At 37.4% G+C, this 57,671-nt stretch carries 58 protein-coding genes, 1 pseudogene and 2 riboswitches (1 of these 61 running past the window's edge); of the genes and pseudogenes, 38 read left to right on the plus strand and 21 right to left on the minus strand.

Annotated features, from left to right (window positions below; translation table 11 throughout):
* Positions 1-110: 110 nt before the first annotated feature.
* Entirely contained in the window at positions 111-314 is a 204-nt protein-coding gene (locus ACP3VS_RS19175) for an alpha/beta-type small acid-soluble spore protein (RefSeq protein WP_008173624.1), read from the minus strand.
* A gap of 187 nt (positions 315-501) precedes the next feature.
* Between ACP3VS_RS19175 and ACP3VS_RS19180 the strand changes: the two genes are divergently transcribed.
* The 6 genes from ACP3VS_RS19180 to ACP3VS_RS19205 all read left to right on the plus strand — a co-directional run bounded on the left by ACP3VS_RS19180 (position 502) and on the right by ACP3VS_RS19205 (position 6,529).
* On the plus strand, positions 502-996 hold the full coding sequence (locus ACP3VS_RS19180) for a DUF1456 family protein (RefSeq protein WP_197224124.1): 495 nt from the start codon (positions 502-504) through the stop codon (positions 994-996).
* 147 nt (positions 997-1,143) lie between these two features.
* A complete protein-coding gene (locus ACP3VS_RS19185) occupies positions 1,144-1,338 on the plus strand; it encodes a hypothetical protein (RefSeq protein WP_012292043.1) in 195 nt (64 codons plus the stop codon).
* A gap of 174 nt (positions 1,339-1,512) precedes the next feature.
* Positions 1,513-1,598, plus strand: a riboswitch (cyclic di-GMP riboswitch).
* 102 nt (positions 1,599-1,700) lie between these two features.
* Positions 1,701-3,452, plus strand: a complete 1,752-nt coding sequence (locus ACP3VS_RS19190) for a methyl-accepting chemotaxis protein (protein WP_426389652.1) — start codon at positions 1,701-1,703, stop codon at positions 3,450-3,452.
* The gene (locus tag ACP3VS_RS19195; RefSeq protein ID WP_012292046.1) at positions 3,442-4,194 is read left to right on the plus strand and encodes an SDR family NAD(P)-dependent oxidoreductase; all 753 of its coding nucleotides are present in this window, start codon (positions 3,442-3,444) and stop codon (positions 4,192-4,194) included. Before ACP3VS_RS19190 ends, ACP3VS_RS19195 begins: the two co-directional genes overlap by 11 nt.
* Before the next feature lie 21 nt (positions 4,195-4,215).
* Positions 4,216-5,706, plus strand: coding sequence for a sodium:solute symporter family protein (locus ACP3VS_RS19200; protein WP_012292047.1), 1,491 nt, complete (start codon positions 4,216-4,218; stop codon positions 5,704-5,706).
* Positions 5,707-5,851: 145 nt separating this feature from the next.
* A complete protein-coding gene (locus ACP3VS_RS19205) occupies positions 5,852-6,529 on the plus strand; it encodes a hypothetical protein (RefSeq protein WP_426389654.1) in 678 nt (225 codons plus the stop codon).
* Positions 6,530-6,587: 58 nt separating this feature from the next.
* Here ACP3VS_RS19205 and ACP3VS_RS19210 read toward each other — a convergent pair whose 3' ends face one another.
* Positions 6,588-8,282 (minus strand): methyl-accepting chemotaxis protein, encoded by a 1,695-nt coding sequence (locus ACP3VS_RS19210; protein WP_426389656.1) that lies wholly within the window; start codon positions 8,280-8,282, stop codon positions 6,588-6,590.
* A 264-nt stretch (positions 8,283-8,546) separates the two neighbouring features.
* A complete protein-coding gene (locus tag ACP3VS_RS19215; RefSeq protein ID WP_012292050.1) occupies positions 8,547-9,542 on the minus strand; it encodes a M23 family metallopeptidase in 996 nt (331 codons plus the stop codon).
* 215 nt (positions 9,543-9,757) lie between these two features.
* Here ACP3VS_RS19215 and ACP3VS_RS19220 point away from each other — a divergent pair, with 215 nt between their 5' ends.
* The 3 genes from ACP3VS_RS19220 (at position 9,758) to ACP3VS_RS19230 (ending at position 14,436) form a co-directional block, all read left to right on the plus strand.
* Entirely contained in the window at positions 9,758-11,653 is a 1,896-nt protein-coding gene (locus ACP3VS_RS19220) for a PrkA family serine protein kinase (RefSeq protein ID WP_031416834.1), read from the plus strand.
* A gap of 176 nt (positions 11,654-11,829) precedes the next feature.
* Positions 11,830-12,987: a sporulation protein YhbH gene (gene yhbH / locus ACP3VS_RS19225; RefSeq protein ID WP_012292052.1), complete on the plus strand. Its 1,158-nt coding sequence runs from the start codon at positions 11,830-11,832 to the stop codon at positions 12,985-12,987.
* Positions 12,988-13,032: 45 nt separating this feature from the next.
* Positions 13,033-14,436 carry a SpoVR family protein gene (locus ACP3VS_RS19230; protein WP_012292053.1) on the plus strand — a complete coding sequence of 468 codons (1,404 nt, stop codon included), beginning with the start codon at positions 13,033-13,035 and terminating at the stop codon, positions 14,434-14,436.
* 53 nt (positions 14,437-14,489) lie between these two features.
* Here ACP3VS_RS19230 and ACP3VS_RS19235 read toward each other — a convergent pair whose 3' ends face one another.
* A complete protein-coding gene (locus tag ACP3VS_RS19235) occupies positions 14,490-14,906 on the minus strand; it encodes a hypothetical protein (protein ID WP_031416835.1) in 417 nt (138 codons plus the stop codon).
* Positions 14,907-15,086: 180 nt separating this feature from the next.
* Between ACP3VS_RS19235 and ACP3VS_RS19240 the strand changes: the two genes are divergently transcribed.
* Positions 15,087-15,962, plus strand: coding sequence for a radical SAM/SPASM domain-containing protein (locus ACP3VS_RS19240; protein ID WP_031416837.1), 876 nt, complete (start codon positions 15,087-15,089; stop codon positions 15,960-15,962).
* A 30-nt stretch (positions 15,963-15,992) separates the two neighbouring features.
* On the opposite strand, the gene ACP3VS_RS19245 is transcribed toward ACP3VS_RS19240, so the two are convergent.
* The gene (locus ACP3VS_RS19245; RefSeq protein WP_031416838.1) at positions 15,993-16,382 is read right to left on the minus strand and encodes a helix-turn-helix domain-containing protein; all 390 of its coding nucleotides are present in this window, start codon (positions 16,380-16,382) and stop codon (positions 15,993-15,995) included.
* A gap of 200 nt (positions 16,383-16,582) precedes the next feature.
* Between ACP3VS_RS19245 and ACP3VS_RS19250 the strand changes: the two genes are divergently transcribed.
* On the plus strand, positions 16,583-17,269 hold the full coding sequence (locus ACP3VS_RS19250; RefSeq protein WP_426389660.1) for a hypothetical protein: 687 nt from the start codon (positions 16,583-16,585) through the stop codon (positions 17,267-17,269).
* Between the two features lie 49 nt (positions 17,270-17,318).
* Here ACP3VS_RS19250 and ACP3VS_RS19255 read toward each other — a convergent pair whose 3' ends face one another.
* On the minus strand, positions 17,319-18,989 hold the full coding sequence (locus tag ACP3VS_RS19255; RefSeq protein WP_036165348.1) for a ribonuclease J: 1,671 nt from the start codon (positions 18,987-18,989) through the stop codon (positions 17,319-17,321).
* 209 nt (positions 18,990-19,198) lie between these two features.
* On the opposite strand from ACP3VS_RS19255, the gene ACP3VS_RS19260 reads away from it, so the two are divergent.
* Positions 19,199-19,963 (plus strand): DUF2935 domain-containing protein, encoded by a 765-nt coding sequence (locus ACP3VS_RS19260; protein ID WP_012292059.1) that lies wholly within the window; start codon positions 19,199-19,201, stop codon positions 19,961-19,963.
* A 38-nt stretch (positions 19,964-20,001) separates the two neighbouring features.
* On the opposite strand, the gene ACP3VS_RS19265 is transcribed toward ACP3VS_RS19260, so the two are convergent.
* A complete protein-coding gene (locus ACP3VS_RS19265; RefSeq protein WP_207889466.1) occupies positions 20,002-20,496 on the minus strand; it encodes a L,D-transpeptidase family protein in 495 nt (164 codons plus the stop codon).
* Between the two features lie 123 nt (positions 20,497-20,619).
* On the opposite strand from ACP3VS_RS19265, the gene ACP3VS_RS19270 reads away from it, so the two are divergent.
* From ACP3VS_RS19270 to ACP3VS_RS19295, 6 genes and pseudogenes are all read left to right on the plus strand, one after another.
* Entirely contained in the window at positions 20,620-20,847 is a 228-nt protein-coding gene (locus tag ACP3VS_RS19270) for a hypothetical protein (protein WP_207889465.1), read from the plus strand.
* A gap of 49 nt (positions 20,848-20,896) precedes the next feature.
* Positions 20,897-21,109 carry a hypothetical protein gene (locus tag ACP3VS_RS19275; protein WP_012292062.1) on the plus strand — a complete coding sequence of 71 codons (213 nt, stop codon included), beginning with the start codon at positions 20,897-20,899 and terminating at the stop codon, positions 21,107-21,109.
* Positions 21,110-21,121: 12 nt separating this feature from the next.
* A complete protein-coding gene (locus tag ACP3VS_RS19280) occupies positions 21,122-21,319 on the plus strand; it encodes a gamma-type small acid-soluble spore protein (RefSeq protein WP_012292063.1) in 198 nt (65 codons plus the stop codon).
* An 81-nt stretch (positions 21,320-21,400) separates the two neighbouring features.
* Complete coding sequence (locus ACP3VS_RS19285) at positions 21,401-21,577, plus strand: cysteine-rich CWC family protein (RefSeq protein ID WP_207889464.1); 177 nt, start codon at positions 21,401-21,403, stop codon at positions 21,575-21,577.
* 102 nt (positions 21,578-21,679) lie between these two features.
* The gene (locus tag ACP3VS_RS19290; protein ID WP_012292064.1) at positions 21,680-22,264 is read left to right on the plus strand and encodes a DUF305 domain-containing protein; all 585 of its coding nucleotides are present in this window, start codon (positions 21,680-21,682) and stop codon (positions 22,262-22,264) included.
* 133 nt (positions 22,265-22,397) lie between these two features.
* Positions 22,398-22,643: pseudogene (locus tag ACP3VS_RS19295) on the plus strand (chemotaxis protein); the annotation flags it as partial.
* A gap of 45 nt (positions 22,644-22,688) precedes the next feature.
* Here ACP3VS_RS19295 and ACP3VS_RS19300 read toward each other — a convergent pair.
* Positions 22,689-23,294, minus strand: coding sequence for a metallophosphoesterase family protein (locus ACP3VS_RS19300; protein ID WP_031416846.1), 606 nt, complete (start codon positions 23,292-23,294; stop codon positions 22,689-22,691).
* 245 nt (positions 23,295-23,539) lie between these two features.
* On the opposite strand from ACP3VS_RS19300, the gene ACP3VS_RS19305 reads away from it, so the two are divergent.
* The 9 genes from ACP3VS_RS19305 (at position 23,540) to ACP3VS_RS19345 (ending at position 36,075) form a co-directional block, all read left to right on the plus strand.
* Positions 23,540-25,036: a class I adenylate-forming enzyme family protein gene (locus ACP3VS_RS19305; protein WP_012292068.1), complete on the plus strand. Its 1,497-nt coding sequence runs from the start codon at positions 23,540-23,542 to the stop codon at positions 25,034-25,036.
* Positions 25,037-25,213: 177 nt separating this feature from the next.
* The gene (locus ACP3VS_RS19310; protein ID WP_036160430.1) at positions 25,214-26,203 is read left to right on the plus strand and encodes a C39 family peptidase; all 990 of its coding nucleotides are present in this window, start codon (positions 25,214-25,216) and stop codon (positions 26,201-26,203) included.
* Between the two features lie 57 nt (positions 26,204-26,260).
* Positions 26,261-27,493 (plus strand): hypothetical protein, encoded by a 1,233-nt coding sequence (locus tag ACP3VS_RS19315; protein WP_012292070.1) that lies wholly within the window; start codon positions 26,261-26,263, stop codon positions 27,491-27,493.
* Complete coding sequence (locus tag ACP3VS_RS19320; protein WP_012292071.1) at positions 27,490-28,191, plus strand: aspartate/glutamate racemase family protein; 702 nt, start codon at positions 27,490-27,492, stop codon at positions 28,189-28,191. Before ACP3VS_RS19315 ends, ACP3VS_RS19320 begins: the two co-directional genes overlap by 4 nt.
* Before the next feature lie 216 nt (positions 28,192-28,407).
* The gene (locus ACP3VS_RS19325) at positions 28,408-29,556 is read left to right on the plus strand and encodes a DEAD/DEAH box helicase (protein ID WP_012292072.1); all 1,149 of its coding nucleotides are present in this window, start codon (positions 28,408-28,410) and stop codon (positions 29,554-29,556) included.
* 1 nt (position 29,557) lies between these two features.
* The gene (locus ACP3VS_RS19330; RefSeq protein WP_012292073.1) at positions 29,558-30,787 is read left to right on the plus strand and encodes an aminopeptidase; all 1,230 of its coding nucleotides are present in this window, start codon (positions 29,558-29,560) and stop codon (positions 30,785-30,787) included.
* Positions 30,788-30,819: 32 nt separating this feature from the next.
* Entirely contained in the window at positions 30,820-31,731 is a 912-nt protein-coding gene (locus ACP3VS_RS19335) for an SGNH/GDSL hydrolase family protein (protein ID WP_036160442.1), read from the plus strand.
* Between the two features lie 109 nt (positions 31,732-31,840).
* Positions 31,841-32,998: an exonuclease SbcCD subunit D gene (locus tag ACP3VS_RS19340; RefSeq protein WP_207889462.1), complete on the plus strand. Its 1,158-nt coding sequence runs from the start codon at positions 31,841-31,843 to the stop codon at positions 32,996-32,998.
* Positions 32,995-36,075: an SbcC/MukB-like Walker B domain-containing protein gene (locus tag ACP3VS_RS19345; RefSeq protein ID WP_426389666.1), complete on the plus strand. Its 3,081-nt coding sequence runs from the start codon at positions 32,995-32,997 to the stop codon at positions 36,073-36,075. The genes ACP3VS_RS19340 and ACP3VS_RS19345 overlap by 4 nt, the downstream gene beginning before the upstream one ends.
* A 40-nt stretch (positions 36,076-36,115) precedes the next feature.
* On the opposite strand, the gene ACP3VS_RS19350 is transcribed toward ACP3VS_RS19345, so the two are convergent.
* The gene (locus ACP3VS_RS19350; protein ID WP_257216288.1) at positions 36,116-36,238 is read right to left on the minus strand and encodes a hypothetical protein; all 123 of its coding nucleotides are present in this window, start codon (positions 36,236-36,238) and stop codon (positions 36,116-36,118) included.
* Between the two features lie 56 nt (positions 36,239-36,294).
* Entirely contained in the window at positions 36,295-36,618 is a 324-nt protein-coding gene (locus ACP3VS_RS19355) for a DUF4870 domain-containing protein (RefSeq protein ID WP_031416856.1), read from the minus strand.
* Between the two features lie 126 nt (positions 36,619-36,744).
* Positions 36,745-36,852, plus strand: a riboswitch (TPP riboswitch).
* Positions 36,853-36,986: 134 nt separating this feature from the next.
* Between ACP3VS_RS19355 and thiT the strand changes: the two genes are divergently transcribed.
* Together thiT and map are read left to right on the plus strand one after the other, a co-directional pair.
* Entirely contained in the window at positions 36,987-37,547 is a 561-nt protein-coding gene (gene thiT, locus ACP3VS_RS19360; protein ID WP_031416858.1) for an energy-coupled thiamine transporter ThiT, read from the plus strand.
* A gap of 171 nt (positions 37,548-37,718) precedes the next feature.
* Positions 37,719-38,474, plus strand: coding sequence for a type I methionyl aminopeptidase (gene map / locus ACP3VS_RS19365; protein WP_036216602.1), 756 nt, complete (start codon positions 37,719-37,721; stop codon positions 38,472-38,474).
* Between the two features lie 28 nt (positions 38,475-38,502).
* Here the strand turns inward: map and ACP3VS_RS19370 are convergent, their stop codons facing one another.
* Entirely contained in the window at positions 38,503-39,216 is a 714-nt protein-coding gene (locus ACP3VS_RS19370; protein ID WP_031416860.1) for a hypothetical protein, read from the minus strand.
* Between the two features lie 199 nt (positions 39,217-39,415).
* On the opposite strand from ACP3VS_RS19370, the gene ACP3VS_RS19375 reads away from it, so the two are divergent.
* The gene (locus ACP3VS_RS19375) at positions 39,416-40,225 is read left to right on the plus strand and encodes a polyphosphate kinase 2 family protein (RefSeq protein WP_036165358.1); all 810 of its coding nucleotides are present in this window, start codon (positions 39,416-39,418) and stop codon (positions 40,223-40,225) included.
* Positions 40,226-40,400: 175 nt separating this feature from the next.
* Positions 40,401-40,988 (plus strand): GNAT family N-acetyltransferase, encoded by a 588-nt coding sequence (locus ACP3VS_RS19380; RefSeq protein ID WP_012292083.1) that lies wholly within the window; start codon positions 40,401-40,403, stop codon positions 40,986-40,988.
* A 70-nt stretch (positions 40,989-41,058) separates the two neighbouring features.
* On the opposite strand, the gene ACP3VS_RS19385 is transcribed toward ACP3VS_RS19380, so the two are convergent.
* From ACP3VS_RS19385 to ACP3VS_RS19395, 3 genes are all read right to left on the minus strand, one after another.
* Positions 41,059-41,622 (minus strand): beta-class carbonic anhydrase, encoded by a 564-nt coding sequence (locus ACP3VS_RS19385; RefSeq protein ID WP_012292084.1) that lies wholly within the window; start codon positions 41,620-41,622, stop codon positions 41,059-41,061.
* Positions 41,623-41,798: 176 nt separating this feature from the next.
* Positions 41,799-41,933: a hypothetical protein gene (locus tag ACP3VS_RS19390; protein WP_004225590.1), complete on the minus strand. Its 135-nt coding sequence runs from the start codon at positions 41,931-41,933 to the stop codon at positions 41,799-41,801.
* 138 nt (positions 41,934-42,071) lie between these two features.
* Entirely contained in the window at positions 42,072-43,313 is a 1,242-nt protein-coding gene (locus tag ACP3VS_RS19395; RefSeq protein WP_012292086.1) for an aminopeptidase, read from the minus strand.
* A gap of 190 nt (positions 43,314-43,503) precedes the next feature.
* Between ACP3VS_RS19395 and motA the strand changes: the two genes are divergently transcribed.
* Together motA and motB are read left to right on the plus strand one after the other, a co-directional pair.
* Positions 43,504-44,307 (plus strand): flagellar motor stator protein MotA, encoded by an 804-nt coding sequence (gene motA / locus ACP3VS_RS19400; protein ID WP_031416865.1) that lies wholly within the window; start codon positions 43,504-43,506, stop codon positions 44,305-44,307.
* Entirely contained in the window at positions 44,291-45,055 is a 765-nt protein-coding gene (gene motB, locus ACP3VS_RS19405; protein ID WP_025115820.1) for a flagellar motor protein MotB, read from the plus strand. The genes motA and motB overlap by 17 nt, the downstream gene beginning before the upstream one ends.
* A gap of 55 nt (positions 45,056-45,110) precedes the next feature.
* Here the strand turns inward: motB and ACP3VS_RS19410 are convergent, their stop codons facing one another.
* A complete protein-coding gene (locus ACP3VS_RS19410; protein ID WP_031416866.1) occupies positions 45,111-45,332 on the minus strand; it encodes a DUF1128 domain-containing protein in 222 nt (73 codons plus the stop codon).
* 178 nt (positions 45,333-45,510) lie between these two features.
* Here ACP3VS_RS19410 and ACP3VS_RS19415 point away from each other — a divergent pair, with 178 nt between their 5' ends.
* Positions 45,511-45,837, plus strand: a complete 327-nt coding sequence (locus ACP3VS_RS19415; RefSeq protein WP_012292090.1) for a hypothetical protein — start codon at positions 45,511-45,513, stop codon at positions 45,835-45,837.
* Between the two features lie 22 nt (positions 45,838-45,859).
* Positions 45,860-46,777: a YihY/virulence factor BrkB family protein gene (locus tag ACP3VS_RS19420; protein WP_012292091.1), complete on the plus strand. Its 918-nt coding sequence runs from the start codon at positions 45,860-45,862 to the stop codon at positions 46,775-46,777.
* A 62-nt stretch (positions 46,778-46,839) separates the two neighbouring features.
* Here the strand turns inward: ACP3VS_RS19420 and ACP3VS_RS19425 are convergent, their stop codons facing one another.
* Together ACP3VS_RS19425 and ACP3VS_RS19430 are read right to left on the minus strand one after the other, a co-directional pair.
* Positions 46,840-48,744, minus strand: a complete 1,905-nt coding sequence (locus ACP3VS_RS19425) for a heavy metal translocating P-type ATPase (RefSeq protein WP_012292092.1) — start codon at positions 48,742-48,744, stop codon at positions 46,840-46,842.
* A gap of 259 nt (positions 48,745-49,003) precedes the next feature.
* Complete coding sequence (locus ACP3VS_RS19430) at positions 49,004-50,542, minus strand: fumarate hydratase (protein WP_031416868.1); 1,539 nt, start codon at positions 50,540-50,542, stop codon at positions 49,004-49,006.
* A 190-nt stretch (positions 50,543-50,732) separates the two neighbouring features.
* Between ACP3VS_RS19430 and ACP3VS_RS19435 the strand changes: the two genes are divergently transcribed.
* Complete coding sequence (locus tag ACP3VS_RS19435; RefSeq protein WP_031416870.1) at positions 50,733-51,533, plus strand: YwqG family protein; 801 nt, start codon at positions 50,733-50,735, stop codon at positions 51,531-51,533.
* A 42-nt stretch (positions 51,534-51,575) separates the two neighbouring features.
* Here the strand turns inward: ACP3VS_RS19435 and ACP3VS_RS19440 are convergent, their stop codons facing one another.
* Positions 51,576-51,761 carry an SE1561 family protein gene (locus ACP3VS_RS19440; RefSeq protein ID WP_008173529.1) on the minus strand — a complete coding sequence of 62 codons (186 nt, stop codon included), beginning with the start codon at positions 51,759-51,761 and terminating at the stop codon, positions 51,576-51,578.
* Between the two features lie 362 nt (positions 51,762-52,123).
* Between ACP3VS_RS19440 and ACP3VS_RS19445 the strand changes: the two genes are divergently transcribed.
* Positions 52,124-53,308 carry an MFS transporter gene (locus ACP3VS_RS19445; RefSeq protein ID WP_036160447.1) on the plus strand — a complete coding sequence of 395 codons (1,185 nt, stop codon included), beginning with the start codon at positions 52,124-52,126 and terminating at the stop codon, positions 53,306-53,308.
* Between the two features lie 236 nt (positions 53,309-53,544).
* Positions 53,545-54,180: a hypothetical protein gene (locus ACP3VS_RS19450; protein WP_426389673.1), complete on the plus strand. Its 636-nt coding sequence runs from the start codon at positions 53,545-53,547 to the stop codon at positions 54,178-54,180.
* Between the two features lie 329 nt (positions 54,181-54,509).
* Here the strand turns inward: ACP3VS_RS19450 and rlmD are convergent, their stop codons facing one another.
* The 3 genes in view from rlmD to ACP3VS_RS19465 are tightly spaced (at most 56 nt apart) and all read right to left on the minus strand, a layout consistent with a single transcriptional unit that may run on beyond the window.
* Positions 54,510-55,889, minus strand: a complete 1,380-nt coding sequence (rlmD, locus tag ACP3VS_RS19455; RefSeq protein ID WP_036165396.1) for a 23S rRNA (uracil(1939)-C(5))-methyltransferase RlmD — start codon at positions 55,887-55,889, stop codon at positions 54,510-54,512.
* A gap of 37 nt (positions 55,890-55,926) precedes the next feature.
* On the minus strand, positions 55,927-56,751 hold the full coding sequence (locus tag ACP3VS_RS19460) for a polysaccharide deacetylase family protein (protein WP_012292098.1): 825 nt from the start codon (positions 56,749-56,751) through the stop codon (positions 55,927-55,929).
* A 56-nt stretch (positions 56,752-56,807) separates the two neighbouring features.
* Positions 56,808-57,671: the 3' portion of a TIGR01777 family oxidoreductase gene (locus ACP3VS_RS19465; protein ID WP_197148655.1), read on the minus strand. It continues 45 nt past the right edge of the window; 864 of the gene's 909 nt are visible here — the last part of the coding sequence; its start codon lies beyond the right edge, outside the window; it ends in the stop codon at positions 56,808-56,810.

The following is a 57,671-nucleotide window of genomic DNA, read 5'->3' on the forward strand; positions in this document are numbered from 1 at the left end:
TGTTCATTTGTAAATTTCGTCATAAAAAAACTACACCTCCAATTGTTAGATGAGTCTAACAATTGGGGTGCAGTTCAGAGAGGGATTCGTTCTTTTTTATTAGTTTTTAATTATAATAAACCCTTTGAACGCTTCTCAGCGATTTCTACGAGGCGTTTTGTAATTTCTCCTCCAACTGAACCATTAGCGCGAGAAGATGCTTCTGGCCCAAGCTGAACGCCAAACTCTTGTGCAATTTCATATTTCATTTGATTCACAGCTTCTTGTACACCAGGTACTAGAAGTTTATTTGAGCTACGATTATTATTAGCCATTATTCTCACCTCCTTGCATTTAGAATGGTTGCCTACAAACTTTTCATACATTTAAAAAGAAGGAAACGCACACGCTAATTGCTAACAGCAACAACTTGTGGAAATCAAGCTAAAATGAGCAAACTGTCTGTTATAATAAAGCCTGGCTCTTTGCTAAAGAAGGTTGATTAAAAGGAGGAATTTATTAATGACGAATAATGATATTCTAATTCGTTTACGCTATGCGTTAGATATAAAAAATGTAGATATGGTGGAAATATTTAAGCTTGGTGGCATGGATTATACGAAGGAAGAAATATTAAACATGCTTCTAAAGGTTAATGATGAGGAAGATGCACCAGAACAATACATCAAATGTAATAACAAAATGATAGAAGCCTTTTTGAATGGATTGATTACATTTAAACGTGGTCCTCAAAAGACTAAAGAAGGACAGCCAGAAGGTCCATTACCTGTCTCGGGGAAAGAAAGCCCAAATAATATGCTATTAAAAAAAGTGAAAATTGCCTTAGCTTTAACAACTGAGGACATGCTTGAAATATTATATGATGGTGGGATAAAAGTTACTAAAGGTGAATTAGGTGCGATTTTAAGAAACCCAAGTCATCGTAATTATAAAGAATGTGGCGATTCATTTGTTCGTAATTTTTTAAGAGGTTTAACATATAAATATAGAGAATAATGCGCTAATGTAGCGAGAATAAATCATAAAGTACCATTTTTTTCTTTTAAATGAGTTGACATTTTGTGACGAAATTGTGTACAATCTAGTTATCACAAAATGTTCACAAAAAAGATGAAAAATGTTCACAAATAAAGGGGTGCTTGTATGATTTATTTTGACATCTTATTAGTAGCTATTGCATGTGTTACAATGCCTTTTATTGTTGCAGTTATGTTAGATATTTTTTATGCAGAACGAAAAAAAGTTCGTTTTTCTTTACGACGTACTTCATTATGGTATATGGCTATGTTTGCTCTATCATTTATACCATCTGTATTACTGATGACACAAAACGTATAAATTATTCAAACACTTAGGGGTAAGTGGAAAAATATGCAGCTACAATATGTATTCATGTTGTAGCTGTTTTTATTTTGCTCTATAAATGAATAACTAGTAATGAAGTAGTATAAGTTTATACATTTTAAAATTGGTAGCATTGACTACTTTTTCCCATTGTGTTAATTTTGGGAGGGAAAAGATAGGCAAATTTACTAAAAAGTAAAGATGCAAAGCTACAGGTCTAAGGGAATATTTACTTAGATAGCTAGGTTGCAAAAGAGTGCTAGTTGTTCCGTTAAATTCTAGTTTAAGTTCTTTTATGCCTATTTCTTTCGGAATAGGCTTTTTATTTGCAAAAACGTATAAGGAGGAAGAAAGTCATGAAGTTATGGAAAAACATCTCATTAAAAAACAAACTTTTACTGACGGTTTCCATTGTTGTGTTATTGCTTATAGCCGTCATTACTACACAAAGTATTAAAGAATTAAACAATCGTATGACAGTTGATTTGGAACAAGAATTAACAAGTGTTGGTTTGTTAACAGCTATGAATTTAGATAGTGATGAAGTGAAAGATTTATTGTCTGAAAAAGGAGAAACAAACGCGAAATTTACGAAGGTACAAAAGCAACTCGATTTGATTCAAGAACAACAGGGTATTATGAGTTGGAGTTATATTTGGGATGTGCAGGATGAAGGTGGGGTCAATCCGATTGGCTATACATCTAATTTGAATGAGGTCTATGAAGCAGGTGAAATTTTTACCGATTTAGCGAATGAGCATGTAGAAACAGCAAAATTAGCTATTCAAAATAATAGTACAGAAGTAACAGATATATTCGAGGATCCCTTTGGTTCCTGGAGAACTGTTTTCAGCCCCATTCACGATGATAATGGACAATTGATAGCGCTCTTAGGAATTGATTACTCTGCGGACTATATCAATACCATTATTAAAGCAAGTGTTATTAAGCAAATCGTCATTGCAATTATAGGAATTTTAATTTTATTAGTTTTAGTTTACATAATTATAGATCGTTTATTAAAGCCACTTCAGAAAGTGGTAAATGTAGCAAACCAAGTAGCAAATGGAGAGCTAATAAATGTGGATTTAGATATTACTAAAGATGAAATCGGCAATTTATCAGCATCTATTCAAACAATGGTTGCCAATTTACAACATATTATTTTAAACATCAGAAATACTTCGAATCACGTTTCTTCAGCAGCGACTCAATTAACTGTCAATGCTGGTGAGACCTATAACAGCTCTACCAATATTGCGAATGATGTAAAGCAAATTACTCAAAATGCAGAAGCTTCTATGATAATGACCGAGGAAACGGCAGCTGCTATGGAGGAGACTGCAACTGGTATCCAACAAATTGCTGACTCGGCTAATACAGCAGCGGAATCTTCTATTTCAGCATCACAAGCGTCTGAACGAGGCAATCAAGTTGTGCATCAGGTTATTGCACAAATGGAATTAATTAATGAATCAGTCGAGCAAATTGGCACAACAATTAACGGCTTACATGTCAATACTAAAAAAATTAGTGACATTGTTAGCTTAATTACAGCTATTGCGGACCAAACAAATCTTTTAGCACTGAACGCAGCCATTGAAGCGGCACGAGCAGGTGAACATGGTAAGGGCTTCGCTGTTGTCGCTGATGAGGTAAGACGATTGGCTGAGCAATCCTCGCAGTCAGCAACTGAAATTTATAATTTAATTAGTTCGATTCAGGCAGATTCCAATGCATCTCTTACTGTTATGGAAAAAGGAAAAGAGGATGTAAAAGTAGGGATGACATTTACTAATGAGGTGGGAGAAATCTTTAAGGAAATTCTTACTTCCTCAGAAGAAGTAGCAAATCAAATACGTGAAATTTCTGCAGCGTCTCAGCAAATATCTGCCTCCTCGGAGGAAGTGGCTGCATCCGTTAATAACATTAAACAATCTGCAGAATTATCGGCTGATTTCTCTTCTAATGTTTCCAAATCTACACAAGAGCAGTTAACGACAATGCAAGAAGTGAAAGATGCATCCTCAGCGCTTGGACAAACAGCAGAAGAGCTTCAAGCGCTTGTGACAAAATTTAAATTGGAGAATGATCAAGATGAACATTGATTTTACAGGGAAAAATGTTTTAATAACAGGCTCTAGTAAAGGGATCGGCAAAGCCATTGCATTAGGCTTTGCTCAGCATGGGGCTAATATAGTAATCAATTATATTGGAGATAAGCCTGAAGCTGAGGCAGTGCGAATGGAGGCTGAAAAGTTTGGTATTAAAGCTTTGACGTTTCATGCAGATGTTTCTAAATCTGAGGAAGTGCAAGACATGTATCAATATATGGATAAGCATTTAGGCAAAATTGATATTCTTGTGAATAATGCTGGGTTTGCACAGGCATCCAGCATTACCGATTTAACAGATGAGCAATGGGACAGAATGATTAAGGTTCATTTATATGGATGCTTCTATAATTGCCGTGAAGCTGCTAAAAGAATGAAAGAACGAGACACAGGGAAAATCATTAATATTTCTTCTGATATTGGGAGCTTAGGATGTGAAGAATTTACACATTATTCCGCCGCCAAAGGTGCTATAAATGCCTTTACAAAAGCATTAGCTAGAGAATTAGCACCAACAATTCTTGTTAATGCAGTAGCGCCAAGTGGTACGTTTACAGACATTTTAAAAGAGTTTGGGGACAACTATGTTGAGGAAGAATCTGCAAAATACCCATTAAAACGTTTAGCGCAGCCAGAGGAAATTGCCAAAAGTGTATTATTTTTAGCCTCTCAGCATGCTGATTTCTATACAGGTCAAATATTAACACCTAATGGTGGCGTTGTAATGAATGGATAATGGAAACTAAGGAGTACGAGCATGTTAAATATAATCATCTTTAGCTTATACTTAGTATTTATTTATTATATTGGCTATAAAGGGTACAAGCGTGTCAATACCGCAGAGGATTTAATTGTTGCTGGTTGGAGTATGCCTCTTTCTGTGGTCACTGGAAGTTTAGTCGCGGCTTTATTAGCTGCTCCATTCTTTTTTGCAGCAGTAGGATCAGGTTATACGAGCGGCGGCTTTGAAGGTTCAGCAACAATGGGTGGCTTAGGTACTTGTATGATACTTGGTGCACTCATTTGGACAAAGCCACTACGTCGGTTAAAGGGTTGGACTTTAGCAGATTACTATGGCTTACGCTATGGTAGTAAAAAGTTAGGAGCCTATACAGGTGTCGTAATGGCCATTGCCTTTGGTGTGTTTAATGCGGCGGCATTAACAGTCGGTGGTACATATATTATTCAGCAACTATTACAAATTGACTTCATTCCTGCAGCACTTCTATTTGTATCATTAACAGCTATCTATTCAGTTATAGGTGGTTTATGGGCAGTCGCTTATACTGAAATTGTACAAGGTGCGCTTGCCATAGCAGGGATTTTAGGAATTACTATCTTTATTTTATTTTATTATCCTGATGTGACTTTTAACCCTGAGTGGTGGAATATTCATACATTGTTTGACAAGGCAGGAGCCGAGTTTTGGACGCTATATCTTGTCTTAGCACTTGGGGACATTCCAGCAGTTGATCTTGGTCAAAGGGTCGCAGCGGCGAAAAGTCCAAAAGTAGCTCAGCGCAGTATGATCATTGCGGGGACTATAGTTATTGCGATCAGCTGGATTCCAGGAATGTTGGGTGAAGCTTTCAAATCTATTTACCCTAATAGTACTAACCCAGAAACATTGATGCTTACCTTTGCACAAGGTTATTTCCCTCCGCTTTTGGCAGCTATTTTTTTAACGGCCATGGCAGCTATGGGGATGTCAACGGTAGCCGCATGCTATGTAGCGACTTCGGGAATTGTCACAAAGAACATTTATTTAGATTTTATTAATCGAAATCCTGATCCTAAAAAGCTTCTAAGATTCTCACGCTCTGTCATACTTTCAAGTGCATTGCTAGGGTTAGTGTTAGCGATAAGCTTTCAAAAGGTTATTGATTTAGCGTATTTAGCATGGGATGTCATTTTTGTAACGATATTCTGGCCAATCGTTTTAGGACCATTTTGGAAACGTGTGAGTACACCTGCTGTTTGGGCAAGTATATCAGTTGGCTTAATCTATTACATTGTTACTTCATTGACATTTGTCCCTAGTTTAACCATCCAATCAGAAGGATTTCTTGGTCTATTAAATGAATTGTGGCAGGCACCAGTATTTTCAGGTGTTGTAATAACAGGAATTACGATTGTAGTAGTAAGCCTACTAGTGCCACCATCACAGCATGTTCTTGAGATGCACAAAATAGAAAAAGATAAAACACTAGATGACGTAGGCAGTAAAGAAGAATTAGTCGGTCGTTAATAGAGAACATGAGATCATTGAACTTTTACTGATCTCATGTTTTTTTATGTGAGAGAAATAAGTATGAAAAGATAGATTCATGAATAGATTGCTAGTATATTCAACTATTTCTCTAGCGGATTATCTTCATAAAGGCGGGATATGAATGAACATTATTTTCTTCATTTTATTAGGGATCATCTATTTTTTTCTAGCAAATGCAATTGAAGTAGCCATTATTAAGCAGCTATTTTTTTTAATCGGGCTAACGTTAGTGAGTATAGGCATTATTCGGTATATAAAAGAGCGTTATATCGAATCACAAAATTATGCAGAAATGAAGGAAGCTAGTGAAGAGGAGATGAAGGCGATTCCTCATACACAATGCCTATTATCACAGGATGCTTTAAAGGGGTTATTGTTAAATGAACATACAAATATGCTCATCTTCGCTCAAAGGGAAGAGTTAGAGGAAGAACTTAAAATTATAGAAATTCCGTTTAGTAAAATTTATGAAGTAGCTATGATGGAGGATGAAATGTTTGTCCTCAGAACTAAAAATTACTTAATGAGTGGCTCGTTGTTAGGGGAGGAGGAGAATGTAGCAGAAGAGGAAGTTGAAGAGGATGATACCGTTTCACAACTATCATTAAAGTTTGTAGTCGATCATTTATCAGAGCCTATTTTAGAATATATGTTTATGGATCAGGGTGAACATCCTATTGCGAGAGATGAGGAAGAATACGAAGAAGCCATGGAATTATGTGAGAAATGGTTTCAAAAGATAAGTGTCATTATAAAACGTCATGAGCTGGAAAGAGTGCCAATTAGACATTGGCAATAAAGAAAAGATAAAAAACTATCCCAAATCCGAAAAATTGAGATAGCTTTTAACATCGTTTTTAAATTTTAAACTGTTTTAATTGGCCATTTAATTCCTCGGCTAATCCAGCGAGCTGATTAGCACTTCGAGCTATTTCATCCATAGTAGCGGCTGTTTCCTCCACAGTCGCTGTCGTTTGTTCAACCCCTGCTGCAGATTCCTGTGAAATGGAAGCCATTTCATCAATAGAAGCATTGATCGTTTCGGAACCATCCGCAAGTTGATTTAAATTATTAGAGATAGTCGTAATATTATCTATCATATCCTCTACAGCACTAGATATTTGTTCAAATGTTTCACTTGTTTGATCAAGCTGTGCTGTCCCTCTTTTGACTTCCTCATAGCCTGTCTGTAAGGCAGTAGTGACAGTACCTGTCTCACCTTGAATCCGATTGACGATTGTTGAAATATCAGTAACTGAGAATTGCACTTGTTCGGCAAGTTTGCGTACCTCATCTGCGACAACAGCGAAGCCCTTACCATGTTCACCTGCTCTCGCCGCTTCAATAGCTGCATTTAAAGCTAGTAAATTAGTTTGGTTTGAAATATCGTCTATTACAGAAACTAATTTTGAGATTTCAGCAGACTGATCATTCAAATTTTCAACCTTTTTCACGGAATCTAACATGATTTCATTAATAGCGGCCATTTGTTGTGTAGATTGAATCATTAAATTTTTGCCACTAATCGTTAAATCTTGAACTTGGCTAGAATGATCTTTTAGCTCGGTACCTTCCTGTGTTGTTTCTTGAATACTACGTTTGAACGCTGTCATTGTTTCTGCTAAATCACCCGTTGTAGAGGCTTGCGTTTCTGTGCCTGAAGCAAGCTCCTGCATAGTCACTGTAATTTGTTCAGTACCAGCCTGTACTTCATTGGAAGATTGCGCTAGCTCCTCGCTACTTGCTGCAACAGTTTCAGAAACTGTATAGATGGATTGAATGGTTTGCTTTAATTGATCATTCATATCGTTTGCTGCAGACATTAACGTTCCAATTTCATCGCGCGTTTTTACAGTTAATGGGTCAAGCTGTAAATTACCATCTGCTAGTTCCTTCATACGATTTGCCACTACCTTAATGGGCTTCGAAATCGTACTAGCTGTAACAATAGCAATTAAAATACCAATAATTGTTAGGATAGAGCTGACAATAATACCAATCGTACGATTGGTAGAGCTCGTTGTTACAACATCATTACCAACAGCTGTAATAGCTTCTTCACGGTCATTAGCGAGCTGTTCATAGCCATTACGTACGCTTGACACGAGATTTTGTGTATCCATTAAATTTTCTAAGGCTAGTTCCTTATTGCCCTGTTGATAGACATCGAATACCTCTGTCTTCACAATTTGGCTCCAATCACGTGCAAGTTCTACAGTTTTAGTGCGTTCCTCGGATGTATCATATTTGTCCAGAAGCGCGTTATTATCCTCAGCTATTTGACGATACTCATTAAACGTTTCCTTATATTTTTCATCACCAGTTAACACATAGTTTAAGGCTGCTGACAATCGGACACTCATAGAGAGTGCTAAATTGTTACTTGCATTGAGTACTACTAAATCTTCCTTTACTAAAGCCTTTGCTTGTTTCTCCATAGCTGTATTGGAAGTGTAAGTGTAAGCTGTAAAGCTAACGACTAAAACTAACAAAAGTATAAATGCACTTAAAATTTTTGCTTTAAGTGTTTTAAACTGAAAAATGCCTTTCATTTCCCCATCCCTTTACCTAACTCCATATAGAGTATTTTGATCAATAACAACTTTTATTTTATAACTATTTTGATAGATTAATAAGCCATTTGGTAAAAATAATTAAAAATAGTTTTTTAGTTCAACAGTATAATTATTTTTCTTTTACGAGTAGTAAAATATGTACAGCGGCCAGAGATATGAAAAAAATATTTATGTGAAATTTCCTAATGGCAAAGAAAAAACACCTGAAGCAAAATGCCTCAAGTGTCTTGAATCATATATTTATTGTTTTTTACTCTTTGCCTGTCGCTCCCACTGAAGTAAGGAAGGATAAGGATCAAATGCCCATTCAGTTCTACCATTAAATTTGTATATGCCATAATGAAGATGGGGTGGGAATTTTCCAGATGTACCTTCTTTTCCGTAGCCAGAGCTTCCAACATAGCCGAGCACCGTGCCGGGCTCCACAATTGTACCTACTTCAATGTCCTTATGATAGCTGCCGAGGTGGGCATAATAGTGATAGGAGTTATGATTATCACGAATACCAATACGCCAGCCGCCAAATTGGTTCCAGCCTTTGACCTCAACAACCCCATAGGAGGTAGATAATACAGGTGTTCCATAATTGGCAAAAATATCGGTTCCCTCATGGATACGACGTCCGCCCCAGCCTCTATTGGCGCCCCATGTTCCTTTATAGCTGTAAGTAGAGCTGATATTAAGTGGGAAGGTATGTGCATCAAGCTCGATGGTTTTATAATGTCTGTATAAAGTGGAAATGGTAAAAATTTGATTGACCGCTTCTTCGCTGCCGTAGTACTCCCATAAGGCTAATTTAAAATCCTCATCAGTTGTTCCATATTTGGCTAAGTAACTTGCCATTGAGAAGATGACATCCTCATCGTCCTTAGGGCTAGCAATTCCATCGTTATTTCCGTCTAAGCCCATTCCTCCAAAATAGCTAATTGTTTCGGGTTTGCTGTCTTCCTTTATAGGATTTAATGCACCAGACCAATATTCATCAGAAAATTGAATGGACAAATAGCCATCTCGCTTAGGGATATCTTTTCGAACGGATTGTAGATTTCTCTCATATTGATCTATAGCAGCCAAAAAGTGCCAAGGGATGAGCAATTCATCAAATTGTACATAATAAGACATACGCTGCTGCACAATTTCTTCTTCCGTTGCCTCCTCCTTTGCAAATGAGTCGGCTGGGCAGAGTGTAATTCCTAAAAGTATGAATGTTAAAAGAAATATAAAATGACGATGCAATGATGGACCTCCTTTCTAAAGATTAGAATAACCGAAATTTTTATCTTCATTCCAGAAAGCTTTTTCCTTACGATTTAGGCCATGTTTTCACGGTTTTTTTTGCCATAAAAAAAACCATAATAAGAAGAAACTTCACTAAAGAAAAAGTAATCGGTATCATCATGTCATTTACTTCATACTATGTTATAAATCAAGCCCTGAATGGAGGGAAGGCTATTAACATTTTAGATAAAGTGAAAAGCTATCGCGAAGAAGAAAATAGGCTGAAGTGGGAAGGCACATTTGCAGATTATTTAAACATCGTTAGGGAAAGACCTGAAGTTGCACAAACAGCCCATTCACGCGTCTACAATATGATAAAAAGTGCTGGTGTAGAGGAACGCGATGGGCAAAAAATGTACAAATTTTTCGGACATGAAATTTTTGGGCTTGAAACAGCAATTGAAAGGCTGGTGGAGGAATATTTCCATCCAGCAGCACGCAGGTTAGATGTTAGAAAGCGTATTTTATTATTAATGGGACCAGTTAGTGGTGGTAAATCAACAATTGTTACTTTATTGAAACGCGGGTTAGAGCAATATTCTCGAACAGATGAGGGTGCGGTCTACGCAATTAAGGGATGTCCAATGCATGAGGACCCATTGCACTTAATTCCACATCATTTACGTAATGATTTCTTTGAGGAGTATGGCATAAGAATTGAAGGAAGTTTATCGCCTTTAAATACGATGCGTCTTGAAAAGGAATACGATGGACGTATTGAAAACGTGATGATTGAACGAATTTCTTTTTCAGAAGATAAACGCGTAGGAATAGGAACATTTACACCTTCTGATCCGAAATCGCAGGATATTGCCGATTTAACGGGAAGTATTGATTTCTCCACAATCGGTGAATTTGGTTCTGAATCCGATCCCCGTGCCTATCGCTTTGATGGGGAGCTCAATAAAGCCAATCGAGGAATGATGGAGTTCCAAGAGATGCTGAAGTTGGATGAAAAATTCTTGTGGAATTTATTATCTTTAACGCAAGAGGGAAATTTCAAAGCAGGAAGATTTGCATTAATTAGTGCGGATGAGTTAATTGTAGCTCATACAAACGAAACCGAATATCGATCCTTTATTTCTAATAAAAAGAATGAGGCATTACATTCCCGTATTATTGTTATGCCGATTCCGTATAACCTAAAGGTGAGTCAGGAAGAGCATATTTATGAAAAAATGATTAAAGAGAGTGATATGTCCCATGTTCATATTGCGCCGCATGCTTTAAAGGCCGCAGCAATCTTTTCGGTTCTTACGAGATTGGAGGTTCCGAAAAAACAAGGTGTGGATCTGATTAAGAAAATGCGCTTGTACGACGGAGAAAATGTGGAGGGATTTAATTCCGTTGACTTAGAGGAACTGAAAAAGGAGTTTCCTAATGAAGGCATGAACGGTATTGATCCGCGCTATATTATTAATCGTATTTCATCAGCAATTATCCGCAAAGAGGTGCCATCTATTAATGCATTAGATGTTTTACGAGCTTTGAAGGATGGATTGGATCAGCATGCTTCCATTTCTCAGGAGGATCGTGAGAAATACATGAACTACATTGCGGTTGCCCGCAAAGAGTACGATGAAATTGCAAAGAATGAAGTACAGAAGGCTTTTGTATACTCCTATGAAGAATCAGCGAAAACATTGATGAACAATTACCTCGATAATGTAGAGGCGTTTTGTAATAAAAATAAATTATTTGATCCGCTCACTGGGGAAGAAATGAACCCAGACGAAAAATTAATGCGTTCGATTGAGGAGCAAATTGGCATTTCGGAAAATGCTAAAAAGGCATTTCGTGAGGAGATTCTCATTCGTATTTCTGCCTATGCACGAAAAGGCAAACGTTTTGACTATAATTCTCACGAAAGATTACGAGAAGCCATTCAAAAAAAATTATTTGCCGATTTGAAAGATGTAGTGAAAATTACAACTTCATCAAAAATGCCGGATGAATCGCAGCTCAAGAAAATTAATGAGGTAGTCGCGAGACTTGTGGATGAGCATGGTTATAATACAACATCTGCAAACGAGTTGCTGCAATATGTAGGAAGCCTGTTGAATCGATAAATAACTTTTATTGTTCCAAGTCAGATAGGAGTGTCCCAATTCAGGGCACTCCTTTTACTATCAAAATGAGGGATTTTTACGCAATGCACTATGGAATTTATAAAAAACGTGCAAGAAAGTGTTTCTCAAGCATAGTATAGAAAAAGCGAATTTGAGATAGATGGGTGAGGATAAAAATGACTGAACACGAAAATAAAGGATTTGTTATCTCTCAGGAAAATTGGTCCCTCCATCGTAAAGGACATCAGGACCAACAACGACATATGGAAAAAGTGAAAGATGCCATTAAGAACAATTTACCTGATTTAGTTAGTGAAGAAAGTATTGTCATGTCTAATGGTCGAGAGGTTATTAAAATACCTATACGCTCACTGGATGAATTTAAAATTCGATATAACTATGATAATTCTAAGCATGTAGGGCAAGGGCAAGGAGATAGTAATATTGGTGATGTAGTGGCACGAGATGGTAGTAAGGCCAATCAAGCTCAAGGAAAAGGAAAAGAGGCAGGTGACAAGCCTGGCCAAGATTATTATGAAGCGGAAGTCAGTATTGAAGAAATTCAAAATGTCTTATTCCGCGAGTTGGAGCTACCTAATTTGCAGCAGAAGGAAAAGGCAGAAATCGTCACTGAAAAAATAGATTTCAATGATATTCGCAAAAAAGGGCTAATGGGCAATGTGGATAAAAAGCGCACCATTTTAAATGCATTAAAACGCAATGCAATGCAAGGAAAAGCTGAAATTACACCTATTCATAATGATGATTTACGTTTCAAAACTTGGGATGAAGTGGTAAAACCAGAATCAAAAGCGGTAGTGCTTGCCATGATGGATACGAGTGGCTCGATGGGAGCATTTGAAAAGTATTGTGCTCGCAGTTTCTTCTTTTGGATGACAAAGTTTTTACGTTCCAAATATGGAACGGTTGAAATTGAATTCATTGCCCATCATACAGAAGCAAAGGTAGTGACAGAAGAGGAGTTTTTCACAAAGGGAGAAAGTGGAGGAACTATTTGTTCTTCGGCTTACAAAAAAGCACTGGAATTGATTGAGGAAAAATACTCTCCATCCCGTTACAATATTTATCCTGTTCATTTTTCAGATGGTGAAAATATTTCAATGGATAATGAAAAGTGCTTGAAGCTAGTGGCAGAATTGATGAACGTATCCAGTATGTTTGGATATGGAGAAGTCAATCAGCATAATCGTTTCTCGACACTTATGTATACCTATAAAAAAATTGATGATCCGAAATTTAGACATCATATTTTGAGAAAAAAAGGCGATGTCTATGATGCTTTAAAGAGCTTTTTTAAGAAAAATGAGGAGTAATATGGAAGTTTGATTAGTATCAACGTTCAAGGGAGGGGGCGTAAAATGGACACAAAAGAGCTTCATCGAGCAATAGATGAAATTACCGAAATTGCCTCAGGCTTTGGCTTAGATTTTTATCCGATGCGCTATGAAATTTGTCCAGCGGATATTATTTATACATTTGGCGCTTATGGAATGCCTACTCGTTTTTCCCATTGGAGCTTTGGAAAGCAATTTCATAAAATGAAGCTTCAATATGATTTAGGGCTTAGTCAAATTTATGAGCTCGTTATTAATTCTAATCCATGCTATGCATTTTTACTTGATACGAATACGTTAACACAAAATAAATTGATTATCGCCCATGTTTTAGCACACTGCGATTTCTTTAAAAATAATGTACGCTTTTCCAACACAAGAAGAGATATGGTAGAGAGCATGACAGCTACGGCTGAACGAATTGCCGGCTATGAAAGAGAATATGGTAAGGATGAGGTGGAACAGTTTTTGGATGCCGTTTTAGCGATTCAGGAACATATTGATCCATCTATATTGAGACCAAAGCTATCTTGGAGTGAGGAAGATGAGCTAGAGGAAGAAAAAGCCCCGATAAAATCACCGTACGATGATTTATGGAGCTTAGAGGAAAAAGATAAAGTGTATAAACCAATCAGACGGAGATTAAAGCAGTTCCCACCAAAACCCGAAAAAGATCTTTTATTATTTTTAGAAGAACATAGTCGAGAGTTGGAAGATTGGCAACGAGATATATTAACAATGATGCGTGAAGAAATGCTCTATTTTTGGCCGCAGTTAGAAACGAAAATAATGAATGAGGGCTGGGCATCTTTTTGGCATCAACGAATTATGCGGGAGTTGAATCTAACAACTCCAGAAACCATTGAATATGCCAAGTTAAATGCTGGAGTTGTGCAACCCTCTAAAACGTCGATTAATCCATATTACCTTGGCATTAAAATTTTTGAGGATATTGAAAATCGTTATAACAATCCGACTGAGGAGATGAAGCGGTTAGGTGTACAGCCGAACACGGGACGGGAAAAAATATTTGAAGTAAGAGAGGTTGAGTCAGATATTTCCTTTATCCGTAATTATTTATCAAAAGACTTAGCGAAACGTGAGGATTTATATTTATTTCAAAAGAAAGGTAATGAGTATCGGATTACCGACAAAGATTATGAGATGGTTCGAGATCAGCTTGTTTCCATGCGAGTAAATGGTGGATTCCCTTATATTTTAGTAAAAAACGGAGATTATTTACGGAACGGAGAACTCTATTTAATGCATGGCTATGAAGGAATGGAGCTAGATCCGCACTATTTAGAAAATGTTTTACCCTATATATATCAGCTGTGGGGCCGTCCTGTGCATTTAGAGACCTATGTGGATGGTAAACCAATGTTATATTCTTATGATGGTACTAAAAACTATAAACGTAATGTTTAATAAAAAACTTCTATCTGTTGAGTGTGACAATGAACAGATAGAAGTTTTTAATTCTATTCCTCTGTTTCTTCTGTTAAATCATTGTCCTCTTCATGGCTTTCACTATGATTAGAGGAGGAATGAATATCGCTATCAATGACTAAGCTATCCCTTACCTTAATACCTTGCTGTCCACCAGCTTCGTCGTTATTATTACCCGCTATACCGCTACGGCCATTACCATCTGCGAACTGAGAATTTACATTCCGTGTGTGACTGCCATCACTAGCATTTTGACCACCTTGATTGGCATTAGTCCCCACATCCTCATTGATTTGACCTCCGCCTTCAGCGCGTTGCTCAAAATGGAAGTCTGTATTTCCTATATTGAAAGTAAAATTGAATGTAATATGGTTTCTAGCATGTTTTTCAGTAGAATTGTTTTCAGGTTCCTCAGGGTCATTAAATTTTCTAGAATTGAAACTTTGCATCGTTTGACCTCCTTTCATCTATTAATACTAATACTAATAAGATATTACAGTTTTTAAAGTCCGTTTGTACGTGTAGCCATATCAACTAGAGAGAAGCACATGAATTTTGCTATCTATCCTATAAATTTGTTAAAATGAATGGGATTTGAATATCTAGGGAACTGGAACGGTGAAGGAAAGTTGAAAACATTTAAAAAGGTTTATATAGAAATAACGAGTGTTTGTAATTTAGCATGTAGTTTTTGTCCACCTACTGCACGAGCAAAGGGACTCATAAAAGTAGAGCAATTTAATAAAATATTAGACGAAATCCGACCCCACACTAAATATATTTATTTGCATGTAAAGGGAGAGCCTCTTTTACATCCACGAATAGATCAATTGTTGGATGCGGCTCATGCGAAAGGGTTTAAGGTTAATATTACAACGAATGGTACGCTAATTAAGAAAAACCGTGAAAAAATATTAGGAAAACCAGCATTACGTCAAATAAACTTTTCTCTACATAGCTTTGATGGGCATGAGGGTTCTGAAAACAGAGAAAAATATTTAGGCGATATTTTAGATTTTGTACGGGAGTCTAGAGAATACAAAACGATTATTTCCTACCGTTTATGGAATTTGCAAAAAGACCATGTTTCAGATGTTGCAGCACGTCGCAACCGTGAAACATTAGAAATACTAGAAAATGAGTATAATCTTGATTTTCGCATCGAAGAAAAAGTAGAGCCTGGTAAGGGTGTGAAAATTGGCCCCAATATTTATTTGAATCAGGATCATGAATTTAGATGGCCAAGCTTACTGGAGCCAGAAGATGAAGGTAAAGGCTTTTGTCACGCACTTCGGAGTCAGGCTGCAATTCTTGTAGATGGTACCGTGGTACCTTGCTGTTTAGATGGCGAAGGGGTCATTAATTTAGGTAATGTTCATGAAAAATCCTTCGCAGAAATAGTGGATGGGGAACGTGCAACTAATATAATCGATGGCTTTTCAAGAAGAGAGGCTGTTGAAGAGCTTTGTAGAAAATGTGGCTATCGTCAAAAGTTTGGTATGTAATTATGTATATGAAAAGAAACAGCTCCAATGTCATTGACCATTGGGGCTGTTTTTCTTTGACTGTGAATCAATCGTATCTAAAAAATCCTTTGTAATCCGAACGACATATTTAACCTCATCTAAATTGCGTTCTCTTAATAATGATCGATGAATGTCTAGCATAAGGTTCTTTTCCTCAATATCAGTAACGCCAGATAATTTTTGAAAATTAAAAAGCTCCTCAGGAGGGATGTCTAGTGCCTTCATAAGTGTTTCTAATGTACTCAAGGTTATATTAGATTGTCCGTGTTCAATATTGGAAACTCTCCCTTTACTGAACCCCAATTTCCCTGTTCTTTCGGCCACTTCTTCCTGGCTTAGCCCCTTAGATAATCTAATAATACGGAGTTGTTCACCTACTAGCTTTAAAAAATCTGACATATGATTCACCTCTATGTTAAAAGCTAGTGAAAAATAGTGGAATTGACTATACTATTATAGTGGTATAATAGAGAAAATGTTACATTAAAATGGTACAATTTTAGAGTATCAACTTTCCTTAACCAAATGGCCTAATGGAAGCTATAAGGATTATATTGAAAGTGAACTTTATAGGGCGGTTTACAAAGTAGGATGTAGGATTGGAGGATGAAAGCAAGGTGAAATATTTGTTAGAAGAGATAGCAAAAATAAAAATTGGGAAGGTGGTCACGAGTAAAAAACGTTTTGCTATGGATGGTATTCCTTATATAACAGAAGAAGCGCTAAGGAAATTATCGTTGGAAGATAATACTAGTCTTTTACCAAAGGTTGATAGTACTTTGAAAGAACCATTTTCTTTTTCACTGGTGCCCGCTCAAAGTATCCTTCTAAATAAAATGAATTTAAAGGAAGCGTATATATATCAATGTAAAACAGATGTATGTATTAGCCATGATATCATCGCAATCATACCGAAAGAATCGATACTAATCGGTGACTATTTATTTCATTTTATGAAATGGTATCAGAACAATAAAGAGAGATGTAATGTCTATAGTTTAATGATTGATTTACCTTCTATAGCCATTCAGCATAATGTCGTTCAATTAATAAATGCTGTTGAACAATTATTAAAAAATAAGGGTTCACTAGTCACTGCGGTGAATGAACTACCCAAATATTTTGATAATATTTCTAGACAAGTAAAACAGCATTCCGACAGCTTACACGAAGGATTTGAGCAATTGAATGATCAATATATCGCTATGCTAGACCATATTTTTAATGGTGATTTTTTGAATGATTTTCAAGAGTATCATGTTTTTCAGAGTATATGTAGCGAATAATATAAAGCAGTCGGTGCGTAATGGATTTGAAAGTCCATGCACCGACTGCTTAAATTTCAATAATAATGGGTAAAATCATAGGTTTCCGTTTTGTTTGTGTAAATAAATATTGACCTACAGCTTTTTTTATTTCTCGTCTTAAGACATGTATTTGCCTACTTTCTTGCTGCAATTCCATGATGATTTCTTTGGTCAGGACATTCACTTTATTTAATAGCTCCTCAAAATCTTTTGCATACACAAAGCCACGAGAAATAGTATCAGGCTCTGAAATGATAGCACCGTCTGCTTTGCTAAGGGTTAAGACAATAACCAACATCCCATCCTCAGAAAGTTGCTTGCGATCACGCAGGACAATGCCTTCTACTTCACCTATGCCGATTCCATCCACATACGTATCCCCTGATGGGACTTTGCGTGTTTGTCGCGCCACCGCATTTTCAATATCAACAACATCTCCATTTTTCATAATAAACGTATGGCCCTTTTGAACACCAACAGCCTCAGCTAATAAACGGTGCTGATGCAACATACGGAATTCGCCATGAATAGGAATAAAAAATTGTGGTTTCATAAACGTCAGCATAAGCTTTAAGTCTTCCTGATAGCCATGTCCTGAAACATGCATTCCCGTATGACTGGAAGAACCATATATGACTTTTGCGCCAAGCTGAAATAAATGATCCACGATGCGAGAAACTCCTTTTTCATTGCCTGGAATAGGAGACGCTGCAAGAATAACCATATCATCAGGTAAAACCTTTACTTCCCGATGATTACCATTTGCTAAACGAGCGAGTGCTGCTAACGGTTCTCCTTGACTACCTGTGCATAGTACTACAACCTCTTCAGGGGGAAGGTATTTGACTTCACGCGCATCTATTAACAGATCATCTGGAACAAATAAATACCCTCGTTCAATAGCGACATCTACAACATTTACCATGCTACGACCTAATAAAGCTAGCTTTCGATTAGCGGCAATGGTTGCATGCACAATTTGTTGAATACGATTAACATTTGAGGCAAAGGTTGAGATGATAATTTTACGCTCAGCATGGAAAAAGGCCTCCTCAATATGATGCCCAACAAGTTGCTCTGAGGGGGTTAAGCCTGGCCGTTCAGCATTTGTACTTTCTGATATTAGAACGAGCACTCCTTTTGATCCGATTTCCGCCATTTTATGAATGTCTGCGAATTGGTTATTCACAGGTGTTAAGTCGAATTTGAAATCGCCAGTATGCACTACATTTCCTTCAGGAGTGGCAAGGACGATTCCTAAGCAATCGGGTATGCTATGGTTAGTTCTAAAGAAGCTTACATCAATTTCTCCTAAATGAAGTGCTGAATCAGCATGAATTTCAATTAAATCCGTCTCTCTGAGCAGCTTATGTTCTTTTAGCTTCAATTCGATCAGCCCTAAAGTAAAGCGAGTAGCATAAACAGGAACGTTTAATTTTTTTAATAGATATGGAATACCACCAATGTGATCTTCATGTCCATGCGTCACAATTAAAGCCTTAACTTTTTCTTTATTTTCAAGCAAGTAGGTAATATCAGGAATTATTAAATCAATACCGAGCAAGGTCTCATCTGGAAATTTCGCTCCGCAATCAATAAGAATCATATCATCTGCATATTGAACTACATACATATTCTTGCCAATTTCATTAATGCCACCTAAGGCAAAAATTGATAATAACTGTTTCTTTGTGGACAAAATACTCCCTCCTAAAGTTGTAACTCCATCTAATAATTACTTTAGCCATTGGTAGTATAGCTATTAGTGTTTCATCCTATACAACAAGGATTATGATGAATCCAAGACTACTATTTGTATTTCATGATGAATAGAATGGAGGAGACATAAACTGGGTGCGTTAGTGTCAAGCTTCTTCCAAAGTTCAGAAAAATAAAGGAGGTTTAACTTTGTCTGATTTTGTGCAACATGCAATTTTCGAGCATAGGTTTTGGCTAGAAATCATGCAAAATCATGCGCAATTTATTCATGATGCATTATATCCCTCTGAACAGGATGACATTCAAAGGGCAAATAGTTTTATCCAGCAATTCTCTCGGCTCCTCACCTATGTGTCGTCTATTGATGCTACCAATGCCGTCGCTTTCACGATAACTGTCGATGACAATGTCGAGCAGTTTAAACAATTTAAACTCCATCTACTGAGACATCAATTGTCAGGAGATATTGGTATTCATTTAACACCAACATTTGTCAATCATATGGTGAATGAGCTTGAGGAATATCAAAATGTACTTAGTTATTTGAGAAAAGGCGAAGTGCCACCCATATTTCATGAGCTTCATCACCATTTAATTTGGTTATTGGATGCCTCAGGACATGCAGGTATTATTCAGGATAATTTAGATGGGGTCGAAAAAAGATTGAAGCAAAAGAGTCATGAGTTTGCCAAACACTTTGAACAATTTTATTTAAAAGCAGTAGAATTAACAGGTTATTTACGAACTAATATGCATTCCTTTCCTGCTTTAAGCCGATTTAATAAAGATGTTGAGCTGGAGATGACATTATTCAAAACATTTTTAAAGGAGTTAGAAGAGATGGAATTGAGTGCAGAGGTTTTAGGTACATTTACTGCACCTATGGCGGATCATATGTGGCGTGAAGAGCAATACTATTTAATGAAGCTTGTACAGTCAAGAGGGGAAGGATAAATGAATCGAGAGGCTATCCCAATAGATAGCCTTATTTATTATGGATGAATCACTACTTCAGTCCCTATTGGAACAATACTGGCCAGTTCTTCAACATCTGGATTTTGCATTCGGATACATCCATGAGAAACAGCATGCCCAATGGAGCTAGGATCATTCGTGCCATGAATGCCATAGTGTTCCTTTGATAAACTCATCCACATAGTTCCAAATGGGCCGCCTGGATTTGGGTCTTTGTTAATAATAATAAAGCTGCCGACAGGTGTTTCGTGGAGCATACGTCCAACTGCTATTGGATATTGTTTTTGTAGGATACTATTTCTATAGAGACGTAGCCAACGATTTTCTGTAGAAATCTCAATACGGTAGGGGATCGTTTCGGGGTCCGGAAAGCCAGGTATTATTATTGGTTGACCAACGTAAAGAGTACCTGATTGAATGCCTGGATTGGCAGCAACAATGGAAGCCACTGGAGTACGATAATCACGGGAAATTTGAATTAACGTTTCCCCAGGTTTAACGGTATGAATCAACGTCAATCCCTCCTTTAATACAGGTGATGATTATACTATATGCTACAAATGAATGATGTTATGGATTGTTCAGGTCTTTGGATAGAATAAACAGTAACATCGTATTGTTAAGGAGCATATAGCATGAAGGAATTTAAAATTACTTATTTTTTTGATGAAATACATTATGTCAGAAGATTTATCTTTATCGAGTCGCAGCAAGAAGCAGAGAAACTGGTAAAGAGTGAACGAGATCAATATATCTCCTTTACAGATAGCAGAGGTATTTATCATGAATTGCATACTAGGCATGTACGAGTCATTCAAATTTCTGAATACCATCGTATCGATAAAAGTGCTAAAAGGGAATGACACATAATCTGTTCATCATTACACACATTAAAGAAGAAAGGAGTGTGGCATGATGGACAAAGAACAAATACCACATGAAAAGAAAATATTTATGAATTTAAATAGTAAAGACAAACCTGACATGGTTGAATCTGATACAATAAGTCTTTTCGATTTGCATGAGGATATGCAAACCGTGGATGCTATTCCTGTGGAGGAGCTTAATAAGAGAGTAGAAAGAGAAGGCGATGAATTGATTGAATTACAGCCGGATGAATTGTAGGGGGAGCGAGCAATGAATAGAGAAAATGGAGATGCCCAATTCTCAGTTTCGGGTACGAATATTGATGAAGTGAAGCAAAAAAATGCCGAATCAGGATTATCCTACAATGAGGTAAAAGCATTATTGGCTAAACAGGGAGGACATGGGACGGCTGTCTTTAGTGACACAAATGTTGATGAAGTAAAACAAGAAATACACAAGCATCAATAAGTGACTGAGGAGGAGTGAGGTGTTGAGTGCTCTTCCTTTTTTCCTTTACAATGATGAGATAAGAAAGGGAGGTCTTAGACTATGTTGGAAAATAGATGCCCACGTTGTGGGAGAGAAAATCATTGTGAAGTCGCCAAAGGTGAAAAAGAATGTTGGTGTATGACAGAGAATTTTCCAGAGCAATTGTTAAGTACTACAAAGACGAATACATGTATTTGTCAAGCATGCTTAAATACATATAAAGAAGAGTCAGTATAACTTATAACTATTTGATGTTGCAGTAAAAATTGCACAATTGGTACAATTGTCTATCGCACAACAACCTAGGGGGCATACATTACTCTGAAAGGAGTGTGTCTAATGGCTAGACCAATTGAACTTAGTAATGTCACACAGATATATTTAGAGGAATATCAACGCATCCTCAAAAAGATGATGCAGGGCATGACCTATGTGACCATTACTTGTAGTATTTCAGAAAACTTTATAAAGCAAATCATCCCTTATCAAATAGCAGCAATTCAAATGTCAGAAAATGTTTTACGCTTCACAACAAATATTCCTGTACAAAATCTTGCATTAGAAATCATCCGAACACATACAGAAATGCTTGAAAGTATTGAAGCGCTACAAAATAGATGTTGTGTTGTGCAAAATTCAGAGTATGAATTATACGAGTATATGTGTGCTTATAAAGAAATTACGGAAGCTATGTTTAATGCAATGTGTGCACCACCAGTTTCCAATAGCATTAACATCAACTATTTAAGGGAAATGATTGTCCATCATCAGGGAGGAATACGACTAGCGCAAAATGTGCTGAGATTTTGTATTTGCCAAGAATTAATCCCGATTTTAAAGTGCATGATTCAAACGCTTTGTGAGCAACTAGAGGCTATGGAAAAGTTACTGGATAGTTTACAAAATTGCGATTGCGAGTGCTAGTACTAACTAAAGGTTTATATAGGAAAAAGGCGCTAAGATCAATCATGGTTTTAGCGCTTTTTCTGCATGAGAATAGTTTATCAAAGAACAATGAGGAAATGTCGATAAAGGCTCGCCTAAAGATTCACGTCTTGGTGAGTGGTATTATGGCACTGGCAAAAAGCTGTTAGGTCAGGAACGTGTCTATATAGAATTAGAACAGCCATTCATTCATGTACATGAAATTGCTAAAAAAGCCGTGTGGGAATATTACACAGGTCTTAAAAATGAGGCGGAAAAATACTTGCAGGAAATTTCAGAGAAATTCTTTGTAGTCATTGAAAAGCTAAAAGCGTTAAAGGAAATTCTCTTGGACGGAAAAAAGCAATATATTCATTAAAAACGGGGAGCAAGCAAAGAGAAGATTAGCTTGCTCTTTTTATGTTTAGGACACGGTTCCTTTATCAACACTAGGAACACACATAAAGGTTACGGTCCGCTTTTCACTATCATACAGACACCATTCACGGTGATCTACAACGGAGCCAACATTTACACCGTATTGTTTATCTTGTAATACAATTGGTTGTCCATAGCGAATGCGAATGGGTAGTTTTTTCTGCTGATGATAAAGACCTGATTCATGGCTATGGCCAAAGAAGAACAATGGCTTTTGAAAGGATGGGAATGTTGGCTGCCAGCTTACACTCCATTTAAATTGATGTCCATGCATTAGGGTGGCTCCATCAATTTCCATTATTTCAGGTAATGCTCTAAAGCGCTCAATACCAGTTACCTGTGTAATACGCTCTTCTTGATTGCCCCGTATAGAGGGGAAGGTTAACAGCTCTTCAAACTTACTTTCAACGATTGCTGCTCTTTGTAAAGATAACCCAGACATCGTTTGGGCTTTTTTCTTACTAATAGTGCATTCATATAAATCACCTAATCCAATGATTTTTGCTTCCTTTGCTGTCTGCTGAATATGAGTGAGAACAGCCTTCGTATCTTCTATATTAGAATGTAAATCTCCTAAAAGTGCATAAAGCATGCAAACCCGGCCTTTCCTATAAAATCGTATAAATATCATACACCTAATAGAAATTGCTAGAAAAGTAAAACGTCTAAGAATATTTCGTTAGTTTACCAACATATTTTGGGTGTATGGAAAAATTGCCAGGAAATTAAATGCTTGCTAAAATAAAATCATAATTTTCTGAAATTTAAATCCTTTAGTAGTTTGCCATTAATGATGACTCTATCCCGCAGTAGAAAATGAATTTTGGAGGGCTTATAATGACGATGTACATGACGGATATTCTTGAAAAGTATGCTGTGCAACAGCCTAGTAAAATTGCGACCTTATATAATGGGAATAAGTTAAGTTATCGTGAGTTTTACAAACATGTCGAACGATTTGCAGCTTATTTACAAGAGCAAAATTATAAAAAAGAGGATGTCATTGCACTATATACACTCAACACAGATTTATTTTTAATTGCATATTTAGGTGTGCAATTAGCTGGCTACGTTGCTATGCCCATTAACACTAAATTAGCAGCTCCGGAGGTTGAGTTTATTTTTAATCATTCCCAAGCAAAGGGACTCATTTATGATGAAAGATTAGCTGAAACCTTAGAAAATGTATCCTATTCATTCCAACATATTATTGGATTTCAAGATATGAATCACATCCTTACTAATACTAATTTAGTAAGGGCTGTAGTACCGTTGGAGGCACATGATACTGCTGTTGTTATGTACACTTCAGGTACAACTGGTAAACCAAAAGGCGTGATGCTAACTCATCAAAATATTGTGGCTACAGCAGATATTTGGTCATCTTCCATGAACATGCTTAACACGGACAAGATGTTTATTTGTACACCATTATTTCACTGTGCGGGACTTCATGTTTTTGCCATGCCCATGTTTTATCAAGGCGGGACTGTCTTGATAGAAGAAGCTTTTTCACCCACTAAAACATTAGAGCAGATTGCAGTAACAGAGGCAACCATCTTCTTTGGTGTTCCATCTATGTATACGATCATTTTAAATACGCCCGGATTTAAGGAACATAGCTTTAACCATTTGCGTTTATTATGTTACGGGGCTGCCCCAATGCCTTATGAGCTTGTTAAACAAGTAAAAGAGGCGTTTTCAAATGTTAAAGTTCAAAATTTATATGGTCAAACGGAGAACACACCTGCAGCCACCTCTTTATTAGATACGGATGCTTTAACGAAAATAGGCTCTGTTGGGAAGCCATTAGAACAGACAGAGGTCCGAGTAGTTGATAGTGAAGGAAAGCTAGTTCCCGCTGGTGAGGTGGGCGAGATATGTGTAAGGGGACCCCAGGTGATGAAGGGCTATTTACGTAATCCCGAAGAAACAGCTAGAACGATTATAGATGGATGGCTTTATTCAGGTGATTTAGGACGTTTTGATGAGGAAGGCTATTTATATATAGTTGATAGGAAAAAAGATATGATTATCCGAGGCGGTGAAAATATTTATCCAATCGAGGTGGAGGAAGTGCTGTATCAATTGCCAGAAATTTTAGAAGCAGCAGTGGTTGGATTACCACATGAAGTGTATGGAGAAGTGCCTAAAGCCTTTGTCGTATTTAAAGAAGGTAAATATCTCGATGAGGAAATCATTTTATCCTATTGTCAATCACGGCTTGCTAAATATAAAGTACCATATGAAATAGAATGTTTAACTGAACTGCCGCGCAATGCTTCTGGTAAAGTTTTAAAGCATACATTACGACCAAAAGTAAGAACGATTTGAGAAAAAAGTTTTAGTATTTACAGTTAATTTTACTCGAAGCTTCGTTTTCGATGCAAAAAAAGTTCTCAGAAACAAGATAAAATAGGAACCTCTTTCAAAGTATCGTATAATAGAGTCTACGACAAATTAAAAGAGAGAAGGGTAACCCTTCGATTTAGAATAGGAGCGGAATTTGTCTTGTGGACGGGGTATAAACGCCTATTACTTATTGGCATGTTGATTATTATGTTACTTTCTAGCTGTCAGCCATTTTCACAGCAAGATGCAGAAAATAAAAATCAATTAACAGTATTAACAGTAGAATTTAATAGTGGAGCACCAATTGCTAATCTTTATATTACGGTCACAGATGTTCAGAATGGTAATGTTGTAGAAGAAGCTATTGGTTCTGAAGAGGGAGAAGCGATATTTTCGAAGCTAAAAGAGGGGCGAGAGTATGCTATTGCGGCAACGACTCTTGAAAATAGTGCAACAAATGATGGCTATACAACCATCGAGAATTTTACCTATGATACTACAAAACCTTACTTTAGATTGCAGACCCACTTTACAAGAGACGAGCAAGAGCTAGATGTTCCCGTGGTGATGCAAAATCCTGAGCTTCCACATGGCTGTGAAATAACTTCACTCACAGCCGTATTAAATTACTATGGAATGAATGTGTCAAAGCTTGAAATGGCTGATAACTATTTACCAAAGGAAGAAATACGTACAATAGGCAATCAACGATTTGGACCAAATCCAAATGAGGCTTTTGCAGGTAATCCTCGTGATAAAGCTCGAGGTATGTATGTATTTGCTGCTCCGATTGTCAAGGCGGCGGAGGCAGCTATTGCAGAGAAACAGGCTGATTTACGTGTAACAGATATGAGAAATGCCTCACAGGCTGATATTTTACAGCTTGTTCGTGAGGGAGTTCCTGTCGTGACATGGGTGACGCTGGATTTATCCAAGCCTAAAAAAAATGCAAATAGAGGCTGGATTTATAAAGGAGCGACTACTTCCCAGGATGCTTTTATGAATTTACACGCTGTTGTGCTAACTGGGCATTTAGGCGATAAGGTCGTGGTAATGGACCCGTTAAAGGGCTATGTAACTTATAATGTGGATCAGTTCTTTAAAAGCTATCATGAATTAGGTGAACAGGCAGTAGCTGTACATAAATAAACTAGCCATTAGGAAGTATGTTACACTAATAAAAAAGTAAAAAGTGAGTTGAGTAGAATGGCCATTGAGCACGCTTTTTTACCGGTTTTATTAGGCGATGAAATGAATGCTTATGGCATGGCCAGAGCATTTTACGAAGCCTATGGTGTGAAGCCACTTGCATTGAATCACACGAATATGGAAAAAATTCAACAAAGTGATTTATTAACCTTCCGTGAAGTACCGAGACTTCATATAGAAGAACGATTTGTGACGGCACTAAAGGCAATAGCGCAGGAATTCACAGAAAAAAAATTACTGCTATTAGCCTGTGATGAATTTTATGTCAAAAAAATTGTAGAACATAAAGATGAATTAATAGAGGATTTTTTAGTTCCTTATGTGAATACTAGCCTTGCACATCAGCTGCTGACTCGTGAAAGTATGTATGAACTGTGTGCACAATTTGGCTTTCAATACCCTGCTATGCATGTATGTACAGTTAATGATTATGAAGATTACGAAATGTCATTGGATTACCCAATTGTTATTAAACCAATGAATATGACAAAGTATGCCACATGTATTTTTCCTGGAAAGAAAAAAGTATATATTGCACATGATAAAGAAGAAAAGGATAGTATATTTCATGCTATTTATAAGGAATCAGCCTATCGGGATGATCTCATGATTCAACAATATATCCCTGGAGAAGACGCGAATATGCGTGTTGTCAATGCTTATGTAGGACAAGATGGGAAGACGAAGCTTCTTGCTGTAGGAAATCCAATACTAGAAGAGCATTCACCAGAGGGCATTGGTCGTTATGTAGCTATTATGACAGCCTATAACCCTGCTTTAATGGAAAATGTGAAGTTGTTTCTAGAAGCTATTCAATTCCAGGGATTTGCTACATTTGATATGAAATATGATGAGCGTGATGGACACTATAAATTGTTAAGTATCGAATTACATAATGAGCTTTCCAATTATTATGTGACTGCTAGTGGCTATAACCTTATGCAATATGTAGCGGACGATTATGTTCGTGGAAGTAAACAGCCACTTACATACGTGCAAAATAAACATCTTTGGACAATTGTACCCAATGGTGTCCTTTTCAAATATGTACAAAATGAACAACTGATTATTGAAGCGAAAAGTCTCATTCGACAAGGAATGGCAACGGATTCTATTTTTAATTATAAGGATATGAATGCTAAACGCTGGTTGAATGTTACTGTCGATAATTTAAATTTTTACCGTAAATATAAGAAATATTTTAATAACAAAGGTCTGTCTAACTCATGAAAAAACAAACTTTAGGTATAATAGGTGGAGTTGGTCCACTAGCAACCATGTTTATTGGTGAAATGATTGTAAGACGTACAAAGGCGCAAAAAGATCAGGAGCATTTACATACCATTATTGATAATGATACAAATATTCCTGACCGTACGGCTTTTATTTTAGATAATACGAAAGAAAACCCTGTGCCTGTTATAATGGAGGATGCAAAAAAGTTAGCTTCTGTAGGAGCTGATATGATTGCTATTCCGTGTAATACCGCTCATACTTTTTATGACGAGATTCAGGCAGGCTCTCCGATTCCCGTTTTGCATATGATTCGTGAAACAGCAAAGCGAGCATCCGAATTGGGAGCAGAGCGTGTTGGAATTTTAGCGACAACAGGTACATTGACTTCACGGATGTATCAAGAGGCGTTGGAAGAATATGGTATTACACCTGTGGTACCAGATAATGAGATGAGGGCGCATGTGATGACCATCATTTACGATTTTGTCAAAGCTGGTAAAGATGTCACACAGGATGATTGGCAACCAATTGAAGATGCCATGCTTGCCCTAAACTGTGACCGTATCGTGTTGGGTTGTACGGAGTTATCTATAGTTAATCGAGATTTAAAATTAAGTAATGTATATATCGATTCATTAATCGTTTTAGCGGAGTGTGCTATTTTAGCATGTGGTTATGAGCTAATCGATTAGGAATGTATAGAAAAAATCTGCTTGCTTTACATGGGTGCTGCAAGTCTTCAAAGAGTTGTGGACGGGCTTTCATTTCCATGTGTGGAGTTAGGCAGATTTTTTATGGATGAAAGATTCATTTGGTGAAACGATTAGACCAAGGTTTGCGTACATATAAAGTAGGAAGCTGCCGAGTGTGTTAAACTAGTGTCAAGCAGATAGAAGGTGGGAAATAACATGTCAGTAATCAGTTTATTAAAAGAAGAATTACAAGCAAAATGGAACTTTGAAGCAACCATGAAAATTCAAGAGGAAATGATACCAGCCATGCTTGAAGGGAAGGATATCGTAGCTGAATCACCTACAGGTTCTGGTAAAACATTAGCGTATGTTTTACCATTGCTGAATAAAGTTAATGGAGCGAAAAAACAAACACAAGGTCTTATCGTAGCTCCATCACAAGAGCTAGCGATGCAAATTGTGGAAGTTATCCGTGAGTGGACGGCAGGTACGGATATTACAGTTCAGCAGCTTATTGGTGGTGCCAATTCCGCTCGTCAAATTGAAAAATTAAAGAAAAAGCCAACGATTGTTGTAGGAACACCTGGTCGTTTAAATGAATTAGCACGTGCAGGGAAATTAAAACTCAAAGAAATTGAAACAGTTGTTTTAGATGAATGTGATCAATTACTAAGTCGTGAATACCGTGTTGTCATTAAATCCTTTATTGAAGGTTCAGCGTTTGGACGACAAGTGGTAGTTGTTTCGGCTACTATTACAGAGGAAATTGAATTAGTGGCAAGTCGAATGATGTTCGAACCAGTTCGTTTTAAAATTAAGCCAGAGGATATGCTAAAGGTTGGCAAAGTAACCCACTCTTTTGTGAAGGTCGAAGAACGTGATAAAACGGAGTTTCTTCGCCGCCTATCGCATACAGAAGGCCTGAGAGCATTAGCTTTCGTCAATAATATTGATCAATTATTAATGAAAGAAACGAAGCTCCAGTATCGCTCTGCACCAATCGTTACACTTCATTCTGACATGAAAAAGGAAGAACGTAAAAAGGCTTTAGATGCTTTCCGCAAAGGGGACGCACGTATTTTAATAGCAACAGATATTGCTGCACGTGGTTTAGATATTGCCGGTTTAACACATGTTATTCATGTCGATGTACCACGAACAATTGAGCAGTATTTACACCGTTCTGGTCGTACTGGTCGTGCCGGTGCAGATGGTGAGGTATTAACATTACTATCTTATCGTGACGAAAAAACCTATAAAAAATGGACAAGAGAAATTCCTGGTAAGCCAGTGCAGAAGATTTGGCATGATGGTAAGTTGAAAGAAGGTAATTCTAAAACAATTGGACAAAAGGGAGGGAAATAATATGACGTTTGAAGAAAAATTACAGGCATACGCAGAACTTGCAGTAAAAGTTGGGGTAAACATTCAACCAGGTCAATATTTGTTAGTCAACACATCAGTTGAGGCTTTAGATTTTGCTCGTTTAGTCGTTAAAGAGGCGTATAAGGCTGGGGCAGGGCGTGTCCATGTTAATTTTTCTGACGATGAAATGGATCGTGCCTATTTTGAACATGCCTCTGATGAAGAATTTAACCGTTTCCCCGAATGGGTCGTACAAATGCGTGATGAACTCATTGAACGTAAAGGGGCATTATTATGGATAGATGCCGCAGATCCTGATAAATTAACAGGAATCTCGGCTGATCGATTAGCTACTCATCAAAAGGTATCAGGAGCTGCGTTGAAAAACTATCGTAATGCAGTTATGAAGGATTTGATTGCGTGGTCCATTATTGCAGTACCTTCGCCAAAGTGGGCGGCAAAGGTATTCCCTCAATTGACAGCAGACGAGCAAGTACCTGCTTTATGGGAAGCTATCTTTAAAACAGTTCATATAGGAGAAGGTAACGCAGTTGAAAATTGGCATCAGCATGTAACGAATTTAGAATCTCGGGCAGAACTTTTAAATAATAAAAAGTATGCGAAGCTACACTATACTGCACCTGGAACAGATTTAACGATTGCTTTAGCTCCACAGCATAAATGGGTAACTGGTGGCAGTAAAACGCCTGAAGGCCATGTTTTTATCGCCAATATGCCAACAGAAGAAGTCTATACACTTCCTATGAAGCAAGGTGTAGACGGTTATGTTAGTAATTCAAAGCCTTTAGTATATCAGGGCAATATCATTGATGGTTTTAAATTAACATTTAAAGAAGGAAAAATTATTAAAGCGGAAGCTGAAGTAGGTCAAGATTTACTACAGGAGCTTATTCAAGTAGATGAGGGTTCTAGTTATTTAGGTGAAGTAGCACTTGTCCCGCATGAATCACCAATTTCAGCATCAGGGATTTTATACTTTAATACACTATTCGATGAGAATGCTTCGAACCATTTAGCGATTGGAGAAGCATACCCGACATGCTTAGAGGGTGGTAGAGACTTGGAAAACGGTCAACTAGAAGCATTGGGTGCGAATATTTCTGTAACCCATGAAGACTTTATGGTTGGTAACGGTGAAATGGACATTGATGGTATATTACCAGATGGAACTATAGAGCCTATATTCCGTAAAGGTAGCTGGGCTTTCTAAACTTAGTTTGAATGGAGAATGGGGGAGAGCAGATGAAGCACATAGGTAGTTTGATTGGGATGATTATATTATTACTGACAGGCTGGAGTTCATCTGCTTTTGCTCAAACTGAAAACTATATAGCAATTGGGGATTCACTAGCTGCTGGTCAAACCCCCTTTCAACAAATTGATGCTGGGTATAGTGATCTAATTGCTATGAGATTACAGTCAATGAATCAATTAAAATTCTATACAAAGGAACTTGCTTTTCCAGGTTACACAACAGCCCATGTATTAGAAAAAATTAAGACTGAGGAAGCAAGGGATTTATTAGCCAATGCCACTTTAGTTACTGTTTCAGCAGGTGCCAATGATTTATTAAGCCTTATACGGCTAAATCCAATGGCTGGAACATTAACTTTTTCTCAACTTCAAACAGATTACGCCTTAAATACGGTGAGAAAAAATATAATAGCTATTTTAAATGAATTGGCGGAACGAGCTCCAAAGGCTCAGGTATATGTTGTAGGCTATTATTTTGCCTATCCAGCTGTTCATCTAACTCAAAAAGAAGGCACAAATGCACAGCTTGTGAAATTAAATAAAATTTTACAGCAACAGGCGGAGCTAGCTGGAGCGGGTTACGTAAATGTGTATGACAGCTTCGGGTTAAATGCCACAAACTACTTACCAAACTATACAGATGTCCATCCGAATATGGAAGGCTATCGCCAAATGGCCAATGCATTTTTAAAGGCTTATAGTGGTAGTGATGCCCTATCTATAGCTCCATCACAATTACCGAAACCGAATCCTGTATCATTTGAGGAAATTTTACAAGAACGAGCTTCTGCACAGCCTAAACAACAAAAGGTAACATCCTCCCAGTCTGTACGAAGTGTACGTTCCATTCAGGGATTTCACGGCTATACCGCTTTTATGGAAAAATTAGAAAAGAGATAAGTGAAGGCATCTGATAGGATGCTTTTTTTTCGTTCTTAATTCCCCAAACAAAGGAAAAACAATCCTTTACTAGCCATGATAAAATAGTAAGAGGACAGGAGGTACAGGAATGAAAATATTTCATACAGCAGATTGGCATTTAGGGAAGCTCGTTCAGGGTGTCTATATGACAGAAGATCAACAATATATCCTACAACAATTTATACAAGCTATCGATGAAGAAAAGCCAGATGTAATTATTATAGCAGGTGATCTATACGATCGTTCCATGCCCCCTATTGAGGCAGTGAATTTACTAAATGACACTTTAGCAAAAATAGTTTTAGAAAAGAAGATTCCTATTTTAGCCGTTGCAGGAAATCACGATAGTGCAGGCAGATTAAACTTTGGTAGTCGATTAATGCGTGATAGTGGTTTATATATTAAGGGCCAATTTACGAAAGATCATGCCCCTATTATTATAAATGATCAATATGGAGAGGTGCATTTTCATCTTGTACCATTTGCAGACCCTGCCTCTATTCGCAGTATCTTTGAAGAGGAAGCCATTCGCTCTCACCAAGATGCTATGCAGAAAATAATTGAACATATAACAGCAGGTATGGATACAAGTAAACGTAATATATTTGTTGGACATGCCTTTGTGACCAAATACGGTGAGGAGGAAGCCAACACTAGTGATTCAGAGCGTCCGCTTTCTATAGGAGGCTCAGACTGTGTGAATGCTGCTTTATTTAAACCATTTCATTATACAGCACTTGGACATTTACATAAGGCACATTTTGTCTTAAATGAAACGATTCGCTATGCCGGTTCACCATTAAAATATTCATTATCTGAGCATCTACATGAAAAGGGCTTTTTAATTATCGATCTAGATGAGCACGGAAATAGTACTGTAACGAAAAGAAAGTTGATGCCGAGAAGAGATTTGCGTGTAGTAGAAGGTCAGTTGGAGGAGTTATTAATGCTTCCACCAAGTGATGATTATGTATTTGTTAGATTGACAGATGCTACGTCCGTATCTTCGCCAATGGAACGTATTCGTACTGTTTTTCCTCATGCCCTGCATGTTGAACGTAAGATTTTACGACAAGAGAAACCAAGTGAGCTTCAAGTAGTAGAGGCAGAAAAGCTAGAAGATATAGATCTATTCCGCTCTTTCTTTACAGATATAATTGGGATTCAACCAGATGAAGATACCGAGCGCCTGTTTACAGAGATGTTACAGGAATTATTAGATAAGGAGCGAGAAACAGTAAAATGAAGCCATTAAAGTTAACGATTACGGCATTCGGTCCTTATAAAAATACGGAAATAATTGATTTTCAACAGTTAGGGGAACATCGATTGTTCGCCATCTCTGGCAAAACTGGAGCAGGGAAGACGACGATTTTTGATGCGATTTGTTATGCACTTTATGGGGCAGGTAGTGGTGAAGATCGCCAGGATACAGCTTTACTACGAAGTGGCTTTGCTGACGATGATGTGTATACAGCAGTAGAACTTATTTTTGAAATGCATGGAAGGGTCTATCAGATTTTACGTCAGCCCGGACATATAAAGGGAAAAAATAAAACAGCTACTGGTAAAAAAGTGGAGCTAGCGGAAGTTAGGGAGGGAATGCTCGATTATAACATTGTGGAAAAGCAGCAAACACTTGAGGTCGATAAAAAGATTCAGGAAATTATAGGTCTGACAAAGGATCAATTTAGCCAAATTGTGATGCTACCTCAAGGTGAATTTCGCAAATTATTAACGTCTGATTCAACAAACAAAGAGGTAATCTTACGAAAAATTTTCAAAACAGATCGCTTTGGTGCTATGACAAAGCTGCTTGATGCTAAACGAAAAGAAGCAGAGAGTGATCTTGAACGTGCCAAACAATTAAAAGAACATCTACTTGGTCAAATTGTTGGTGCACTTCCACAACGTTCATCTCCTCTGTTCAAACAAATTGCGGATAATACGGAAAATATGTTTCAGCTCAAGCAAGCACTTGAAGAGGAGCTGACCTATTATAAAAAATGTTTTGAAGATATACAGCGACAATATGAGGAAGCTTATAATCATCATCAAAAAGAACAGGAATTTTACCGTTTAGCTAAAACGCTTAATGAACAATTTGAGGAGCAGTCCAAACGACAAGAACGACTACAAATGCTGTTAGATGAGCAAGATAAATACCATGCGAAGGAACGGGAAATAGCTTTAGCAGAACAAGCGGAGCGTTTACTATTACTCGAACAACAATGTATGGATTTACGAGCTGAACAAAATTTAAAAGAACAAGCCTATCAACAAGCCCAAAGTAGTCAGCTACAAACCAAGGAACTCTTACAACGAGCACAAGAAAAATATGAAGCGGAAGAGGCAAAAGAGTCTGAGTGGCAACTGCTTTTACAGCAAGAAATGCAACTCCAAGCATTGCTTCCTAAGTTTGAAGCGTATGACAGCCATGTACAGCAGCTGCAAATTGCTGAGCAATATGTGAAAACCGCCAAACAAGGTGCAGCGGATAATATAGTACTAATCGAAAAAGAAAGCGCACAATTAGAGCAGCTTTCACAATCAATTGAGCACTATGAAAAACAAATGGAACCATATGAAGGTTACTTAGAAAAACTTCCAAAGTTGCAGGAGCAAGTAACTTTGCTCATGCAGATGGAGAACTATACAAAAACGGTAGAGATAGCGAAACAGGATGTTATCGCAACTAAAGCTCGCTATCAGGACAGTAGACTGGAGCTTCAACAATTAGAGCAACGCTGGCTGACAAGTCAAGCAAGTGTTTTAGCTCAGCAGCTTAAAGAAGGGCAGCCTTGTCCTGTATGCGGGAGTACGGCTCATCAGCAAACTCATAATGAGAAATTGGAAATTGTTGAACTTGCTCAGGTGGAAACATTAAGGGTAAAAGTTTCTTCCGATGAACGTTTGTATTTGGAAAAAGAGGCAATGTTAAGATCCGCACAACAGCTTCAGCAAGAGACACTGAAACAATTAGATGCACACTCTATCAAGCAACAGGATCAAGCACAGATAATAGCTTCCTTAGAAAAAATGGAGAAAGAGATTACTAGCTTAAGGGTTATCAATCAACAGTTAGCTCAAACAAGAAAAAACCAGAAGGAACAGCGTTTAACAATAGAGCAATTGCAAAACAAACAATTAAAACTTGAGGAATATTTAAGCGAGCAGATGAAGAGCTGGACAAGACTTCAGGCAATTGTAGAGGAACAGCATAAGCAAATGCCAACAAATATTCCAACTTTACCGCAATTAAAACAAACGCTTACTGATGTTAGCCAACAGAAAATGGATTTTCAAAAATTATGGCAGGAAAGCCAACATCATTTACATGCCATGAAGGAAGCTGACAGTAATGCAAAACTAGCTGTGGAGATCGCCAAACAGAATTTTGAAGAATTAAAGCTCAAAATGAATGACAAGCGTGAACAGTTTTCAACAAGCATGCAGGAAGCGGGCTTTGTAAGCTATGAAGACTACGCAGCTGCGAAAAGAAGTGCCACTCAATTAGAGGAACTCCGGAGAGCATGCAGTGACTACACCCTTCAGGTTCATACGTTAAAAATTCAAATTTCAGAAGGAGAAAAACATCTTCAAGGAAAAGAGGAGCAAGATTTAGCCTTGATGGAGGCGACTGTGAAAAGCCTCCGAATCGCCTATGAGGATGCCTTTAAACAACTTCAGCAAATAGATGGATTTGTGAAATCATGTCAAAGCTTTATGAACAAAGTCGAGGAAACAGAAAGAGAGCTACGTTTACTTGAGAGTGAGGCTGGACGTGTAAAGGAGCTATATGGCTTATTAAATGGGCAAAATTCGAAAAAGCTGTCCTTTGAACGATATATTCAAATAAATTATTTAGATCAAATTACAGAGGCAGCCAATATTCGCCTTAATCATTTATCGAATGGTCAATTTGAGCTTAGACGCTCAGACAGACTTGAAAAGCATGCAAAGCAAAGTGGACTTGGGCTTGATGTATATGATGCTTACACAGATCAATTACGAGATGTCAAAACTTTATCTGGTGGTGAAAAGTTCAATGCGTCATTAAGTCTTGCTCTGGGAATGGCGGATGTTATTCAAAGCTTCCAAGGCAATATTCATATTGAAACTATGTTTATTGATGAGGGCTTTGGCTCGCTCGATGAGGAATCATTAAATAAAGCAATAGACACCTTAATCGATTTACAAGATTCTGGCCGAATGATTGGCGTCATCTCCCATGTGCCTGAATTAAAATCCGCGATGCCAGCCGTTTTACATGTCGAAAAAACATTAAACGGACATAGTCAAACACACTTTGAAATAAAATAAAGGAAGGTGTATTTCCGGCTTAAGGAAATACACCTTCCTTTCATTTTTTCCGAGGACTGACTGTAGAAGTTGTCCCTTTTTTTGCTGCCATCACTTTTTTTACAATCGGTATAACAATCGGCGCTAATTTAACAGCGGTTTTTACTACCTTTGATACTTTCATTAAAAACACAGCTCCTTTTTTAATTACTTCTACCTGTTTATTCTAAAAGTAAAACATTAGCGGATAACTCGAACGGCTTGAATAATATTCCATATTACGATTCCGAGCGAGACAATTCCGTAAATGGCGAACGAAATGAACCAAACGATCATTACTGTACTATTACTTGAAGTGGGATCTAAACTAAAGGTAGAAAACACAAAGACAATGAAAAATAATATACCAAATACAAAAGGAATTAAATGAGACACTAGTGCGCGAATGGAATGTCTTTTGATATCAGCATCTTTCGAAACGAAATAAACAATCAATGGTACGATGAAAGGAGCAAAGAAAATACTGAGATAGCTGAAGGCAGATAAAATTTTTTGGTTCTCCATAGTTGTACCTCCTTTTTTAATATTTACGCATGGAAATCAGCAAAGTTTCAAAAATTAAGTATGGAAGAGGTTGTAATCATTCCATGCTTTGCGTACAATGTAATTATTCAAAGTAAATTCAGATGTAACGACCACAAGGGGAGCTGATGATGTCAGCTGAGACTGGGCACGTAATGCCTTTACTCTTTGAACCTGTAAGCTAGCACTTACGTAGGGATGTGGATAGAAACCGACACTTGTACGATGTGAGGCTCTGTCCTGGCATCGTTTTTTCATTCTTGAAAATAATAAGATGTCAGAGAGAATCAAATCAGCGCTTTTCTATTCCTGCTCTTGTATCCTACATCGGAACAAAGGAGAGAATATGTATGGACAAAAAAAGACTATTAATGTTAGTGGAGATTGCAATATTTGCAGCAATTGGCCTTGTGCTGGATCAGGTCTCGTTTAAAGTATGGGCACAAGGTGGCTCTGTTAGTCTTGTCATGGTACCAATTATGTTAATTGCTATTCGCTGGGGCTTAGTAGCTGGCCTAACAACAGGCTTACTTGTAGGTGTTATGCAAACCATGTTTGGCGCTTATATTGTACACTGGCTTCAAGGGTTACTAGATTATGGCGTCGCTTTCACTGTTGTAGGATTAGCAGCCATTGTGCGCAGACCTTTACTAGAGGCAGCAAGTCAACTAAACAAAACAAAAATGGCACTTTATATTATTTTAGGTACTGTGTTTGCAGGCTTCTTGCGTTATGTAGCACATACTACTGCTGGGGCTGTATTTTTTGCGGAGTATGCCGGCGATCAAAATGCATGGATTTATTCGATTATTTATAATGGTACATATATGCTTCCTGCTACAGTATTAACAGCCATTGTGGGAGTGTTATTATTCACAGCGGCTCCACAACTTATGCAACGTAAAGCATAATGCCATCCCCCTTCATGTTGGTGAAGGGGTTTTTTATATAGTTATAAGAGAATAGCGCTTTTTGCACTTTGCCAAGGAGGCACGCATACAATATTTAAAGCGTTTAGCGTTATACGTATAAAAAGTTATGTTATATTAAAGAGTAGATATTAGATGAAAGGGACGTTATACATGATTGTAAAAACGCAAGAAGAGATTGAAGCTTTTAAAAAAATTGGACGCATTTGTGCGGAGATCCGTGAAACAATGAAGGCTGCTACAAAACCAGGTGTCACAACACTTGAACTAGATGAAATTGCCGGTCGAATGTTTGCTGAGGCAGGTGCGATTTCTGGACCAAAAGGAGAATATGACTTCCCAGGATATACTTGTATTAGTGTCAACGAGGAAGTAGCGCACGGTATCCCAGGTAAACGTGTTATTCAGGAGGGAGATATCGTTAATATCGATGTTTCAGGCTCTTTAGATGGCTACTTTGCCGACACGGGTATTTCTTTTGTAGTCGGTGATGGCTATGAAGATAAAGAAAAACTATGTCGTGTTGCCAAAGATGCTTTTGATCGTGCAATGACAAAGGTAAAGGCTGGCTCTAAATTAAATCAAATTGGCAAGGCGGTAGAGCGCGAGGCGAATGCTAATGGCTTAACAGTTATCATGAATTTAACAGGCCATGGTTTAGGTCGTTCTTTACATGATGAGCCAAATCACATTTTAAATTATTATGATGCATGGGACTCTACGATTATGAAAGAAGGTATGGTTCTTGCAGTTGAGCCATTTATCTCTGCAAAAGCAGAGCATATAGTAGAAGCTGGTGATGGTTGGACATTCATAACACCCGATAAGTCTCTTGTTGCTCAAATTGAGCATTCAGTGATTGTTACAAAAGATAAACCAATTATCCTCACTTCATTAGACGAAGACTAGGATGACACAAAAAATCCTGCTCACCAAATTACTTTTGGTAGGCAGGATTTTTTTTAATGAATAAAATGCCAACAAAGAGTACACCACATAAAAATAACGCAGCGGTTGTTACGAGTAGCTCATCAAAACCATTATGTAAAGCGATTCCTATATAAGCCCATATAAAAACACTTGGATACATGATATCAAAGTGATGAAAGCGGATATGTAGCGCAATGACTCCACCTAATGTCAGTAAAATAACTGCCCAAAGAGGAGTACTTAGACCAAAACCGTTCCAACCATAAGCTGTTAACGTAAAGCTAATATTTGTGATGAAAATAAATGTCATCCATGCTAAATAAATGGCGAAAGGAATACGACCCGACAGTGATTTGTCATGAAGTGGATACGTATTGTACAACATAAATAGATACAAGACTAAGAGTAGGGTAATGCCGAGAGAAACAATAAATAATTCATGATGCCATACGTATATCATTAATGCTTGTAAAATATTTATGCAACTAAAGAGCGCAGACTGTTTCATAGATGTCTTTTTGATGTTCATCACTAACCAATAACCGATGAATAAATAAATGACAATCCAAATTAAATGACTTCCATCAACAGGTGCAAATACCACCGAAAAACGATTAGAAATTTCTAAAGAAGACTGACCGTTAAGTTTCATGAAAAAGGATGAAAAGGTTAGGATGAGTGAGACAATATACGAAATTGTCATCAATAAAAACCGAGGCATGCTTTCCTCTCCCTTCGTGTTAAATTGTATAGGGAAAAGACAAATAAGTATAGTACTGTCACTCATTTTATTATAACGGAAACTTCCATCAATGTATCGTGTTGTTTGCTAACACTATCTACAATTTACCATCTCAATAGGCATCCATTTATTTCTTTAGTACAATAAGAATATATACAAAATAAAGGAGTGAAGCTTTATGACACAAAACTTAAAAAATCTAGACCTATCTATTGAACTAGATAAAAAGATGTATAAAAAGAAATTAAAAGTACTCCAATATGAAATGTTAAATGCCCAACAATTTTTATTAAAAAACAAAATTGGTTTAATTTTAGTGTTTGAAGGTATGGATGCCGCTGGGAAAGGTGGAGCGATAAAACGTTTAATTGAACGTGTCGATCCACGTGGCTATGTCGTACACCCAATTTCAGCTCCACAGCCACATGAGCTACGCTATAACTATTTACAACGGTTCTGGAGAAAGCTACCTCAGCATGGGCAAATCGCTGTTTTCGATCGTTCATGGTATGGGCGTGTATTAGTAGAACGTATTGAAGGGTTCGCAACGAAGGAAGAATGGTCTCGTGCCTATGAGGAGATTAATAATTTTGAAAAGATTTTAACTGCGGGGGACTACATAATAATTAAGTTCTGGCTTCATGTTTCAGATGAGGAGCAATTAAAGCGTTTTAAGGAACGAGAACAAAATCCATATAAATCTTGGAAGCTAACAGAAGAGGATTGGCGCAATCGAGAAAAGTCACCACAATATATTGAGGCTGCCAATGAAATGTTTGACAAGACCGATAAGAAAAATGCTCCATGGATTTTAGTAGCTGGAAACGATAAAAAATATGCACGTGTGCAGGTGCTACAAGAAACGCTTGCACATATTGAACGAGAGGCACTGAAACGTGGACTTCATTTAACAAATGTATTAGACAATCCGCTTTTAGAAGATGCTGACTCATCCAGCCTGAACACCTTGAATGAGAAGAAGAAGTAAAAAATAAAATGTAAAATGATGGTGCTATGACATGAAGACATGAGCTGTTTTAGTTGTAGCAGCATCTTTTTTTACATACAATAAGGTAAAACTAGGGATTACTCCTTTAAATTCTATTAGTTAAGAAGGTAGTGAAAATTTCTACCGATATTGATTGGAAGGCTAGTGTGGAGAAATGGTGCTTAAAATTTGGAATTTATTAAGAAAAAAGGGTGGGAATGTGGTAACTATAAAGGGGGAAAAATGCTACATCCGAACATTCCAAGAAAATGATGCACGAAGTTTAACAGGTCTCGTAAGCCGCAATAAATACTTTTGGTCAACATATGAGCCTTTACAAAGACCTGAATACTATACGATCGACGCGCAATATAAAAAAATTCAAGAAAGCTTATATTTAATGGATTCAAAGCGAGAATTTACTTTTGGCATTTTTGAGCATGGTACTAATAACCTAATAGGACATATTGCACTATATGCTGTAAAACGTTTACCCTACTCAAGTGCATTTGTGGGATATGCTATGGATGAAATTTACGTAGGTAAAGGAATTGTTACTGAGGCAGTGAATATGGTAGTCCGCTTTGCATTCGATCAAATTGGGCTACATCGAGTAGAGGCATATGTATCAACCCAAAATAATCCCTCGATGCGTGTTTTAGAGAAGGCGGGCTTTCAACAGGAAGGTCTTTTAAGGAAGCTCCTGTATATTAATGGTCATTGGGTGGATCATTATATGTATGCTCGTTTAGAGGATGAATAAATAAACAAGTGCCTTTCTTTTCAAAGGAAAGCACTTGTTTATTGATTAGCTATAAATCAAGTTAGGATAACTATTGATGGTTACCATCTTCAATTAAATCTAGATGACCTGTATTTGGGTCAATAATTAAACCATGTACAGGAACGTCTTTTACCATTAATGGGTGATTTCGAATCGTGTCGACACTTTTTTTGACACTTGTCGCTACATCACCAAAACCACGTAAAAATTCTTTTAAATCAAAACCAGAATACTCCAGCATTTTGATGGTTTCTGGATTGATACCTCTTTTAACCATTTCACTTAGCATGGCATCAGGATCAACTGCACTCATACCACAGTCATAATGTCCAACCACATAAACTTCATCTGCTTGTAGGCCATAGACAGCAACTAATAAACTACGCATTACAGCACCGAAAGGATGGCTCACTAATGCACCGGCACTTTTCACAATTTTTACATCGCCATTACGGAGATTCATCGCTTTTGGTAAAAGCTCTACAAGACGAGTATCCATACAAGATAAAACAACAATACGTTTATCAGGATATTTTGTAGTGATGAATGGTTCATATTTTTTCTCTTGTACAAACTCTTTGTTAAACCCTAAAATATCTTGTAACATTGTCATGAAAATTGCTCCCTTCCTTACAAAAAATATTTTAGAGCAAAACTTTAATTATGCAAACAATAAAGACTTTTTTCAGACAATTTTTACAATAAAGAAGCAAACTTCGTACACTTTAGCAGCTTAATAACGTTGAAACTATAAAAAAACAGCTACTTTTACAGTAGCTGTTTTTTTACTTAAAATTTTTCGTTTGGCTTTGGATCTACAGTTACTGAAGACTTGCTATCTAAACCTACTTGTAGGTAGTGGATGAAGAATCCAGTTGAAATTAATAAAACTGCTGAAAAGCCAAGAACAGTTGTAATGAACATTTTTAGAGCTCCTCTCTACTTAAATGATCTACTAATTACCCTAAACTAATTATACAATAGGATATTAGGAAAATCTAAGGATAATTTATGACATCCATAACATACTAGACTAGAATACTATTAGTAAGAATGGATTATTTAAAATGCCCAATTTCCATCACGGAATATTGGTTCTTTTTGATTATCGTGGGTAATGCCATCAATATTCATTTTATTCGATCCAATCATAAAGTCTACATGTGTTAAGCTTTGGTTTATGCCATGAGCAGCTAACTCATCAGAAGACATGTCTTTACCACCTTCAATACAAAAAGCATAAGCACTACCAATGGCTAAATGATTTGAGGCATTTTCATCAAATAACGTATTGTAGAATAACAAATTCGATTGGGAAATAGGGGAATGATGAGGCACTAATGCTATTTCACCAAGATAATGCGCCCCCTCGTCTGTTTCAATAAGAGAAGCTAAAATTTCTTGACCTTCCTCAGCTTTTACATCGATAATACGGCCATCTTTAAACGTTAATGTGAAATTGTTAATAATATTGCCACCATAGCTTAACGGTTTAGTGCTGGATACAAACCCATTTATGCCTGTTTTTAAAGGTGCAGTAAAAATTTCTTCAGTAGGTATATTCGCCATAAATGTTTGACCTTGTTCGTTGACACTACTACCGCCTGTCCAGATGTGATGTGCAGGTAACTCGATGGTTAAATCTGTACCTGGAGCCGTGTAGTGAAGCGACTTATACTGTTTGCTGTTTAAATATTCCGCTTTGTCGTGTAATTCTTTGTCGTGAGCTAACCAAGCTTCCACTGAATGTTCAAGATCAATACGCGTCGCTGCAAAGATAGCTTCCCATAGGGCATCCATTTGTTGATCCTCTGGTAAATCAGGAAAAACCTTTGCTGCCCATGCTTTAGATGGAGCAGCGATAACTGACCAACTAAATTTATCAGACTGTAGCAACTGATAATAGTTCGCTAATGCTTGGCCTGATGCTTTTTGGAACGCCATAATTCTGTCACGCTCAATACCTTTTAGTAAATCTGGGTTTTGTGAACTAATGCTTAGGAAAGCAGCACCATTTTCAGCCAGCCACTCACGTTCTTGAACTTTCCATGGTGGGAAGAAATCAAATGAGTCTTTCGGTGCTCCTTCATAGCGAGCACGAACAAGTTCATCGTCAGATAAATCGACAAATACTTGTTTTGCACCATTTTTATAGGCTAATTTAGTAATAATTTGAGCTAATTTTAAGTTATCAGTCGAACAGCTTATATAAAGATATTGATCTTTTTGGATATTTACTCCTACTTTTATTGCTAATTCGGCATATTTTAGTAATTTTGTGTTAAATGATAATAACAAATTCATATCCCCCTTTGAAATAAGACAGTTTAGTGTAAGATTCTTAATTCAATATAATCAAAAATGGTCGAAATGTGAATAAAAAGCATTAATTACATCGAAAAATAATTAAAATACATTTATACTAGCATTATATATTTAAAATATGGAAAATTAGACGAAATTAACAGTAGATAGTAGATTTGGAGGTTCTAGAATGGATAAGTCGTCGATCATAGGGTTAATAATTGCGTTTATAGCGCTGTTAACAGGGATGGTAATGAAGGGTGTAAGTTTAACAGCATTTTATAACCCAGCAGCTATCCTAATTATCATCTTTGGTACTATTTCTGCAGTAACAATTGCCTTTCCAATGCAAGAGTTAAAGCGTGTACCAAAGCTATTTAAGATTCTTTTTAAAGAAACTAAATTAGCAAATGATATTGAAATTATTAAGATGTTTTCGCAATGGGCTGACTTAGCTCGTCGTGAAGGGCTATTAGCACTTGAAAGTAAAGCATCAGAAATTGAAGATCCATTTTTGAAAAATGGTCTTACATTAGCAATTGATGGACAAAATGCAGACTACATCCGTGATGTATTAACAGAGGAAGTAGAGGCTATGGAAGAACGTCATGCAAGTGGTTCTGCCATTTTTACACAAGCAGGTACATATGCACCAACTCTTGGGGTTCTTGGTGCAGTAGTAGGTTTAATCGCCGCATTGGCTGATATGAATGATATTGAAAAGCTTGGACACGCTATTTCAGCAGCTTTCATGGCTACATTACTCGGTATCTTTACTGGTTATGTTTTATGGCACCCATTTGCGAACAAATTAAAACGTAAGTCTGCTTTAGAAGTGAAACAAAAGAGAATGATGATTGAGGGTATCCTTTCAGTATTAGAAGGGGAGGCTCCACGTGTTATTGAACAAAAACTATCATCATACTTAACGATGGAAGAACGTCGTCAAATTTCTGGTGAAAGCGGGGCGGGTGGCCTTGGCAAAGAAAGCTAAGAAAAAAAAGCATGATGAGCATATAGATGAGTCTTGGCTAGTGCCATATGCCGACATCTTAACATTGCTCTTAGCTGTGTTTATTATACTATTTGCTTCAAGTTCAGTAGACCAAGAAAAGCTAGAGAGAATGTCAGCCGTTTTTAGTCAGGTTTTTGATGGTGGAACAAGCTTTTTAGAGCAGCCTGCACCAGTACCTAGTCCAAATGCGGATAGCGACCAAACACCACAGCAAAATTCAGCCTACTTAAAGGATCAGCAGGAGTTGGCTGAAATTAAAGATAGTGTCGATAATTTTATCGCTGTCAATGAAATGGAAGGTCAATTCGCTACAGAAATGACGGATGAAGGTTTACTTGTGACAATTCGTGATAGTATTTTATTTGATCCTGGGCAAGCAACGATTAAACCAGAGTATATTCCTATTGCGAAGGAGCTTGCGGATGTATTAGTATCCAATCCACCACGTAATATTGTTATTACTGGTCATACGGATAACGTTCCAGCTGGTCCTAATTTTTCATCAAATTTAGAGCTATCATTAATGCGTGCATCTAATTTCTATATGGTTTTATTAGACAGTAATTCGCAATTGAAATCTGAGAACTTTAGTGCAAAAGGCTATGGCGAAAACCGTGCGATTGCACCAAATGATACAGCAGAAGGTCGTGCAAAGAACCGACGTGTTGAAGTACTTATTCAACCACTAGTGACTGAGGACGGCTCGGAAGCGAAGAATACACAATAAATAAAAAGCTATTAGCAAGGACTATTTGTCTCCTGCTAATAGCTTTTTTATTTGCTTATTTACGTAAAGCGCCCAATTCTGCAACAATTGCCTGCATTTCACTTGGACTAAATGATTCTCTTTTCATAACCATTTCGTATAAATACGTTAAGTCTTCGTAGTTTGCTTCATCGAAGTGTTCCGATTTCATTGCATCGACATTTACCATGCGAAGCTTGTCCTTCATTTGATCAATCATATAAATAACGTTTTCCTTTGACGGGACTGACAAATCCATTTTTTAGCCTACCTTTCGTACTCCTCGCACATATCATTTCATTGAATAAAAAAAATGTCAACTCCGTATTTGGGCATTGCTTTAAAAATAGACTGTTATTGGGTAGAATAAGGGCAGTAGACTAGTTTATTTATGAAATATTAGGGAATATGCAATTACACAAGCAGGGGGTTTTAATATGGGTCAAAGTAAATTATTAGTATCAATCGTAGCAGGAGCAGCAATTGGAGCAGCGTTAAGCATGCTCGATCGCACTACTCGTGAGAAAACAATTGACACTACAAAAAAAATGAAAGAAGCTGTCACGTATTATGCAACAAATCGTGAAGAATTACAGGTCCTCGTGGAGGAAAAAGTACTGGCTGCGAAGGTGCTTTGTGAAAATGTGTCAGATAATGTCAACACTATTGCAGAGAAGGTGGAGGAGTTTAAAGAATTGCCAACTACGATTCAAAGTATGATTGATGACACAAAGTCAGCTTTTACTTTACCTCATAAAGAATAATTGTAGTTTTAGGAGGAGTTGTATGGAAAAGAAAAAGGCAACAATGCAAAATGCCTTTGGATTCGTCAAATCATTTGTGTCTCCTGAAGGGGAAGTGATTGATGTCATGACATCCAAGGGCTTTGTCCAAGATTTGATAGGTCGGGTAAAGCGAGTGGAAATTTCAGCGCTTTCCGCACAGCTCGCTTATTTCTTTTTACTATCATTCTTCCCATTACTTATCTTCCTCGTGACATTGCTACCATATCTTAACTTAGAAACAACGCAGGTTTATTCATTTTTAGTAAATGTATTGCCAGATGAAGTGTATAAGCTTATTGAAAATACGTTGAATGAAATTTTAACAAACCGCAACAGTAGTTTATTGTCCATCGGTGTACTAGGTACGATATGGTCGGCATCTAAAGGTATTAATGCGCTGATTCGAGCTTTAAATAAAGCATACGATACAGAAGGAAGAGCAGGTATATTAGATAGAGGGCTATCTCTTGTTTTTACAGTGGCTCTTGTAGTTGTCATGGCAGTCGCTCTTCTATTGCCGGTATTTGGCCAGCAAATAGGACATTTCTTATTTTCAATCGTCGGAATAGAGGAACAATTTGAATCGGTCTGGCATAATTTAAGATGGTCGATACCACCAATACTTATTTTTATTGTTTTAATGGGTATTTACTGGTTCGTACCTAATACAAGCCCTCGGTTGAAAATATTAGGTGTTTGGCCAGGGGCAATGTTTGCTACGCTTGCCTGGTTAGTGGTCACATATGCTTTCTCTTTCTATATTAATAACTTTGCGAATTATTCTGCTACATATGGTAGTATTGGTGGCGTTATTATTTTAATGCTCTGGTTATATTTTACAGGAATTATTTTAATCTTTGGTGGAGTATTAAATGCTACAATGCAGAAAAGGGCATTACAAAAGGAAATTAATAGATAAGAAAATGACATAATTAAAAAAGGCCTCGCTTCTATTATGAAAGAAGCGAGGCATCTTTGTGATTAAACATTTTTATTCAGCATGCGTAAGCCGTTTAAAATAACGAGGATGGTACTACCCTCATGTCCAATAACACCTAGAGGTAAATCGACTACTTGTAAAAAGTTTGAGGCAATTAGCAAAATAATTACCCCGATAGAGAAGATGATATTTTGCTTTACAATTCGTTGCATTTTACGAGAGAGGCGAACAGCATAAGCAATTTTAGATAGATCGTTTTTCATTAATACAACATCAGCGGTTTCTAATGCAACGTCTGTACCCTCACCCATCGCAATGCCGGTAGTTGCTGTAGCTAGTGCGGGGGCGTCATTGATGCCGTCACCCACCATTCCTACAAATTGATATTGGGAAAGCAAACGTTTCATTTCTGTTACCTTCGTTTCAGGTAGACACTCCGCTACATACTCAGTGACACCAGCTTCTTTAGCAATTACTTTTGCCGTTTTTTCGTTGTCTCCAGTAAGCATGACGACTTGAATACCAAGCTCTTTTAATAATGACACAGCTTTTTTGGCTTCGTTACGTACAGTATCCTTTAAAGCTGTTAACGCTACAATTCCATTTTGGTCACGGATGAAAATAACCGTTTTACCTTGTGCAGCAAGTTTTGCCGCAGCTCCATTTGCAAAATCATTGGCATGTTGAGCATTCACAAAATCAGGTTTACCAACTTGATATTCCTTGTTGTGAACGGTCCCCTTAATACCCCATCCTGGGATATCCTCAATTGTTGCTGATGGTAAGGCAGTAATTCCTTCCGCTTTCGCATAGGAAGTAATGGCTTGAGCAAGAGGATGGTTGGATTGTGTTTCTATTCCCGCAAGAATAGCTAAAGCCATATTACGATCGAATCCATCACGGACAATAAAATCTGTTACGACTGGTTTACCTTGTGTTAATGTTCCAGTTTTATCAACAGCTAATGCACCTAAAACACTTAGATGCTCTAAATGTAAGCCGCCCTTAAATAGCACACCATTTTTAGCACCATTTGAAATAGCTGCAAGTGTCGCTGGCATGATGGCTGCGACAAGGGCACATGGAGAAGCAACAACTAATAAAACCATGGCACGATAAAAAGTTGTTGTCCAATCCCAACCAAGTACGAAATGGGGAAGGAACATCATGATGGCTACACCAAGTAAAACAAATTTTACATAAGTTCCCTCGAATTTTTCGATAAATTGTTGAGACGGAGATTTTTCACTTTGAGCACTTTGGACAAGCTGAATAATTTTTTGAAAGAGTGTTTCTGAATTGGCCTTCGTCATTTCCATTGTAATAGCGCCATTCAAGTTTACCGTACCTGCAAATATTTCATCACCCTCACGTTTTAAAACGGGTAATGGTTCACCACTTATAGCTGACTCATCAATGGAAGACTGTCCTTTAAAAATAATGCCGTCGGCTGGAATACGCTCCCCGGGTTTAATCAATAAATGATCACCAATTTGTAATGTCGAAACAGATACCTTCATTGGCTCAAAGCTACCTCGAACTAACCAGGCTTCTTCTGGCTGAAGATTCATTAACGCAGATATTTCACGATGACTTTTATTCATAGCATATGTTTCAAGTGCACCACTTACTGCAAAGATGAAAATAAGAATGGCACCTTCTGTCCAATAACCAATAGCAGCAGAACCAATAGCTGCTAATACCATTAGGAGTTCAACATTCAATTTCCTTTCTTCTATGGTTTCTTCTATACCTTCCTTTGCTTTGGCAAAACCACCTACACAAAATGCAATGACATAAAGAAGAACAGAAGCGGTTGTTTGTCCGCTTATATCTAAACGCCATGCAAGTAAGATGAATACACCAGCCATTAACGCAGCGATTAATTCTGCATGTTCTTTAATTTTCTCAATTAAATTTATATTTTCTCGATTAGAGTGTTCCATTCCTATCCCTCCTGATAATGAAAATCAATATCAAAACCCTTAAATATAAGCATTTATTTATGGCCTTTAATTGAAAATGGATTTCAATTACCACATCTTTTATTTAGAATAATTATAACAAAGTAATTTATAGAAATAAAGAGGGAGTTAAAAAAAGGAGGAATTTTATTAACAGAAAAAGGCACAGTCTATTCACTAGGAATATTCTGTGCCTTACAAAAGTGTGCAGTAAAAAGGGCTACTACTTACTTATATTTAATTAGAAAACTCTTTCTGCGTGCAGTGCAAGTTTTTCTAAAGATGATTTATCGACATCTGCGTGTAATGAGTTGCCGTGTGAATCCATTGTTACAACTGCTGTAAATTTTTCAACATTTAAGTGCCACATCGCTTCTGGAATACCAAATTCCATTAAATCAACACCATCTACACCTTTAATGCAGTCTGCGTAATATTGTGCTGCTCCACCGATAGCATTTAGGTAAACGCCACCATGTTCATTAAGAGCTTTTAATGTTTTTGGTCCCATACCACCTTTGCCGATGACAGCACGAATACCGAACTTTTTCATGATATCGCCTTGATAAGGCTCCTCACGAATAGAAGTAGTTGGGCCAGCTGCTTTTACTGTCCAATTGCCTTCCTCATCTTTTGCCATAACTGGTCCACAGTGATAGATAACTTGTCCATTTAGATCCACTGGTGCATCATGGCTCATTAAATGATGGTGGATAGCGTCACGACCAGTATACATACGTCCTGTAATAGAAACTACATCTCCAACTTTTAGTGAACGAATTTGTTCTTCTGTAATTGGTGCAGTAAGCTCTACTACATTTGTTGTGTTGTCTTCTGTTGTAGCTGCCACTTCATCCTCTTTGAAAGTAATTTTTTCACCTTCTTGGTAGTGCCATTTAATAATTTCACCAGTTTGAGGATCGATATCCACAGCCATACGACGGTAAGCCCAGCAGTTATATGCTACAGACACATAGAATGAAGCTGGGATACGGTGCATAACCCCAATTTTGCAGCCTAGTAATGTTGCTTCACCACCGAACCCCATTGTACCGATACCAAATGTATTAGAAGTTTTCACCACATACTCTTCTAATTTGGCAAGATCAGGATTTGGATTTGTATCTTCAACATGACGGAATAATTGTTCCTTTGCTAAATCGTAGCCGGAAGAACGATCTCCACCAATACCTACGCCGATGAAACCAGCTGAACAGCCTTGGCCTTGTGCTTGGTATACAGAGTGTAAAATACACTTACGGATACCATCTAAGTCACGACCTGCACGACCTAGACCATCTATTTCACATGGAAGACTGTATTGAATGTTTTTGTTCTCACAGCCGCCACCTTTTAGAATTAATTTAATCGTAATGTAATCATTTTCCCATTGTTCAAACTTCATAACTGGTAAACCATCGCCAAGGTTATTACCACTATTGGCACCAGTTAATGAATCCACTGCATTTGGACGTAGTTTTGCATCAGCTGTAGTATCATTGATTGCCTTTTTAATCGCAGCTTTAATTTCTAATTGGTTTACGCCCACAGGTGTATAAATTTTAAAAGTTGGAAGACCAGTATCTTGACAAATAGGTGATACATTATCTTCAGCCATAATAATATTATTTGAGATTGTGTCTAAGCTCATTGCCGCACGTGTTCCAGCATTCTCCGCTTCTTTTGCTTTTTTAATCGCACGACGTACATCCTTAGGTAAATTTGTGGATGTTTCAGTAATTAAATCATAAAGACTTTTCTCCAAAGTTTGTAGATTCATTCGTGTATTGCCCCCCATAGAAAATTTGATTATTTCCACGTAACATTATACTCTTTTCAACTAATGAAAAAAAGAGTCCTTACCTATGAGGGCTAAATTTACGCATAGTTTAATAGTATTTGGGGAGGGAGTTGATTTTATAGAACATTTGTTCTATAATGATAGTAACCCACATTTAGGAGGAATTTGTATGTCTGCTAAAACTTTACTTGAATTACCTGAAGAATTTGATCAATACAGACCGCTAATAGAGGAAACAATGAAGCCCGTTGTTCTGATTGATGCATATGCTGGGAAAACAACCTTGTTTCAAAGTAAGTTTGCAGGGGACCCTTATTTCCCACTAGCGATGGAATATCCTAAAAATGCAAGTGGACAACCACTAAAGCTTTTAGCCCAAGTTAATTTTGCAGAATTGCCTAAGCATTTGCCTCATTTCCCAGAAGAAGGGATAGTGCAGTTTTATATTGATGGCTATGACGATGTATTAGGAATGGACTTTGATAATGGAAAAAATCAAGAAGGCTTTCGTGTCATTTTTCATGATACCGTTATACATGATGAAGCACAGCTTATTCAAGATTTTTCATTTGTAGAAAAAGAAGATGAGGAAATGTATTTTCCGGTAGAGCGTGAAATGACCTTATCCTTTAAAACAGGTTTTGAACCCTTAACGATTGATGATTACAGAGCCAATGAAATCTACAGTAGCATCTTGAAGGCTATTGAAGATAACGAAACAGTAGAAGATGCCTTTTATGATGCTTTAACTGGGGATGGACTTAAAATAGGGGGGTATCCATTCTTTACACAAGAAGATCCACGAGCATACGGTAATTATACAGACTCTACCATTTTGCTCTTGCAAATAGATAGTGTGGGGGATGATATATTATGGGGCGATTGTGGAGTTGGAAATTTCTTTATTACTGAGGAAGAGTTAAAAAATAAAGACTTTAGCAATGTTCTTTATAATTGGGACTGTCATTAAAAAACAAGCGAGCATACTTTGTGCTCGCTTGTTTTTTCATCTTTATTGTTCACGAGCATTAAATTGCTCCATTTTGTCTTCTAGGTCATCCATCATTTGAATTAAACGATCAATATCATCTAATTCAGCTGTTTCTGGATCTAGGGCATCTAATACTTCTAAAAACATTTCAAGACGCTCTCTTAAATAGGTTACTTGCTGTTTTTTATCAGTGATTGGCTTGGACATTCGTACACCTCATTTCATCCCTTTCATCGTAGCTGATTTAAGCTGAAATTTCAATGTTTAGGTAGATGCCTAGGACTAAGAGATTAATTTCAAAAATAAGTAGACGGAATATTTACAATATTGAATATGTATGTTAAAGTTGTTTTAAGATAAAGTAAAGGAGCTGATTGAAAACATCTTTAAAACTCTAACTCGAAAAGGAGGGAGTTTAAACAAGTACTCGGTAATAATCAAAAGCCGAATTTCGTGTTTATACAATTAAATGACTATAAGTATTCGTTAAGCCTTAGCGTAAAATCACATGTGGTGAGCGCTAAGGCTTTTTGGTATGCTGTTCTTTGGGAGAATGATTGGAGGAAAAGATGACATATTTCTCAGATTACAGCAAAAAAAGATTTACCATATTAGTAATAATTGTATCCATATCGGGCTTTTCACAAGGGATGTTATTACCGCTCATTTCTATAATTTTTGAACGTGATGGCGTTTCCTCAGCATTAAATGGCTTGAATGCAACGGGCTTATACATAGGGACATTATTAATTTCACCATTCATTGAGCAACCATTACGAAAATGGGGCTATAAACCGATTATTTTAATGGGTGGCGCGTTTGTTTTTATCTCCTTATTGGCATTTCCTTTATGGAAAAGCGTCACATTTTGGTTTGTGCTTCGCTTACTGATTGGTGTTGGGGATCATGCCCTGCATTATGCCACACAAACATGGATTACTAGTACCGCTGATCATAAAAGCTTGGGAAAAGGGATGGCTATCTATGGCTTGTCCTTTAGTATAGGCTTTGCCGTTGGGCCACTAATGGTAAAGTTGATTGAAATAGCTGAAGCTTTACCGTTTATTGTTTCGTCAATCATGTGTTTAATTGCATGGTCTTTTGTATTCTTCTTACAAAATGAAAAACCTGAGCGATTAACAGGTGACTTACATGCAAGAGGATGGAAGCGTTACAAAATGGCTATATTATTTGGGTGGATTGCCTTTTTAGGACCTTTTGTATACGGGTTCCTTGAATCTTCATTGAATGCATTATTCCCCGTATATGCACTACGTAAAGGGTTTGAGGTTGGCATGATTCCAATTATTTTATCAGTCTTTACATTTGGTGGTATTTTAACTCAAGTCCCATTAGGTGCACTGGGAGATAAAGTGGGGAGAAGGAATATTTTGATGGTAGGGTCATTTGGTGGCGCTATTATTTTCGCAATTGCCAGCTTTTTAGAACAATCACAAATGGCTGTCGCTATAGCATTTTTCTTAACGGGTACGCTAGTTGGCTCGATGTTTTCTTTGGGGATTACTTTTATGGCAGATTTAACGCCAAAGGAGCTACTGCCCACTGGGAATTTACTCTGCGGAATTGCCCTAAGTATAGGTAGTTTAACCGGACCGTTCTTAGGTGGAGTTTATTTAGAATATGTTAAAAATTATAGCTTCCTTTTACTTGTAGCTATACTGCTCCTAATTGTGGCTTTCATATTACTCATATTTGGACGTCTTAAGAACAAACAGACATTGATGGCAAAATAAAAAGAGCGGGGCTCATCTCCCGCTCAAAAACAAAAAAACGCCCAGCAAATCCGTGCTGTTATGGCGTTTTTTGCGTAACAAGGATGTTCCGTCCAAGTTACATAGGTTTGGCACCTAAAAAAGAATTATACAGACAAATTATTATGAAATCAATAAAAATAAAAAGGTATATTTTGGACATTGCTAAAATTTTTAAATATAATGAAAGAATACTTGCTTAAGAAGGAGGTTTTATCATGACCGAAATGAAAAAACTATCTATTCATCGCGCCTTAACAGAATTGAAAATGCTACAACAACGTATAGAAGGGGCAACCAATGAGGTTAGCTCTGTAGTAGCCAATCGTAAAAGTAATCAGAAAATAAATGGAATAGAAATAGTTGAATACGAAAAACAAATGCAAGCATCCTATGATAAAGTAATGGGCTTAATTAGCTATAGAAATAAAATAAAAGCGTTAGTTGTACAATCGAATGCCAGCACAAAGGTAATCGTTGGCAAGGAAGAGATGACTGTCGCGGAGGCCATTGAGCGTAAACAATCGATTCAATATGAAAAGAACTTGCTAGAAGTCATGCAACATCAATACCGTTCTGCTATCCATACAGTTGCCAAAGAAAATGATGCATTACCGGCCAAACTGGAAACCTATTTAATTAATATATTAGGCAATAAAGATAAACAATCTCCGGAAGAAGTGAAATTACATAAGGAAACATTTATGAAAAGGAATGAGTTTGAAATCATTGATCCACTAAATGTTAGACAGAGAATAGAGACATTAAGTAGTCGGATTGAAGAGTTCGAATCAGAGGTCGATGCAGTCTTATCTGAATCGAATGCCACAACATTTATTGAAGTGCAGGCATAAAAGGATATGCATGGCCTTGCGAAAACGGAAAACGAAGAGTCGCTCGCGCTTTAAGGCATGTGTGCGAGTTTAAACATAAAACATGCCTTACTCAAATGAAACTTACAACGAAAATAACCTAAAGGCTTAAAGGTTAAAGGTAAAAGTACAAAGTTTACGTGTCAAAAATCTTTCTATAAAAGTTCAACTCTTAGCATTTAAAAATCTTCTAAATCCTGGGGTAATGGTTGAGGTATTGACTTTTCTGGACCGTCCGTCATCCACCAGGCAGCTCGTGCTGTGCATAACAAAAAAGGACGTCTCAAATTTTTTTGAGACGCCTTTTATTTTTATTTATTTTTCAATACCAGCTTTGCTACACATTCTACCTGTGCCGTCTGTGAAAACATATCGACAGGTTGAATATACTCGACATGATAATGCTTCGATAATTGCTGTAAATCCTTCGCTAATGTAGATGGATTACATGATGTATAAACAAAACGCTTAGGTCTAAGCTTAAGCACGGTTTGAATAAACTCTGATGCAAGACCTGTACGCGGTGGGTCTACTGTTATAACATCTGGTGTAAAGCCTTCTTTGCGCCATTTTGATAGGACACTTTCGGCCGTACCTACAGCATATTTAGTATGCTTGAAGCCATGGTTGCGCGCATTTTTGCGAGCATCTTGAATGCTTTCAGGAATGACATCCATCCCGCGAACTTCTGCTGCTTGATCTGCTAGCCAAAGTCCCACGGTACCAACTCCACAATATGCATCAACTACTGATTCTTTTCCTGTTAAAGCAGCTGCCTTTTTTATTTCATCATAGAGATGAACTGTTTGAGTTGGATTAAGCTGGAAGAAAGCACGAGCCGATAAGTCAAAGGCCAATTCGCCAAGCTCTTCATGTATTGTTTCTTTACCATCAAGAACTATTGTTTCATCACCAAAAATTAAAGAGGTTTTCTCACGATTAATATTTTGTGCAATGGAAACAATGCTAGGATCAATTTTTTTTATACGTGTAATCAATTCAGCAAGATGGGGAATTTCTTTACGGGTAGTTACAAGTACAACTTGTGTTTCACCTGTACGTATCCCTGTACGTACTACAATCGTACGCACTAAGCCATCTAGTGTACGTCCATCATAAATCGTGATATTTAATTTTTGTAAAATCTTACGTGTTGCGACAGTAATTTTAGATGTAACAGGGTGTTGTACAAGGCAGTCGTTAATATTTAGTAGCTTATTGCTGCCTTCAGCAAATAAGCCTGCATATACTCGCTTGCCCTCTTTACGTACTTGGAATTGACTTTTATTACGATAATGCCAAGGATTATCCATTCCAAGTGTTTTTCGTACTTCCACTGTTTCAGCTAGAGGTTTCGCATAACGCTCTAAAGCTTGGATGACAATATCACGTTTTTCCAATAGCTGTTTTTCATATGTCATATGTTGAAGTTGACAGCCACCACATTCATTGTAGACTGGACAAGGTGCTTCCTGGCGGTGCTTAGAGGCTTTATGAATGGATAAAATCTCAGCTTCAGCAAAATTACGTTGAGTTTTCGTAACCTGAGCGGTAATTTCTTCACCAGGAATAGCTCCTTTTACAAATATTACATTTCTTTTATAAAAACCCACACCTTCTCCATTAATGCCAAGTCTTTTTATTATGAGTGGGAATTTTTGCCCCACGGTCATTGTTGTTTGCTGCGTCAAACGTTCCACGTCCCTGCTTTATAATGTCATCTCCCCATTATAACGAAGGAGCAGACGATTGCAAAGCAACAGGAAAATCTTCATATTCTAATACTAAATCGTCAAGTGATAAGAAGGTATAGCCTTGCTTTTTGGCCTCTGCAATAAACATTGGCAAAGCTTCAGCATTGTCTTGTGCAACCGTATGCATTAAAATAACGGCGCCTGGATGCAATTGCTCCATGAGCGCATTATAGGCATAATCAGCACCACGTCGCTCATCTTTCATCCAATCCTTAAAGGCAACAGACCAAAATATATGTCGATACCCTTCCGCATTACCTACTTCTAGCAGTTTTGCATTAAAGGTTCCTTCTGGCGGACGTGCATAGGTTGTACGATCGATGCCAGTCATTTCACGTAATTTCCCATCAAATTTTCGCCATTCTGCACGCATGCCCTCTGGAGTAAGTCGAGCCATATTAGGGTGCCCATATGAATGGTTGCCAATAGTATGACCATCCTTCACCATACGTTTTACTAGGTCGCTCGCGCTGTCTAAATAATGGCCAGTTAAAAAGAAAGTTGCAGGTACATCTTCTTTTTTCAATGTATCCAAAATACTTTCGGTAAAGCCGTTCTCATAGCCATTATCAAATGTTAGGTAGGCAATTTTTTTATCTGCCTTCCCTTTATAAATAGCCCCATATTTATCAAGTAGTTGATCAAGCTGCGCACCAGCCTCTGCCTGTTCACCATTTTTAGCACGCTTAAAGCCCCAATGATGTTCATCAGAACCTGCAGCAAAATATGGATTAATGCTAATACCTGCGGCAATAATAAAAGTAGCGATTACCGCACCAACAATATGCTGTTTCCACATAAAAAACGCATCCTTTCTTTTTCAATAGGATGCGTAAAATAGCTATAAATTATCCACTAATTCTGAGCAATTAATAAGTCTTCAAGTGCTTCTGTTAAATGGGGAAATTTAAATGTAAAATGATGCTTTTCTAACAAAGCTGGTTGGACATGTTGACCCTCTAAAACAAGAGTGCTCTGTTCTCCAAGGGCAAAGCGGATGGCAAAGCTAGGGACAGGCATCCAATGTCGTCGATTCATGACCATAGCGATTGTTTGTCCAAATTCTTTCATGCGTGTGGCATGAGGTGCAGTTACATTGAATGGACCATGAATTTCTTCATGAAGGATTGCAAAATATAAAGCACGTGCTACATCTTCAATATGTACCCACGAAAGCCATTGCTTACCAGAACCGATTGTTCCGCCAATATGCATTTGATATGGCAATAGCATGGGTGGTAAGGCACCGCTCTTTCTACCTAAAATGACACCAAAGCGTGCAAGGGCCACACGGATTCCCAAATGTTCTGCTCGTTTTGCATGTCGTTCCCAATCATCAACGGTCGAGCCTAAAAAATTGGTCGCTGCATCAGAAAAATTCTCATCATAAATAACCTCTGTAGAATGGGGGTAAAAACCCACGGCACTTGCATTAACAAGTACTTTCGGTTTTTTCCTGAGCTTTTCTATTATGCGCACTATTTCAAGTGTCGCATGCATCCGACTCCAATAAATATCCTTCTTTTGTTTTTTCGTCCACCGACCATTATTTAAAGAAACTCCTGCTAAATTCACAAAGGCATCTGCTCCTTCTAATGCCTCTATTGGTAGGGATTCATCCTGCAACCATTGTACATATTGAATACCATTTTTTTCGGAGGAAGGACTTCGAGTTAAAACAAATATACTGTGACCATTTTCCTGAGCTAGCTTGATAAA

The sequence above is a fragment of the Lysinibacillus sp. VIII_CA genome (genome assembly GCF_049943995.1).
In the GTDB taxonomy this organism is placed as follows: domain Bacteria; phylum Bacillota; class Bacilli; order Bacillales_A; family Planococcaceae; genus Lysinibacillus; species Lysinibacillus pinottii.

Coding starts and splice junctions, on each gene's coding strand:
- ACP3VS_RS19185 (WP_012292043.1), top strand. CDS start 1,144: ATGATTTATTTTGACATCTTATTAGTAGCTATTGCATGTGTTACAATG.
- ACP3VS_RS19285 (WP_207889464.1), top strand. CDS start 21,401: ATGTTGGAAAATAGATGCCCACGTTGTGGGAGAGAAAATCATTGTGAA.
- ACP3VS_RS19200 (WP_012292047.1), top strand. CDS start 4,216: ATGTTAAATATAATCATCTTTAGCTTATACTTAGTATTTATTTATTAT.
- ACP3VS_RS19430 (WP_031416868.1), bottom strand. CDS start 50,542: ATGAATCTACAAACTTTGGAGAAAAGTCTTTATGATTTAATTACTGAA.
- ACP3VS_RS19415 (WP_012292090.1), top strand. CDS start 45,511: ATGGGTCAAAGTAAATTATTAGTATCAATCGTAGCAGGAGCAGCAATT.
- ACP3VS_RS19330 (WP_012292073.1), top strand. CDS start 29,558: ATGACGTTTGAAGAAAAATTACAGGCATACGCAGAACTTGCAGTAAAA.
- ACP3VS_RS19290 (WP_012292064.1), top strand. CDS start 21,680: ATGGCTAGACCAATTGAACTTAGTAATGTCACACAGATATATTTAGAG.
- ACP3VS_RS19410 (WP_031416866.1), bottom strand. CDS start 45,332: ATGGATTTGTCAGTCCCGTCAAAGGAAAACGTTATTTATATGATTGAT.
- ACP3VS_RS19205 (WP_426389654.1), top strand. CDS start 5,852: ATGAACATTATTTTCTTCATTTTATTAGGGATCATCTATTTTTTTCTA.
- ACP3VS_RS19180 (WP_197224124.1), top strand. CDS start 502: ATGACGAATAATGATATTCTAATTCGTTTACGCTATGCGTTAGATATA.
- ACP3VS_RS19435 (WP_031416870.1), top strand. CDS start 50,733: ATGTCTGCTAAAACTTTACTTGAATTACCTGAAGAATTTGATCAATAC.
- ACP3VS_RS19195 (WP_012292046.1), top strand. CDS start 3,442: ATGAACATTGATTTTACAGGGAAAAATGTTTTAATAACAGGCTCTAGT.
- ACP3VS_RS19395 (WP_012292086.1), bottom strand. CDS start 43,313: ATGAATTTGTTATTATCATTTAACACAAAATTACTAAAATATGCCGAA.
- ACP3VS_RS19245 (WP_031416838.1), bottom strand. CDS start 16,382: ATGTCAGATTTTTTAAAGCTAGTAGGTGAACAACTCCGTATTATTAGA.
- ACP3VS_RS19280 (WP_012292063.1), top strand. CDS start 21,122: ATGAATAGAGAAAATGGAGATGCCCAATTCTCAGTTTCGGGTACGAAT.
- ACP3VS_RS19270 (WP_207889465.1), top strand. CDS start 20,620: ATGAAGGAATTTAAAATTACTTATTTTTTTGATGAAATACATTATGTC.
- ACP3VS_RS19460 (WP_012292098.1), bottom strand. CDS start 56,751: ATGTGGAAACAGCATATTGTTGGTGCGGTAATCGCTACTTTTATTATT.
- ACP3VS_RS19380 (WP_012292083.1), top strand. CDS start 40,401: ATGGTGCTTAAAATTTGGAATTTATTAAGAAAAAAGGGTGGGAATGTG.
- ACP3VS_RS19425 (WP_012292092.1), bottom strand. CDS start 48,744: ATGGAACACTCTAATCGAGAAAATATAAATTTAATTGAGAAAATTAAA.
- ACP3VS_RS19445 (WP_036160447.1), top strand. CDS start 52,124: ATGACATATTTCTCAGATTACAGCAAAAAAAGATTTACCATATTAGTA.
- ACP3VS_RS19385 (WP_012292084.1), bottom strand. CDS start 41,622: ATGACAATGTTACAAGATATTTTAGGGTTTAACAAAGAGTTTGTACAA.
- ACP3VS_RS19375 (WP_036165358.1), top strand. CDS start 39,416: ATGACACAAAACTTAAAAAATCTAGACCTATCTATTGAACTAGATAAA.
- ACP3VS_RS19440 (WP_008173529.1), bottom strand. CDS start 51,761: ATGTCCAAGCCAATCACTGATAAAAAACAGCAAGTAACCTATTTAAGA.
- ACP3VS_RS19210 (WP_426389656.1), bottom strand. CDS start 8,282: ATGAAAGGCATTTTTCAGTTTAAAACACTTAAAGCAAAAATTTTAAGT.
- ACP3VS_RS19340 (WP_207889462.1), top strand. CDS start 31,841: ATGAAAATATTTCATACAGCAGATTGGCATTTAGGGAAGCTCGTTCAG.
- ACP3VS_RS19420 (WP_012292091.1), top strand. CDS start 45,860: ATGGAAAAGAAAAAGGCAACAATGCAAAATGCCTTTGGATTCGTCAAA.
- ACP3VS_RS19300 (WP_031416846.1), bottom strand. CDS start 23,294: ATGCTTTATGCACTTTTAGGAGATTTACATTCTAATATAGAAGATACG.
- ACP3VS_RS19320 (WP_012292071.1), top strand. CDS start 27,490: ATGAAAAAACAAACTTTAGGTATAATAGGTGGAGTTGGTCCACTAGCA.
- ACP3VS_RS19230 (WP_012292053.1), top strand. CDS start 13,033: ATGGACACAAAAGAGCTTCATCGAGCAATAGATGAAATTACCGAAATT.
- ACP3VS_RS19345 (WP_426389666.1), top strand. CDS start 32,995: ATGAAGCCATTAAAGTTAACGATTACGGCATTCGGTCCTTATAAAAAT.
- ACP3VS_RS19325 (WP_012292072.1), top strand. CDS start 28,408: ATGTCAGTAATCAGTTTATTAAAAGAAGAATTACAAGCAAAATGGAAC.
- yhbH (WP_012292052.1), top strand. CDS start 11,830: ATGACTGAACACGAAAATAAAGGATTTGTTATCTCTCAGGAAAATTGG.
- ACP3VS_RS19305 (WP_012292068.1), top strand. CDS start 23,540: ATGACGATGTACATGACGGATATTCTTGAAAAGTATGCTGTGCAACAG.
- thiT (WP_031416858.1), top strand. CDS start 36,987: ATGGACAAAAAAAGACTATTAATGTTAGTGGAGATTGCAATATTTGCA.
- ACP3VS_RS19190 (WP_426389652.1), top strand. CDS start 1,701: ATGAAGTTATGGAAAAACATCTCATTAAAAAACAAACTTTTACTGACG.
- ACP3VS_RS19275 (WP_012292062.1), top strand. CDS start 20,897: ATGATGGACAAAGAACAAATACCACATGAAAAGAAAATATTTATGAAT.
- ACP3VS_RS19390 (WP_004225590.1), bottom strand. CDS start 41,933: ATGTTCATTACAACTGTTCTTGGCTTTTCAGCAGTTTTATTAATTTCA.
- ACP3VS_RS19335 (WP_036160442.1), top strand. CDS start 30,820: ATGAAGCACATAGGTAGTTTGATTGGGATGATTATATTATTACTGACA.
- ACP3VS_RS19175 (WP_008173624.1), bottom strand. CDS start 314: ATGGCTAATAATAATCGTAGCTCAAATAAACTTCTAGTACCTGGTGTA.
- map (WP_036216602.1), top strand. CDS start 37,719: ATGATTGTAAAAACGCAAGAAGAGATTGAAGCTTTTAAAAAAATTGGA.
- ACP3VS_RS19450 (WP_426389673.1), top strand. CDS start 53,545: ATGACCGAAATGAAAAAACTATCTATTCATCGCGCCTTAACAGAATTG.
- ACP3VS_RS19315 (WP_012292070.1), top strand. CDS start 26,261: ATGGCCATTGAGCACGCTTTTTTACCGGTTTTATTAGGCGATGAAATG.
- ACP3VS_RS19355 (WP_031416856.1), bottom strand. CDS start 36,618: ATGGAGAACCAAAAAATTTTATCTGCCTTCAGCTATCTCAGTATTTTC.
- ACP3VS_RS19350 (WP_257216288.1), bottom strand. CDS start 36,238: ATGAAAGTATCAAAGGTAGTAAAAACCGCTGTTAAATTAGCGCCGATT.
- motA (WP_031416865.1), top strand. CDS start 43,504: ATGGATAAGTCGTCGATCATAGGGTTAATAATTGCGTTTATAGCGCTG.
- ACP3VS_RS19235 (WP_031416835.1), bottom strand. CDS start 14,906: ATGCAAAGTTTCAATTCTAGAAAATTTAATGACCCTGAGGAACCTGAA.
- ACP3VS_RS19370 (WP_031416860.1), bottom strand. CDS start 39,216: ATGCCTCGGTTTTTATTGATGACAATTTCGTATATTGTCTCACTCATC.